The following is a 54,997-nucleotide window of genomic DNA, read 5'->3' as shown; positions in this document are numbered from 1 at the left end:
GCGCGTCGACCTGCTCGCGCTCCCATGCCGTGGTGGCTCCCAGGTCGACCCCGAGGTAGCTCAGGTGCCCGGGCCGCAGGAGCGGACCCGCGCCGGCGAGCTCGACGAGCTCCCGAGCGGCCCCGTCCACCCCGAGCGCGTGGGCCATGCCCATCCAGCTGAGCGAGCCCTCGGTCGTGGAGGCCGGGGTGTTGAGGTCGAGGTGACGGTCGACGTAGACGAGGTGCGCCTCGGCGTCGTCGCGTCCGGCGGCGGCACACAGCCCCAGGGCCACCGTGCAGCTGCCGCCGATGACGAGCAGGCGCTCACCCGGCACCACCAGGTCGCGGGCGGCGGCGGCGAGCTCGCGGAGGGCGGTGACCTCCTCGTCGAGGTTCTGGGCCAACGGGTGCTCGTGGTCCGGACGCCAGCGACGCACGGGGAGGTCACCGGCGTCCCGCACCCGGTGGCCGGCCGCCTCGAGCGCACGCACCAGGCCGGCCCCTCGGATCGCCGCCGGTGCCAGCTCGACGCCGACGCAGTAGGCGCCAGCGCTGCTGGGGTAGCCGAGGACGTTGATCGTCGCCATCTGCACTCCCGTTCTCCGGTGGTCGGGCTGCGTCGGTCGGGCGCCGGGCCACGGCCGACCAGTCGACGGCCGCCGGGGCACGTCGGCGTGTCGACGCCCGGGACGGAACCGCGTCGTCAGCCCTGGGACAGGCCGGTCGGCTCGCCGCGGTCCGACTCGTTGGCCAGCCCCTCGCCCTCGGACTCGGCGTCCAGCTGCTCCTGCACGTCGGCGATCTCCTGCTGCTGCTCGGTGCGACCGTTGCCGGCCGCCTGGTCCTCGTCGTTGCTCGTCTCGCTCATCGCGGTCTCCTCGGGCGGGGTCGGTGGGGTACCCGCCGACCGTACCCATGACCGGTTGGCCGGCTCCTCCGCGGTGGAGAGTCACCCGCGGCGGGGGAGCGGACCGGACCCCCGCCCTGCGACGCTCGTCGGCGTGACTTCCCGCCACCTGTCCTCCACGCTCCTCGGCCGGGTCCTCGCGGTCGTCGTCGCCGCCGTGGCGCGGCTGAGGTCCACCGACAAGCCGATGCACCCGCGGGGGGCCGTGACGACCGCCAGCCTGCGCCGCTACGGCGGCGCGGTCAGCGGCGCCGCGTTCCTCGACGCGCCGGGGCAGGACGACGTCCTGGTGCGCACGTCGCGCTCGCTCGGCCTCCCCGTGCCGTGGCCGGACGTCGTCGGGCTGGCCGTCCGGGTGCCGACCGACGACGGCGGCCACGCCGACGTCCTGCTGTCGGGGACCGGCCGCGGCCGGGTGACCCGCTACCTGCTCGCGCCGAGCCGCCGTCCGCAGCCGCGGTTCCTGTCGTGCCTGGTGCCCTTCCGGGCGCCGTCCGGACCGGTCCACGTCGGCGCCACCCCCACCGCCGGTGGCGGGTGGGACCTCGCGTGGGCGCGTCCCTCGGGCCCCTGGACCCGGTTCGCCACCCTCGAGCCGCACGACGACCAGCACGACGACCAGCACGACGACCAGCACGACGACCAGCACGACGACCAGCACGACGACCAGCACGGGCGTCGCCCGGGCGACGCGCCGGTGTCGTTCGACCCGGTGGCGGCCGCCCCCGACGGGCTCGAGGTGTACCCGTGGCACCGACGGATCCGGGGGCCGGGCTACGCCGCGGCCCGCAGGTCCCGCTCGCGCGAGCACCGACCGACCCCGGACCTCGTGCGGGGGGTGGGCGCATGACGGGCGGGGCGGCCTCGCTGCAGGACCCGGTCGACCGGCTGGTGTCCGACTTCCTCGAGTCGAGCGCCGCCGGCATCCACGACCGGCTCGGCGACGTCGCCGGCGTCGCCGTCAGCACCGCCGAGGGACGTCGTCCCCGGACCCTCGGAGCCAGCACGACGCTGGCCGCCGACGTCGACCGGATCCAGTTCCGCATCGGGCACGGGCCGTGCCTCGCGGCGTTGACCACGGGCGCGGCGCTGCACGTGCCCGACCTGGGCGGCGACGACCGCTGGGGCGACTACGGGCCACAGGCCGCGGCCCGGGGAGCGGCGTCCTGCTACTCGGTGCCGGTCTTCGTCGGCGACGCCTGCGTGGCCGTGTTCAAGGTCTACGCCGCCGAGACCGACGGCATCGACCCCGACCAGCGCGCCACGGCCGACCTCGTCGCCAAGGAGGTCAGCGGCGGGTTCGCGCTGGCGATGCACCTCGGCCGCCAGGCCGCCGACCTCGACGACCTCACCGCGCTGCTGACGCACCGCCGCGTGATCGACCTCGCCCTGGGCATCCTGATGGAGCGGGTCAAGGTGCCGGCCGACGCGGCGTTCGGGATGCTCACGACGCAGTCCCAGAGCAGCAACGTGAAGGTGCACGAGCTGGCGGCCGACGTCGTGCGCAGCATCCCCGGCACCAGCAGCGACGACCTCGTCCCGCCGTACAGCCCCAGGGATGAGGCGGGCGCCGCCGGCGCCGTGGTTGTCTGAGGTCAGTGGTTCAGCAGCGCAAGCCACTCCAACAGATGGAGTGCGCCATGTACCTGCACGTTGAAGAGCTCATCAACGAGATCCAGATCGACGAGCCCGACCCGGCCGCGGCGAACGCGCTGCAGGAGGGTCTCGGTGGCCAGTTCGGCGAGATGCGCACGATGATGCAGTACCTCTTCCAGTCGATGAACTTCCGCGGCGACGCCAACTCGAAGCCCTACAAGGACCTGCTCCAGGGCATCGGCACCGAGGAGATCAGCCACGTCGAGCTGATCGGGACGACGATCGCGCGGCTCCTCGACGGGTCGCCGGACTACCACGGCAAGAAGACGGACCCGGTCGACGAGCCCGGCGCCAAGGGCGCGACGCCGTTGAAGATCGCGCTGGACACCAGCAACATCCACCACTACCTCGTCGCGGCCCAGGGCGCCCTGCCCGTCGACGCGGCCGGCAACCCGTGGTCGGGGTCCTACGTCTACAACAGCGGCAACCTCGTGCTCGACCTGCTGTACAACCTCATGCTGGAGTCGACCGGGCGCCTGCAGAAGTGCCGGATCTACGAGATGACCGCCAACAAGGCGGCCCGCTCCACGATCGCCTACCTGATCGTGCGCGACCAGGCCCACGAGAACGCCTACGCCAAGGCGCTCGAGTCGCTCGGCGTGAACTGGGGTCCGCTGCTGCCGATCCCGAAGACGAACGCCGAGCAGTTCCCCGAGGTCAAGAAGCTGCTCGACCTCGGCCTGCAGAGCGTCCAGTACACGTTCAACCCGGACCAGACCAGCCAGGCCGCGAAGCTCTACCGGGGCGCGTCGCCGTCCAAGGACGGCACCGAGCTGAGCACCGCGATCATGCCGGAGGGCGTGCCGATCACGATCGCGCCCGAGCGTCGCGAGGAGTTCAGCCCGGGCCTCGACCCCGAGCTGCTCGCCCTCATCCAGGCGACCGCAGAGGTCGAGCTGATCGCGGCCGACGAGGCCGGTTCGGGCTCCTCGTCCTGACCCCACCGGGAACAGGTGACGAGGTGACGGGGAGCGTGCGGTGACCGAGGTCCTGCTGCGTCCGCTGGCGGACGCGTTCATGCAGGTCGGGGTCTTCGTCGCGCTCCTCGTCGCCCCGTTCGGGTGGGCGCAGTACCGGTGGGGTGACCAGGTCACCGCAGGCCTGACCCGGTACGCCCGCCTCGCGCCGGCGGCCGCCGCGCTGCTCACGATGCCGCCCGGGTGCGGCGGCGCGATCATCGTGATGAGCCTGTACGCCCGGGGCGCGGTGAGCTTCGGGGCGGCCGTCGCCGCGCTCGTCGCGACCATGGGCGACGCCTCGTGGGTGCTGCTCGCCGCCGACCCGGTGCTGACCCTGAAGCTCAAGGCGCTGCTGCTCGTCACCGGCGCCACCACCGGGTACGCCGTCGACGCGCTGGGCATCGCGCCACGACGCCGGGTCGACGCCGAGACCTCCGCCGTGCGGACGGCGGCGACGGGGTTGGTGACGGTCGGCGGCGGGAGCGCCGTGCCCGCCCCACCGCCCGGGCTCGCGCCCGCCGTCGAGCAGTACGTCGGCAGCGTGGGGCCACCGGGACGGGTCGGTCTCGCGCCGGCGGTCCTCTGGGTGGCCCTCGGCGCCGGCGCCCTGGTGGCCGTGCCGGTCGCCTTCCAGCTCGCCCCGGCCGGCACCGCCTACCTCGCCCTCGGGGTCGCCGGCACGCTCGTCGCCCTGGTCGTCATGGTGCAGGGCCGCGGCCGACCGGCGGTCGCCGCGCCGCCGACGTCCCTGCGGGCCGTCGTGCGCGACGGCGGGCACGAGGTCGCGCTCATCACGACCTGGGTCGCGGTCGCCTACGTCTCCTGGTCGCTGCTGACCCGGCTCACCGGTTTCGACGGCTCGCAGCTGCCGCTGCTCGGCTTCGCCGGGGTGGCGGTCGGTGCCCTCGTGGGCCTCGTGCCCGGGTGCGCCGTCCAGATCGTGTTCACCGGCATCTTCCTGGCCGGCGGCATGCCCCTGCCGACGCTGGTGGCCAACACGATCAGCCAGGACGGCGACGCGCTGCTGCCCCTGCTGGTCCTGGAGCACCGCTCCGCGCTGCTCGCCACCGTCATCACCACGGTGCCGGCGCTGCTCGTGGGTGGCGCCATGCTGCTGCTCGGCTGAGGCTCTACGTCCCGGCCGGACGAGCGTCGACCAGCGCGCGGGCGGCGTCCGGGTCGATGCGCGCGCCCCGGGCGCCGGCGCCGGTGACGGCGATCGCCGCGGCCGCCGTGCCGAGGAGCGCGGCGTCGTCGAGGCTCGCCCCCGAGGCGAGTCCCACGGCCAGGCCGGCGGTGAAGGCGTCGCCGGCACCGACCGTGTCGACCACGTCGACCCCGAACGCGGGGAGCGTCCGCGTGGCACCGCCGGCGTGGACGTCGACGCCGTCGGCGCCGCGGGTCACCACGACCGCGCCGACGCCGGCGGCCAGCAGGTCCGGGACCGAGTCGGCGCCGAGCAGCAGCGCCTCCTCGGCGTTCGGGGTCAGCACCGACACGAGCGCCAGGAGGTCGGGCGGCAGGGGCCGGGCCGGGCCGGGGTTGAGCACGAACCGCCATCCCCGGTCGGACGCGGCCGTGGCGGCCGCGAGCACGGCGGCGTCCGGGATCTCGAGGCTGGCCACGACGACGGCGTCCTCGACGTCGAGGCGGTCGAGGACGCCGCGCACGTGGTCGGCGTCCAGGGCGTGGTTGGCCCCGGGGACGACGACGATCAGGTTCTCGCCGGCGGCGTCGCGCAGCACGTGGGCGGTCCCGGTCGGCCGCGCCACCCGGACCACCCCGGACGTGTCCACGCCCGCCCGAGCCAGGTCCGCCAGGGCGCCGGTGCCGCGGTCGCCCCGGCCGACGGCGCCGACCATGACCGTCCGCGCGCCGAGCCCGGCCGCGGCGACGGCCTGGTTGGCGCCCTTGCCGCCCCACGTCTCCGACGTGCCCCGGGCTGTCACCGTCTCCCCGGCGCCCGGGAGCCGCTCGACGTCGATCAGCAGGTCGGCGTTGAGCGAGCCGACGACGACGACCATCGGGTGCGACGCGGGCGGGATCGACATGGGCCGACGCTCTCACACGGGCAGGCCCGCCGAGGGACGAGCCGGGACCCGCCGCGGGTCGGCGCCGGGGGGTGCCGCACGAGAGGGTCCCCGGTCTCGTCGGCGCTCGCCGGGGCTCGCTCGCTCAACCTCCGGTGGGGGCGCGTCCCTCGACCAGGGCGACGAGCGCTGCCGGGGCGGCGGCGTCGTCCAGCCGGTCGACGGGGATCGGGAGCGGGATCGACCAGTTGGCGCGGGCGGGCGCGGTGGTGCCGGGGACGTTGGGACGGCGCTCCTCGCCCAGGGCGTCCTCGAGCGACAGCGCGACCAGTAGGGACGGCGCCCGGCCGAGCTGGGTGTAGGCCTCGACGACCGCCTCGGTGGCGGTGGCGTCCTCGCTCAGCCCGTCGCGGAGGAGCTGCTGCAGGAGCTCGTGCCGGCCGGCGCGGACGTCGTCCTCGGCCATCGTCGAGGACGCCAGCTGGTCGTCGACGTCGCTGCCGGTCCAGAGCCCCGGCACGGTGGGGAGGTCGTGCGTGGTGACCGTCGCCATCGAGCCGACCGGCCAGGTCGCGGGGTCGTCGGGCTCGAACCAGAGCACGCGGTAGGTGAGGACGTCGCGCTCGGCGAGCGCCTCGGCGACCCCCGGCTCGACGGTGCCGAGGTCCTCGCCGACCACCACCGCCCGCGCCCGGTGCGACTCGAGACAGACGATGTCGAGGAGGTCGTCGGCGGGGTACCGGACGTAGCAGCCCTCGGTGGGGGAGGCGCCGTCCGGGATGCACCAGAGCCGGAACAGGCCCATCACGTGGTCGATGCGCAGGCCGCCGGCGCCGGCGATGGTGGCCCGCACCGACTGCACGAACGGCTCGTAGTCGGCGTCGCGCAGCCGCCACGGCACGAGCGGGGGCGAGCCCCAGTCCTGACCGACCGAGTTGAGGGCGTCGGGAGGCGCACCCACGGTGAGGCCGCGGGCGAGCACGTCCTGCCACGCCCACGCGTCGGCGCCGCCGCCGGAGACGCCGATCGGCAGGTCCTGGATCACCATCAGGTCGCCGCTCGCCTCGCGCAGCTGCACCGACAGCAGCCACTGCAGCCAGGCGTGGAACGTCACGTCGTCGCGGCGGCCGGTCGCGAAGCGGCGCACCTCGTCGCCGTGGGGGTCGTGCAGGCCCGCGGGCCAGTCGCGCCAGTCGCCGCCGTGCTCGGTCGCCAGCACCATCCAGGTCGCGAACTCCTCGAGCGCCGCGCCCTGCTCGGCCCGCCAGGCGTCGAACGCCGGCTCCTCGCCGCGGCCCGCGAACGCCGTCCGCAGCACCCGCATCTTGTGCTCCCACGCGGCGTCCCGGTCGACGACCTCGGACGGCGGCCGGTCACCACCGCCTTGGGGGGACCCGTCGCCGGACCCCTCGGCGGACCCGTCGACCCGGAGGTAGACCGGGTTGCGGAAGCGCCGGGTCGCGGGCAGGTAGGGGCTCGCCTCCAGCGGCAGCACCGGCGCCACGGCGTGCAGCGGGTTGACGACGACGAACCCGCCACCGCGTCGCTCGGTCCACTCCCGCAGCGTGCGGAGGTCGCCGAGGTCGCCGATCCCGGCACTGGTGGTCGACAGGGCGGCGTAGAGCTGGACCGCCCAGCCCCAGGTGCGCTCGGGCGGCAGCCAGCAGCGGCCGGGCGAGACGACCAGCCGGCGCTCGGCGCCGCCGTCGACCCGGAGCCGGTGGTAGCCGAGCGGGAAGTCGTCGGGCACCAGGTCTTCGAGGCGGGTCGTGCCGCCGTCCTCGAGCAGGACGTCGCCGACCAGCCCGGTGCGCCGCCCCGGGCGGGTGACCACGGGCGCCCGGTCGGCGAGGTCGGCCGGCGGCTCACCGACGACGTCCAGCACGGCGGCGACGGTGGCGTCGGACACGCGGTGCGGTCGGTCGTCGGCGTCGACCCAGTCGCGCTGCACCCCGGCGCGGGCGAGGGTCTCGGGGCTCCAGCGGGGCGCGGGCACGGGCGGGGGCACGGGCGGGGGCACGGGCGAGGGCATGGGAAGAGCGTGCCCGACCGGTCGACCGCCCCCACCTTGGGGGGAGTCCGTCGACGGCGCCGGCCGGGAGGATGCGAGGGTGCTGCGCTCCCCGACCCGACCTCCCCAGGTGGACCTCGTCGTGCCGCACCACCTGCTGCTCGGCCCGGAGACGCACGGCGTCACGCGGTACGCCGGCGAGGTCGCCGCCGCCGCGGGCGCGCCCGTCGTCCGCGACGTCGACCGGCTCGGGCCGGGCGCGGCTGCCCACCTCCACGTGACCGACCGGCTGCTGGCGCGCGACCCCGCCGCCGCGGCCGCCGCCGTCGAGTCGCTGGCCCGGCGGGTCCGGCTCACGGTGACCCTGCACGACGTCCCGCAGCCGACCGACGGCCCGGTGTTCGAGGCGCGGGCCGCGGCGTACGGCCGGATCGTGCGGGCCAGCCACGCCTGGGTCACCAACTCCTGGCACGAGCACGCGCTTGTGGCCCGCTGGTGCGTCGTCGATCCGCGCGGGGCGGTGATCCCGCTCCCGGTGATCGAGTCGCCGCCGCGCGAGGAGGAGCTCGAGGACCCGGGGGCTCCGAGCGCTCCGGCCCTCGGCGTGTTCGGGTTCGTCTACCCCGGCAAGGGCCACCGCCAGGTCGTCCGTGCCGCAGCGGCCCTGCGCCGGGACGGGACGTCGGTGCGGGTGCGCGTGCTCGGCGCCGCTGCGCCGGGCCACGCCGACGAGGTCGAGGACCTGCAGCGGATGGGCTGGGCGCGCGACGTCGCGGTGGAGGTCACCGGCCGCGTCCCCGACCACGACCTGGGCCGCGCGCTGCGCGGGGTCGCCGTGCCGGTCGTCGCCCACCGCAACGTCTCGGCGTCCGGGAGCCTCAACTCGTGGATCGCCGCGGGCCGCCGTCCGCTGGTGCGTGACGGCGCCTACGCCCGTGAGATGGCGGCGCTGCGCCCCGGCACGATCACGCTCTTCGACGACGCGTCGTTGAGCCGGTGCGTCGCCGCCGCGCTGCGCCGCCCGGAGACCACGTGGACGGCACCGGGCACCGATCTCGGGCCGCGCCTTCCCCACACGGCCGCCGCCTACCGCGCGTGGTGGGCCTCGGTGGGCGGGTGACCGCGCCGCCGTACGGCACCAGCGTGCCGGGCAACCGGTGGGACCTCGCCCCGGCCGCCGCCCCCCGGCGGAGGGTGTCGGTCGTCGTCGCGCACTACGAGCAGCCGGCCCAGCTCGACCGCACCCTGGCCGCGCTGCGCCGCCAGACCCGGCCGCCCGACGAGGTCGTCGTCGCCGACGACGGGTCGCGGGAGGCGCCCGTGGTCCCGCCCGGTGTGCGGCTGGTGCGCCAGGACGACGACGGGTTCCGGCTCGCCGCCGTCCGCAACCTCGGCGTGGCCGCGAGCACGGGTGAGGTGCTCGTGCTCCTGGACGCCGACACGACACCGGAGCCGGACTTCGTCGACCGCATGGTCGCCCTGCCCGAGGCCCTGCCCGAGACCGTCGTCGTCGGACGCCGCCGGCACGCCGACCTCGCGGCGCTGGGACCCGACGACGCGGTCGAGCGCGTCGCGCCCGCGCTGGCGCTGCCCGAGCCGGCCTGGCTGCGCACGGCGTACGACGCGACGCACGACCTGCTCGACGCTGACGCGACGAGCCACCGGTTCGTCATCGGCGCGGTGCTGGCCTGCAGCCGGTGGTGGTACGACGAGCTCGGCGGCTTCGACGAGACGTTCAGCGCCTACGGCGGCGAGGACTGGGAGCTGGCCCACCGGTCGTGGACCGCGGGTGGGTTGGTCGCCCACCGCGCCGACGCCGTCGCCTGGCACGACGGCCCCGACGCCGGCGCGCGCGGCCGAGGCCCCGACGCCCACCGGTCCGAGACCGTCGCCGTCGCCGACCGGACCTCGGCGCCGGGCACGACGTGGCGTGGGCTGGCGCGCGGCCCGGCCGACGTCGTCGTCACCTGCGGCGCCGACCTCGGGGCGACCGAGGTCCTGGTGACGGTCGACTCGCTGCTCGCGGCGCTCCCGCGCGCCGTCGTCCGGCTCGGCGCCGGGCACCGGGCGCTGGTCGGCGCCGACCCTCGCGTCGTCCCCGCCGAGCAGCCGGTCGCCGCCTCGGCGCGCCTGCACCTCGACGTGCGCCGCGGCCTGACCGGGGACGCCGCGGCGTGGACCGCGCTGCTCGGCGACCACGCCGGTCCCGGCGCCACCCGCGCGGTGGCCGGTGGTGCCGCCGAGCTGCAGGACCTGCGGCTGCTCCGCCGGGCGGCCCGCTGGGGGCGACCCGACCTGGCTCCGGCGGGTCCTCCCGTCGAGTCCCGGCTGCGGCCGTGGACCGACGACGTCACGCTCGAGTCCTGGCTGGGCGGGTGGGCAGGTGGCTGAGGACCGACCGCTGCTCGTGGTGGTGGGCAACTGCCAGGCGGAGTCGTTCCGCCTGCTGCTCGACGCCGGCGACGTGCGCACCCTGCGGACGCCGGCCCTGCACGAGCTCACCGCCGCGGACGCCCTGGAGCTGCGCGAGCTGCTGGCCCGGACCGACCTCCTCGTCGCCCAGCCGACCTCCGACGACTACCGCGGGCTCCCGGTCGGGACCCGCCAGCTGCGCGCCGTCCTCCCGCCGGGCGCCCGGGTCGCCCTGGTGCCGAGCCTGCGCTACGCCGGCCTGCACCCGTTCCACCTGCTCGTCCACCCGCCCGGCCTGGAGCGCCCGGACCCGCCGGTCGTGCCCTACCACGACCTCCGCACCGCGCTCCTCGCCGACGACCTGCGCGCCGGGCGCCCGGCCCGAGCCCCGCTCGAGCTCACCGAGGACGTCGTCCGCGCGGTCGCGGCCGCCTCGGTCGCCGAGCTCGCGCGGCGCGAGCGCGAGCACGGCACCGTGGTCGTGAGCGACCTGTTCGACGTGCCGGACGCCGGCGCGATGCGCACGATCAACCACCCGGGCAACGCCGTGCTCGTCCCCGTGGCGGCCCGGCTGCGGAGCGCGCTCGGGCTCGAGCCGCGCGGACCCGGCGTGGAGCGGCCGCTGCTGGCCTCGATCCACGCGCCGGTGCTGCCGGCGGTGGTGTCCGCGCACGGGCTCGACGTCGTCCCCACCACCGACTGGACCATCGACGGGCGTGCGGTCACCACCGAGGCCGTGACCGCCGCCCACCTGGCGTGGTACCGCGAGCGGCCCGAGATGCTCGACGCCGCCCTGGAGCGGGCCGCCCCCCTGATCGAGCTGTTCCCGACCGGACGGAGGAGGTCCTGAAGGCCCACTGAGTCCTACCTCACGCCGGTGCGACCCCAGCGGGTGAGGTGCCCACGCGCCGTCCAGGAGACGGTGCGGAGGTACGGGCACGCCCCGGCAGCACTCGGTCGCGCAACGGAAGCGGGCGAGGCGCCGGTTGAGAGACAGGTACACCACATGTTCGCCATCATCGGATTCATCGTCTTCGGACTCGTCGTCGGCGTCCTCGCGCGCCTGATCAAGCCCGGCAAGCAGAACCTCTCGCTCGTCGCGACGCTGCTGCTCGGCCTCGCCGGCTCGGTCATCGGCGGCATCGTGGCCAGCGCGCTCGGCACGGGCGACATCTTCGAGCTCAACATCCTCGGCGCGATCGTGGCGGTCGTGGCCGCCATCCTGCTGATCGGCGTGGCCGAGGGCCTGTCGGGACGCAACAAGAAGGCCCACGTCTGACCGACGTCGCCGGTCACCCCTGTGGGTGACCGGCTCCGGACACCCCGCAGAGGGGTCCGGAGCCACGGCCTCGCGAGAAGGCACGATCGGCACCACCGCCGCGAACCCGCGCCGCGTGGCATCCTCGAACCATGACTGACATCGCCGCCAAGGCCAGTGAGCTGCTCCGTCTGCACCACACCGGGTCGCCCCTGGTGCTGCCCACCGTCTGGGACGCCTGGTCGGCCCGCACCGTCGCCGGTGCCGGGTTCGAGGCACTGAGCATCGGCAGCCACCCCCTGGCCGACTCCCGTGGCCAGCAGGACAACGAGGGGATGACGCTCGACGACGCCCTCGACGGCATCGCCCGGATCACCGCCGCCGTCGACGTCCCGGTGACCGCCGACGTCGAGTCGGGCTACGACACCCCGGCCGCCGAGCTCGTCGAGCGGGTGCTCGCCGCGGGCGCGGTCGGGATCAACGTCGAGGACACCGTGCACAGCGAGGGCCGGCTCCGCGAGGTCGCCGAGCACGCCGACTACATCGGCGCGCTGCGCGCCGCCGCCGACGAGGCCGGCGTCGATCTCGTCATCAACGCCCGCACCGACGCGTTCCTCGGCGCGACGGTCACCTTCGACGACCCGCTCGCCGAGGCGGTCCGCCGGCTGCAGGCCTGCGAGGCGGCGGGCGCGCGGAGCGTGTACCCCGTGCGGGTGCCCGACGCGGCGACCCTGCGCACCCTGCTCGCCGAGCTCTCCGGGCCGGTCAACGTCACCGCGCACCCGGTCGACGGCGCGCCGTCCGGCTCGTTCGCCGAGCTGCGGGCCGCCGGCGTCCAGCGCATCACGTTCGGCCCGCTGCTCATGAAGGCCCTCACGCCGGCCCTGACCGACCTGGTGACCCCCTGGCGCTGACGCCGTCGGCGTCAGGCCCGCGGCCCGACCGCGCGGACGGGTCAGTGGCGCCCGGGGAGGCGGCCGAGGAGCTGCTGGCTCGGACGCTGCTGCTCGCCCTGCTGGGCGCCGAGCACGACCAGGACGCCGGTGACCGCCGGGATGGCCCACTGCACGATCTTCAGCTGGCGCTGGGCGGAGGCGAGCTTGTCGGAGGCGGCGGGGGAGGGCTCGGTGGCGCCCTCGGCGCCGTGCTCGCTCTCGGCCTCGACCGTGCGGCCGAGCAGCCCGGCGTACGCCGTCAGGCCGGCCGCGGCGACGGTGAGGCCGCCCTTGGTCCAGGTGTTGGCGGCGGTGCCGCCGTGCTGGTCGATCCGGCGGCGGTTCGCGAGGATGAGGCCGGCGCCGCCGACCGCGTGGGCGCCGATGGCACCCGCCGCGACGGGCGACCAGAGCTTCCAGCCCAGGGACGACAGCCGGGTGCGCTCGGTCGGGTCCGCGGCGCGGCCCGTCGCGCCGTTGAGGCCGACGGCGCCCATCAGGGAGCCGCCGAACCAGGTGGACAGGCCGAGGTCGTGCAGGCTGCGGACGAGGGTGTTGCGCTGCGACATGGGGTTCCTGACGAGAGGTGCGAGCGGGATCGACCGGGGTCACCGGGATCCGACCCGAGGGAGGGACGCCGGAGACCCGGCGTGCCAGTACCTCGACGGTAGGACGCCGCCGCCGGTCGCGGCTCACCCGCTCAGGGAACGTCGTGGTCGTCGAGCGGCTCGACCGGCAGCAGCACGAAGAACGTGCTGCCCCGTCCCAGGGCGCTGTCCACGGCGATCGTGCCGCCGCTGACGGCGACCAGCTGCTTGACGATGCTGAGCCCCAGCCCGGCCCGTGGGGTGCCGGTCGACCCGGGGGTGGGGAGCCGGCTGAAGGGCTCGAAGATCTGCTCGTGACGGGAGGGATCGATGCCGATGCCGGTGTCCGCGACGCGGTAGAGGATCGCCGGTCCGGACCTCGCGGTCACCGTCGTGCTGACCGCGAGCTCGACGCCGCCGGTCTCGGTGTGCTCGACGGCGTTGCTCAGCAGGTTCACCAGGATCTGCGACGTCCAGGTCGGGTGGTCCCGGACCCGCCGCGGGACGTCGGCGCCGAGGTCGAGGTCGAGCCGCAGTCCCTTGCGCCGCGCCGACTTCTCCACGAGCGCGACGGCGTCGCCGATGAGGGCGTGCACGTCGAACTCCTCGGTGGTGGGCGCGCTCGCGCTGTCGGCCGCGGAGAAGTCGAGGACGCCGTCGACGAGCGCGAGCAGCCGGGTGCCGGAGCGCTGCAGGGTGGTGATGAGCTCGGTCTGCTCGGGGCTCGGACCGGTGTCGGCCAACAGCTCGACCGCCGCCAGGATGCTGGTCAGCGGAGTCCGGACCTCGTGGCTCATCCGGGCGACGAAGTCGGTCTTGGCCCGCGCCGCCTCGGTGGCGAAGCGCCGGGTGGCGTCGAGCTCGCGGGCGGCGTGGTTGCGACCGGTGACGTCGTCGGCGACGACGTAGACCCCCCGGGTCGCGCCGTCGACCTTCCACGGGATCCCGGTGACGAAGAGGTCCACGACCTGTCCGTCGGCGCGCCGGATGGCCAGGTCGACCTGCTGGGAGCCGTGCTCGATCACCCGCGCGAACGCCTCGGAGGCCCGGTCGTGGTCCTCGTGGACGACGAGCTCGTGGAAGTGCCGGCCGACCAGCTCGCCGGCGCGGTAGCCGCTGACCTCGCCGGCCGACGGGTTGAGCTCGGTGAACCGGCCGTCGACGCCGAGCCGGAAGACGGCCTGGGGGTTCTGGTCGAAGAGGGAGCGGTAGCGCTCCTCGACGTCCTCGACGTCCTCGTCGGGCGAGGTGGGGGGACGCGCTCGTCGTGGCTCACCGACGTCGCTCTCGGGCTCGGCCATGCGTCACCGTAGACCCGACCCCGGTCGTTCATGTGCGATGACTACGGTGCCACCCATGTTGAGGGACGTGCGCGAGTACATCGACCGGCTGCACATCGGCGGTCACACGATCGGGGAGGACCACGACGACGACCCGGTGCTCATCGATCCCGACGGCCGCGCGGTCGACACGTGGCGCGAGAACTACCCCTACGACGAGCGGATGCCGCGCGAGGAGTACGACGAGGCTAAGTACCGCCTGCAGGTGGAGCTGCTGAAGTTCCAGCGCTGGGCCGCCGACACCGGCAGCAAGCACGTGCTCCTGTTCGAGGGCCGCGACGCCGCCGGCAAGGGCGGCACGATCAAGCGGTTCATGGAGCACCTCAACCCCCGCTACGCCCGCACCGTGGCGCTCGGCAAGCCCAGTGACCGCGAGCAGAACCAGTGGTACTTCCAGCGCTACGTCCAGCACCTGCCGACCGCCGGCGAGATGGTCCTGTTCGACCGGTCCTGGTACAACCGCGCCGGGGTGGAGCGGGTGATGGGGTTCGCCTCGCCGCCCGAGTACGAGCAGTACATGGCCCAGGCGCCGCTGTTCGAGCGGATGCTGGTCGACAGCGGGATTTCGCTCACGAAGTTCTGGTTCTCGGTGACGCAGTCGGAGCAGCGCACGCGGTTCATCATCCGCCAGGTCGACCCCGTGCGGCAGTGGAAGCTCTCGCCGATCGACCTCGAGTCGCTCGACAAGTGGGAGGACTACACCGCCGCCAAGGAGGCGATGGTGCGGCGCACCGACACCGAGTGGGCGCCGTGGACGACGGTCAAGAGCAACGACAAGAAGAGGGCGCGGGTCAACGCGATGCGGCACTTCCTGTCGCGCTTCGACTACGAGGGCCGCGACGACGACGTCGTCGGGGTCCCCGACCCGCTCATCGTGCAGCGGGGCACCGACGCCGTCGGCGACTGAGCCGAGGTCAGCCGCCCAGGACGCTCGCGGCGTCGACGCCGCCGTGCTGCTCCTCGATCGCGTCGGCGAGGCGGGTGACCTCGTCGTCCTCGAGCCGGACGCCGGCGCTGTCGAGCCCGGCCAGGAGCTCGTGGCGGACCGTGCCCTCCGGTGCGCCGTCCTGGTAGGAGCTCACGCGGTCGACCACGCCCTGGACCGCCTCGAGCTTGCTGGAGTCGTGCGTGGTGTGCGCGTCGTCGTTCATGTCTCGATGCTGCCGTCCCCGGCCGCCGCGGTCGCCCCCCGGACGGGTGGCGGGTCGGAATCCTTCGGGTGACCTGCCGAGCCCGGCTGCTGGCTAGCGTCGTGGCTCCAGCCCCGCTCCCCATCCGCGGGCCCCAGCTGTCGCGGGGGAGCACCCTCTCCCGTGCCGGCCCCAGCCACGACCATCGTCAGGACGGACCGTGTCCTCAACCACGCCAACGAGCGCGCCCCGAACGGCCGCGCTGCCTCCCACCGGTGGTCCAGCCGCCTCTGAGTCCCTCGGCCGACGGCACCGGCTCCAGCACGTTGCCCCCGTGGTCCTCGGAGCGCGGGCCTCGCAGCACGACCCGGTCGACCAGGGGCCCGGCCAGGCGGTCGTACAGCGCGGGCAGGAGGCGGAACGCCGCGACGGCGGGCAGGTTGGCCGGCCCCACGTGGTCGAGCCGGCGCGGCCGGTCGAGCCGCCGCAGGCACGCCTGCGCCACCCGCTCGGGCGTGACGACCGGCGGCGGCGCCGAGCCCAGCCGGCCGGCGTACGTGGCGGCCTGACGGTAGATCGGGGTGTCGACGGCGCCCGGCAGCACGACGCTGACGTGGACGCCGCGCTCGCGGCGCACCTCCACCTGCAGCGCGCGGACCAGGCCGAGCTGGCCCCACTTGGCGGCGCAGTAGCCGCCCATCGAGGGGACGGCGATCTCGGCGAGCAGCGAGCTGACGACGACCAGGTGGCCGCCGCCCTGCTTACGGAAGCGGGGGAGCAGCGAGCGGGCCAGGTTGCCGGTGCCGCCGACGGCGACGTCGACGAGGTGGCGCAGCACGTCGGGCGGCAGGCTCGCGACGGTGCCGTAGGCCATCGCCTGGGCCGTGCTGACCGCCGCGTCGCACCGTCCGTACGCCGCCACGCACGCGGTGACGGCGCGCTCCACGACGTCCTCGTCGGCGACGTCGCCCGCGACGACCTCGACCGGACCGGGCAGACCGTCGGCGACCTGCCGGAGGCGGGCCTCGTCGCGCGCCAGCAGCACCAGGCGGTCGCCGCGGGCGCTCAGCTGCTGGGCGACCGCGAGGCCGATGCCGGACGTGGCGCCGACGACGAGGACCGCTCGCGGCGCTGCCGGCTGCGGGGTGCCCACGCCTCAGGCCTGCTCGAGCGAGGATTCCTTGTGGGCGGCGCTCGCCCCCGTCTTCTCGGACTCGACGATCCAGTACGGGTCGTCCTCGCTCGCGTCGAACTTCTGCCCGTCGTGCTGGAAGGGCTTCGTCCGCTTCTCGACGGCCTTGCCGGTGGTCTTCCCCTGAGAGGTGTTCCAGTGGACCTTGGTTCCCTTGCGGATGCTCATGCCTCGGACGCTAACGGCGTCGCCGCCCCGAGCGACCCCACCCGAGGGGGTTGCTCGTGCTGACGCGAGGGATGGTGCCGGGACTCTCGGGTCTCCTCGGCGTCTCGGGTCCCCGGCCGCCGGGTCGGGTCGTCGTCGTCACCGGCGCCTCGAGCGGGATCGGTCGCGCCACCGCGCTGCTCTCCGCCGACGCCGGCGACCACGTCGTCCTGGTGGCCCGCCGCGCCGACGTGCTGGAGGAGGTCGCCGAGGACTGCCGGGCCCGGGGCGCCGCCTCGGCCACGCCGCTCACGGCCGACGTCTCCGACGACGCCGCCGTCGAGCAGGTGGTCGCCGACACGCTCGGCCGGCACGGCCGGATCGACGCGGTGCTGCACTGCGCCGGCGTCGTCACCTACGGCCGCACCGAGGACACCTCGGCGGAGGACTTCGCCCAGGTGGTCGGCACCAACCTGCTCGGCTCGGCGTCGGTGGCCCGCCACGTCGTCCCGGTGCTGCGCCGACAGGAGCACGGCGACCTCGTGCTCGTGGGCTCGCTGCTCGGGCTCGTCGCGGTGCCCGAGATGACGCCGTACGTCGTCAGCAAGTGGGGCGTGCGCGCCCTGGCCCGCCAGCTGAAGATCGAGAACGGCGACCTGCCGGGCGTGCGGATCGCCCACGTCACGCCGGGCAGCGTCGACACCCCGATCTACGACTCGGCGCTCGACGCGGCCGGCGGCGTCAACACCGCCCCGCCGCCGACGATCAGTCCCGAGCGGGCGGCGAGGGTGGTGCTGCGGCAGATCGGTTCGCGGCGCTTCGAGGTGCAGACGGCCTACCTGAACTACGGCCTGGTGGCCGCCTTCCGGCTCGCGCCGGGGCTCTACGACCGGGTGGTCGGGCCGGTGTTCGACGCGGTGTCGCGCAAGCGGTCCTGACGCAGCGGCGCCCGGCGTCTACGGTGGCCCGATGACCGCGCCGGGCGTCCTCGTCACCGCAGACCAGCTGGTCGGGCTCGTCGACGCCGCCCGGGCGGGTCGTCGCGACCTCGTGCTCCTCGACGTCCGGTGGACGCTGGGTGGCCCGCCGGAGCACGGCGACTACCTGCTCGGTCACCTGCCCGGTGCCGTCTTCGTCCCGCTCGACACCGACCTCGCCGCCCACGGCCGACCCACCGACGGACGTCACCCGCTACCGGGGCTCGACCAGGTGCAGGCGGCCGCGCGACGGTGGGGGGTGCGCGCCGGGAGCACCGTCGTCGCCTATGACGCCACGGGGAACCTCGCTTCCGCGCGGGCGTGGTGGCTGCTGCGGTGGGCCGGGTTCACCGACGTCCGGCTCCTCGACGGCGGTCTGGCCGCCTGGGTCGCCGCCGGCCAGCCGCTCGACGACGACGACGTCGTCCCGGCCGCCGGCGACGTGGTCCTGCCCGGCGGCGGGATGGTGACCGTCGACGCCGAGGAGGTGTCCGGGTTCGGCGCCGGCGGGGTCCTGCTCGACGCCCGCGCCGGTGAGCGGTACCGCGGCGAGGTCGAGCCGGTCGACCCGAGGGCCGGCCACGTGCCCGGGGCGGTGAGCGCGCCGACCGTCGACAACCTGGCGCCCGACGGGACCTTCCGACCACCCGCGGAGCTGCGGGCCCGGTTCGAGGCGCTCGGCGTCCGTGCCGGCGTCGCGACGGCGGTGTACTGCGGCTCGGGGGTGACCGCCGCCCATGAGATCGCGGCGCTCGCGATCGCGGGCCACGACGACGTCGCGCTCTACCCGGGCTCGTGGTCGCAGTGGAGCAACCTCGACCGGCCGGTGGCGACCGGCGAGCGCTGACCGCCGCGTCGGGCCCACGTCGGGCTCACGACGACCCCGGGATGCGTCCCCCCGGGACGCGGCCGCCCGGGAGCGGGATCAGGCGTCGAACGCCGCCCGCCCGGCCATCGCCGAGGAGCCCAGGTCGCTCCCCGTCTCGAGGGCCGTGCCGGCGGCGACGGCCTGCTCCCACTGCTCGGTCGTCGCGACCGAGGCGAAGTTCGAGTTGAGCAGCGTCATCAACGTCTCGTGCAGGTCGCGGGCGTGCACCTTGCCGGCGGAGTTGGCCAGGTGGATCGCGCCGCTGGCGTCCGAGAGCACCTCGACGGCGACGCCGAGCCCCTCGGCCTCGACGGCGGTGGCCAGGTCGCAGTTGTTGGTCATGAACCCGACGACGGTGATGGTGTCGGCGCCGACCTCGCGCAGCCAGTCGGCGACGTCGGTGCCCGCGAACACGCTCCCGTACCCCTTGGTGACCCGCTTCCAGGCCGGGTCGACCGCGGCCTCGACGTCCGGGTGGTTGTCGAAGCCCGGGGTCCCGGGCGCGAAGACCGGAGCACCCTCGCCCGCCGTGTGCTGGACGACGACGGCCGGCAGGCCGTGCTCCCGGGCGACGCCGATCGCGCGGACCACCCGGGCCAGGGCGTCGGTCCGCGGCGGGTGCTGGATGGTGAGCGGGCCGTCGAAGTACTCCTGCTGGACGTCGACGACCACGAGGGCGCGGCGGGGGTTGCTCATGAGGTTCTCCTCGGTCGGGGGGACGGCGGCACCGTCGGTGTCCTCAGCCTGGCGCGGGCCCGCCGACGTCCGTGAGTGGCCCGGATGCATACTTTCGATGGATCTGAGCCAACGGCCCCGAGGAGTCACACGCATGCGCATCGCGGTCCTCGCCTTCGACGGCGTGACGACGTTCCACCTGGCCGCGCCCGAGCTGGTCTTCGGCGAGGTCGGGCGGCAGGACGCCGCCGCCGACTGGGTCACCACGCTGTGGGCGCTCGACGGCGACTCCGTGCGCACCGCCGAGGGCTACCGGCTCGGCCCGGTCGCCGGACCCGAGGCGGTCGCGGACGCCGACGTCGTCGTCGTCCCGTCGTGGCACCCGCCGCCCGCCCCGGTCGACCCGCGGCTGTGCGACCTGCTCGTCGCCGCCCACGCGCGCGGCGCGGTCGTGGTCGGGCTCTGCCTCGGCGCGTTCCCGCTGGCCGCGGCCGGGCTGCTCGACGGACGCCGCGCGGCCACCCACTGGCTGGCGACCGACCAGCTCGCCGCGCAGCACCCCACCACGGTCGTCGACGCCACCGCCCTGTACGTCGACCACGGCGACGTCCTCACCTCGGCCGGCACCGCCGCCTCGATCGACGCCTGCCTGCACCTCGTACGCACCCGCCTCGGGGCCGCCGCCGCGGCGAAGGTGGCGCGCGCCCTGGTGGTCGCGCCGCACCGCGAGGGCGGGCAGGCGCAGTACATCGAGCGTCCGGTCGCCGGCCCCGCCGAGGACGACCCGGTGGGCCGGGTGATGGCCTGGGCCCTCACCCGCCTCGACGAGCCGCTGCCGGTCGAGCGGCTCGCCGAGCACGCCCACATGAGCCGCCGCGGCTTCGTCCGGCACTTCCGCCGCGTCACCGGCACCACGCCGGCCCGCTGGGTGCTCTCCCGCCGCCTCGACGAGGCCCGCGCGCTCCTCGAGACGACCGACTGGAGCATCGGCCGCGTCGCCGGCGCGTGCGGCTTCACCAGCGCCGTCACCTTCCGCCAGGCCTTCGTCGCGCAGTTCGCGGTGCCGCCGTCGAGCTACCGGCGCCAGTTCGCCGAGCCGGCGGTTCCCGGGCGCCGGCCCGGCTAGCGCCGCAGCCGCAGCCGGTGGTGCCAGATCGCGGCCCGGGCGGCGTTCGCGCCGGGGGCGCCGTGGACGCCGCCGCCGGGATGGGCGGAGGCCGAGCCTAGGTAGAGCCCGCGGACTCCCGTCTCGGGGCGCCCGCGCATCGCGGGCACCGGGCGGAAGAAGAGCTCTTGGTGGATCTGGGAGGTGCCGCCGTTGATGCCGCCGCCGACGAGGTTGGCGTCGCGGGCCTCGAGCTCGCGCGGCCCCAGCACCCGGCGCGCGACGATCCGCGACGCCAGGTCGGGTGCGTGCCGCTCGAGGCGGGCCTGGATGCGGTCGGCGAACCGCTCGCAGTCGTCGCGGTCCCAGGTGCCGCGGACGGCGTCCGGACCGTCGCCGGCGGCGTCCCGGACGCCGGGGTGCGGCTGCGGGACGTGGGTGTAGGCCCACAGCGACTCGGTGCCGGCAGGGGAGCGGGTCGGGTCGGACGTCGTCATCTGCCCGCACAGCAGGAACGGCGCCGCGGGGATCCGGCGCGACGCGACCTGCGCGAGTGCCTCGGCCATCTCGTCGACCGACTCGGCGACGTGCACCGTGCCCGGCGCGACCGGCGGCGGCGTGGTCCACGGCACCGGGCCGTCGAGCGCCCAGTCGACCTTGACCGTGCCGGGGTCGAGGTCGAAGGAGCGCATGCCCCGCGCGACCCCGGCCGGCACGTCCGCGGGGTCGAGCAGCCGGTTGAAGAGGGCGACCGCCGAGACGTCGGCGACCACGGCGCGGCGCGCCTCGTGCCGCTCGCCGTCCGCGGTCTCGACGGCGACCGCGCGCCGGTCACGCACGCGGACGCCGTCCACCCGGGTGCCGCAGCGCAGCTCGCCGCCGGCCGCCTCGAACCTGCGCACCAGCGCCGCGGTCAGCTCGCCGGCGCCACCGCGCGGCACCGGGAAGCCGACCGTTTGGCCGAGCATCGTCATGAGCAGGCCGAAGAGCCCCGAGCCGGGGGAGTGCAGCGGCAGGTCGGCGTGGCCGGCGTTGCCGGCGAGCAGGAGGCCGGCGTCCGGCCCGGTGAAGCGGCGGGCGAGGTCGGCCACCGGCGTCGCGAAGGTGCGCAGCAGGTCGAGGCCACCGGCGCGCGGCACGCGGGCCAGCAGCGAGGCGCCGGCCCGCACCGGCGGGAAGGGCGAGATCAGCCCGTCGACGAGCGGACCCCCGACGGCGTCCCAGGTGCGGCAGAGCTCCAGCCACCGCTCGCCGTCGTCGGGGTGCCGGGCGGCCAGGGCCGCCGCGGTGTCCTCGCGCCGACGGTGCAGCACCGCCCAGCCGTCGTCGGTCGGGTGCCCGAGGACAGCGGGGGCGTGCACCCACTCGAGCCCGTGCTCCTCGAGACCGAGCCCCCGGATGGTCCGCGACACCGCGGCCAGCGGGTAGAAGGCGCTGAAGGTGTCCTGGACGAAGTCCGGGTGCAGCTCGCGGTCGCTGCTCACCGCGCCGCCCGGCGTCGGCTGCGCCTCGAGCACGAGCACCGACCAGCCGGCGTCGACGAGCAGGTTCGCCGCGACGAGTCCGTTGGGCCCGGCTCCGACGACGACGGCGTCGTGCCCCACCTAGCGGCGCTCGGCGAGCAGGGCCAGGCGGCGCAGCGTCTCGACGTTGCGCCAGCCGATCAGCGGGGAGCGCACCGGGCGCGGCACCAGCAGGCCGGGACCGCGCACGGCGTCCTCCTCGACGACAACCAGGGTGCCCTCCGGGTGCGGCTCCAGCGTGATGAGCACCTCGGCCTCGCCGCCGGGCCACCCCCGCGCCCGCACCCGCAGCAGCGTGTCGGGCACGACCTCGAGCGACTCCGACGTGTCGTCGATGAGCAGCGGCCACGAGCCGACGCTGTGGTGCAGCTGGGAGCCCACAGCGGGCCAGTCGTCGTCGACGTCCCGCATCCGGGACGCCCCGACCACCCAGAGCGGGTAGAGCCAGCCGTCGTCGAGCACGGCCCAGACCTTCTCGGGCGGGGCCTTCACGATGCGGGTGTTCGTCGCCATGACCCTCGGTGCCCCGTCGCGGCCCCACCCATGCAGGTGCGTAGGCAGCGCGCCGGGGGGTACCGGACGCCATGACCCACCGAACCCACCGTCCAGTCACCACCACCTCCGCGGGGTGCGCGGCATGAGGGCCGTCACCTGGCAGGGCCGGCAGGACATGCAGGTCGTCGACGTGCCGGACGCCCGCATCGAGGAGCCGACCGACGTGGTCGTCAAGATCACCTCGACCGGCCTCTGCGGCTCCGACCTGCACCTCTACGACCCGCTGACGCCGTTCATGACGGCCGGCGACGTCGTCGGCCACGAGCCAATGGGCGTCGTCGAGGAGGTCGGCGCCGACGTGACCGCGCTGAAGGTCGGCGACCGCGTCGTCGTCCCCTTCAACGTCTCGTGCGGCACCTGCTGGATGTGCACCCGCGGGCTGCACAGCCAGTGCGAGACCACCCAGAACCGCGACCAGGGCACCGGCGCGAGCCTCTTCGGCTACAGCAAGCTCTACGGACAGGTGCCCGGCGGCCAGGCCGAGGCGCTGCGCGTGCCGTTCGGCAACACGCTGCCGATCAAGGTCGCCGACGGCCCGCCCGACGACCGGTTCCTCTACCTCTCCGACGTGCTGCCGACGGCCTGGCAGGCCGTCGAGTACGCCGACACCCCCGAGGGCGGCACGCTCCTCGTCGTCGGCGCCGGCCCGATCGGCGACATGGCCTCCCGCATCGCCAAGCACCGCGGCCTGCGCGTCATCGTCGTCGACTCGGTCCCGGAGCGGCTGGCCCGGATCACCGAGCGCGGCGGCGAGACCGTCGACCTGCGCGAGGTCGACTCCGACGACGTGCCCGAGCGGGTGCGCGACCTCACCGACGGCCGCGGCGCGGACGCCGTCATCGACGCCGTCGGCATGGAGGCCCACGGGTCGCCGGTCGCCGAGGCCGCGCAGAAGGCGCTCGGCCTGCTGCCCAAGAAGGTGGCCGGCGCGCTCATGCAGAAGACCGGGTCCGACCGGCTCGACGCGCTCTACACGGCGTTCGAGTCGGTGCGCCGCGGCGGCACCGTCTCGATCTCCGGCGTGTACGGCGGCGCGGCCTCGCCGATGCCGATGCTGCAGCTCTTCGACAAGCAGCTGCAGCTGCGGATGGGGCAGGCCAACGTCCACCGCTGGAGCGACGACATCCTCGACCTGCTGAACCGCGACGAGGACGTGCTCGGTGTCGAGACCTTCGCCACCCACCACCTCCCGCTCGAGGACGCCCCTGCGGCGTACAAGACGTTCCGCGACAAGGGCGACGGCATGGTCAAGACCGTCTTCCGCCCCTGAGTCGAGCCAGGCGGGTCCGCGCGGCCGACGGCCGCGCGGACCCGCCGGTGCGGTCCCGCCGCGGGAGCGTCCTCAGCCGGCGAGCTGGGTGCGCAGGTCGCGGCAGATGCGGCCGAGCCAGCGCGAGACCTGCATCTGCGGGACGCCGAGCTCCTCGCCGATCTCCTGCTGGGTCTGGTCCTCGAAGAACCGCAGGTACAGGACCCGCCGGTCCCGCTCGGAGAGGCGGCTGACGACGGGCCCGAGCAGGGTGCGGGCCTCGGCGGCGTCGCGGTGGTCGGTGTCGTCGGCCAGGCTCTCGCCGAGGGTCAGCTGGTCGGTCCCGCCGATCTGCTGGTCGAGCGAGGTGGGCTGGAAGCAGCCGAAGGCGGCGACCGCCTCGTCGTGCTCGGCCAGGGTGATCTCGAGGGCGTCGCAGACCTCGGCGACGGTGGGCTCGCGCCCAAGCCTGGCGCCGAGGTCGTCGTCGGTGCGGCTGATGCGCCACTGCAGCTCCTGGACGCGACGCGGGGGCCGCAGGGTCCAGGAGTGGTTGCGGAAGTAGTGCAGCACCTCGCCCCGGATGGTCGGGACGGCGTAGCTGAGGAGGTCGTGACGCTGGGTGGGGTCGAAGCGGTGGACGGCCTTCACGAGGCCCTCGCTCGCCGCCTGCTCGAGGTCCTCGATCGGGACGCCGCGGCCCCGGTAGCGGGCGGCGACGGCGTGCGCGACCCGCAGGTTCGCGACCACGACGTCGTCGAGGAGCCGCTCGCGCTCGGCCGGGTCACCGGTGGCGTGGGCGCGGGTGAGCAGGTCGTCGGTCAGCTCGGACCGGCCGGCTCGGGAGAGTCCGTGGTCGGGCGTGACGAGGACGTGGACCGGCGCGTCGACAGGCGCGTTCACAGACATGGCGGCTCCGCCTTCAAGAGGGTGGGTGAAGAGCTTTGCGGCGGCTTCAGCGGCATCAGGGGTTGTCCGTCAACGTAGTGAGACGGCACTCCGGCTGCTCCCACCTCGAAGGGTGTCTGATCCACGATCACCCGTGCGGGGGACCCGGGTCCGGGTGTGGATGTCCGGCACGGGGCGTCCTCTCCGGCGACCGGCCCGGCCGGGCTCTCGGCTACACCCGTCCGGTGACGATCACGCAGTCACCCGCACAGGTGTCTGCGGCGCGGTCGCGCGTGGGGTGCGGCCTGCAGGGGTACCTCCGCACGTGACCACTCGAACCTCCGAGGACGCCGGCCCCGCCGCCGGCGACCCGACTCCCTCCGCGGAGGCCGCCCCGCGGCCCGCGCCCGTGATCGCGTCGGTGCCGTCGGGTCACGTCTACGTCCGTCACCTCGCCCCCGAGGGCGGCGGCGGACCGGTGCGGCTGCCCGACCCGGACCCCGACGGCGGCCCGGACGGCCGCGCGGCGGCGCCGACGCAGCGGTGGTGGCCGCCGGTGATGCTCGACCCCGCCTGGGCGACCGCGGCGGACGACGTCGACCTGTTCCACGTGCACTTCGGGTTCGACGCGCGGGAGCCCGCCGACCTGCAGGCGTTCGTCGACGTCCTGCGCCGCCGCGGCACGCCCCTGGTCTACACCGCGCACGACCTGCGCAACCCGCACCACGAGTCGCGCGGGCTCCACGACGCGCAGCTCGACGTGCTGGTGCCGGCGGCCGACCGCGTCGTCACCCTGACCGAGGGTGCCGCCGCCGAGATCCGTCGACGGTGGGGGCGGGAGGCCGTGGTGCTGCCGCACCCGCACGTCGTCCCGTTCGAGACCATGCGCGCGGCCCGCTCGATGCGGGAGGTCGGACGCCGGGCCGCGGCGCGGCGTCCGTTCCGGGTCGGCGTCCACGTCAAGAGCCTGCGGGCGAGCATGGCCCCGCTGCCGGTGATCGCCACGCTCGCCGACACGCTCGCCGACCTGCCGGACGCCGTCCTGCAGGTCAACGCGCACCGCGACGTCCTCGAGGCCACCGGCGCCCGGCACGACCCGGAGCTGGCGTCGACGCTGCGCCGGCTCGAGGAGGTGGGGCGGATCGAGCTGCACGTGCACGACTACCTCTCCGACGACGAGCTCTGGCGCTACCTCGCCGGCCTCGACGTCTCCGTGCTGCCTTACCGCTTCGGCACCCACTCGGGCTGGCTCGAGGCCTGCCGCGACCTCGGCACGACGGTGGTCGCGCCGTCGTGCGGCTACTTCGCCGACCAGGGCCCCGTGCTCACCTACGCCCACGACGAGGACCACTTCGACGCGACGTCGTTGTCGGCCGCCGTCCGGGGCGCCCACGAGCTCCGGCCAAACCTCTCCGCCACGGTGGACGAGCGTCGCGCCCAGCGACGCTCGCTCGCCGCCGCCCACGCCGCGCTGTACGCCGACGCCGTCGCGGGGAGGTGACCGTGCGGATCTGCCTCATCGCCTCCAACCGGTTCCCGATCCGCGAGCCCTTCGCCGGCGGGCTCGAGGCCATGACGCACGTCCTGGCCGGCGAGCTGGCCGCCCGCGGCCACGACGTGACGTTGTTCGCCGGCCCGGGCTCCGACGTCGACCTGCCGGTCCGGCTGCTGGTGCCGGCTGCGTTCGAGGCCAGCACCGCCGCCCTCGCCGACCGCAACGCCCCGAGCGCCTGCTGGCTCGCCGAGCACCACGCCTACCTCGGTCTGATGCTCGACCTGGCCCGCACCGGCTCCGAGGAGTACGACGTCGTGCACAACAACAGCCTCCACCACCTCCCGGTGGCGATGGCCTCGGCCGTCGACGTGCCGATGCTCACGACGCTGCACACGCCCCCGCTGCCCCTGGTGGAGTCGGCCATCTCGCTCGACCCGCTCGGCTCGACGTTCGCCGCCGTCAGCGCGTTCACCGCCGCCGCGTGGGCGCACGCCGTGCCGGCGACCGTCGTCCACAACGGCATCGACCTCGCCCGCTGGTACGCCGGCGACGGCGGGGGACCGGCGGTCTGGTCGGGCCGGGTCGTGCCCGAGAAGGCGCCGCACGCCGCGATGGACGCCTGCCGGCGCGCCGGCGTCCCCCTGGTGCTGGTCGGACCGGCCCACGACCAGCAGTACTACCGCACCGAGATCGAGCCGCGGCTCGGCGACGGCATCGAGTACGCCGGGCACCTGACCCACGCCGCGCTCGGGCGGCTTCTGCGGGAGGCGTCGGTCGCCGTCGTCACCCCCGCCTGGGACGAGCCCTACGGCCTGGTGGCCTCCGAGGCGATGGCGTGCGGCACCCCGGTCGCCGGGTACGCCCGCGGCGCCCTCCCGGAGGTCGTCGGCGCCGGGGGCGGTGTCCTGGCGCCGGCCGACGACGTCGACGCGCTCGCCGCCGCCGTCCTCGCCGCCGGTCGGCTGGACCGCCGAGCGGTCCGCGCCCACGCCGAGGCGACGTGCTCGCTGACCCGGATGGTCGACGACTACGAGCGGTGCTACGAGGACCTGCTCGACCGCGACGACGAAGCGGCATGACGCAGCCCTCCCGGACGATCGGGTACTACGTCCACCACGTCGGCCGCGGCCACCTGCAGCGCGCCCGCTCGTTGGCCGCGCACCTGGCGGCGACCGGGGGCGGGACGGTGACCGCCCTGTCCTCGCTCGAACGTCCCTCCGACTGGCCCGGCGAGTGGGTCGGCCTGGCCCGCGACGACGACGGTGCGCCCGTCGAGCCGACCGCCGGCGGCCGGCTCCACTGGGCGCCGCTGCGGCACACCGGCCTGCGGTCGCGCGCCGCGGTGGTCTCGGCCTGGATCGAGCGCGCCCGGCCGGACGTCGTCGTGGTCGACGTCTCGGTCGAGGTGCTGCTGCTGGCCCGGCTGCACGGCGTCCCGACCGTCGGGGTCGTGCTGCCCGGCCGCCGTGACGACGCCGCCCACCTGCTCGGCCTCGAGGTCGCCGACGCGCTGGTCGCGTTCTGGCCGACGCGGGCCGCGGGCATGCTGCGCGGCGTCCCCGAGGCGGTGACCGCGAGGATCCACTGCCTCGGCGCCCTGTCGCGGCTGCCGGTCGACGACGACCCGCCCCCGGCGGACGGCGGTCGGCACGCCCTCCTGCTGCTCGGCACCGGCGGCGACGCGGCGACCGCGACCGCCGCGACCCGCGCCGCCGAGCAGGTCGACGGCTGGACCTGGACCGTGCTCGACGGGACCCCGGGACGCTGGGTCGAGGACCCGTCCGCCGCGATGCGCGCGGCCGACGTCGTGGTGACGCACGCCGGGCAGAACGCCGTCGCCGAGGTGGCCGCCGCCCGTCGTCCGGCCGTGGTCGTGCCGCAGCCGCGGCCGCACGCCGAGCAGGCCACCACGGGGTCCGTCCTGGCCGAGGGCTGGCCGGCCGTCGTTCGCCAGGACTGGCCCTCCGACGCCGCCGACCTCGACCGCGCGGCGGCCCTGGACGGCCGCAGGTGGGCCGACTGGTGCGACGGTCACGCGGTCGAGCGGTTCGCCGCGGTCGTGACCGGGCTCGCCGAGCCGGCCCCGCCGGAGGCACCCCGATGACCCGCGTCGGCGTCGTCACCATCGCCCACGGGCGGCACGCCCACCTCGAGGCCCAGCACCGCTCGCTCGCCCGCGGGTCGCGGCGCCCCGACCACTACGCCGTGGTCGCCATCGACGACCCCGGGATCGGCCCGACGACCCTCGCCGGGCTCGAGCGGACCGTCACCCGCATCGACGCCACGGCGCTCGGCCTGCCGCTCGCGGCCGCCCGCAACCAGGGCGTCGCCGACCTCGTCGAGCGCGGTGCGGACGTCGTCGTCCTGCTCGACGTCGACTGCCTGGCCGGCCCCGGCCTGGTCGCCGGGTACGCCGACGTGGTCGCCGCCCACCCGGACCGCCTGTGGTCGGGTCCGGTCACCTACCTCGGGCCCCCGCCCGCGACCGGCTACGACCTCGCCACGCTCGACGACCTCGACGCGCCGCACCCGGCCCGGCCCGCTCCGGCCGCCGGCGAGGTCGCCGCCTCGAGCGACCCGGGTCTCTTCTGGTCGCTGTCGTTCGCCACGACCCCCGCGACGTGGGACGCCGTCGGCGGGTTCTGCGAGGGCTACGTCGGCTACGGCGGCGAGGACACCGACCTCGGGCGCTGCGCCGAGGCGGCCGGCGTCGGTCTGTGGTGGGTCGGTGCCGCCCGCGCCTACCACCAGCACCACCCGGTCAGCTCGCCCCCGGTCGAGCACCTCGACGCGATCCTGCGCAACGGCCGGCTCTTCCACGCACGGTGGGGCGAGTGGCCGATGGGCGGTTGGCTGACGGCGTTCGAGGAGCTCGGCCTGGTGCGCCGCGACGGCGACGGCTGGGTGCGCGCCTGACGCAGGGGCGGCCGGGCGGCGTGCGCTCCGGGCCCGGACGTCGGGGTCGGCGGCCCTCTCAGCCCGCCGTCGGTGGGGAGGCGGCGAAGGCCCGCTCGACGACGTCGAAGGCCTCGTCGAGGAGCGCGTCGCTGATCGCGAGCGGCGGCAGGAACCGCAGCACGTTGCCGTAGGTGCCGCAGGTCAGCACGATCACGCCCTCGGCGTGCGCCGCGGCCGCCACCCTCCGGGCGAGGTCGGGATCGGGGTCGGTGCCGCCGGCGCGGACCAGCTCGACGGCGATCATCGCGCCGCGGCCCCGGACGTCGCCGATCCGCGGGTCGCTCTCCTGGAGGGCGCGCAGCCGGGTCAGCAGCAGGTGCTCGACGTCGCGCGCCCGCTGCACCAGGCCGTCGGCCTCGATCGTCTCGATCGCGGCCAGGGCCGCCGCGCAGGCGAGCGGGTTGCCGCCGTAGGTGCCGCCGAGGCCGCCGGCGTGCGCGGCGTCCATCAGCTCGGCGCGACCGGTGACGGCCGAGAGCGGCAGCCCGCCGGCGATGCCCTTGGCCGAGACGACCAGGTCGGGGACCACGCCCTCCCGGTCGCACGCGAAGAGGTCGCCGGTGCGGGCGAACCCGGTCTGCACCTCGTCGGCGACGAAGACGACGCCGTTCGTGCGGCACCAGGCGGCGAGCGCGGGCAGGAAGCCGGGCGCGGGCTCGATGAACCCGCCCTCGCCCTGGATGGGCTCGATGACCAGGGCGGCCAGGTTGTCGGCGCCGACCTGCTTCTCGAGGAGGTCGAGGGCGCGCGCGGCTGCCGTGGCGCCGTCGAGGCCGTCGCGGAACGGGTACGACAGCGGCGCGCGGTAGACCTCGGAGGCGAACGGGCCGAAGCGGTGCTTGTAGGGCATCACCTTCGCGGTCATCGCCATCGTGAGGTTGGTCCGGCCGTGGTAGGCGTGGTCGAAGACCGCCACCGCGGGACGGCCGGTCGCCGTGCGAGCGATCTTGACGGCGTTCTCGACCGCCTCGGCGCCGGAGTTGAACAGCGCGGTGCGCTTCTCGTGGTCGCCGGGCGTCAGCCGGTTGAGGGCCTCGGCCACCGCGACGTACGACTCGTAGGGCGTGATCATGAAGCAGGTGTGGGTGAAGTCGGCGACCTGCTGCTGCACCGCCGCGACCACGCGCGGCGCGCTGTTGCCGACCGTGGTGACCGCGATGCCCGAGCCGAGGTCGATCAGGTGGTTGCCGTCGACGTCGACGACGATCCCGCCCGCCGCGCGGGCCGCGAAGACCGGCATCGTCGTCCCGACGCCGGCGGCGACGGCGGCCTGCTTGCGGGCCATCAGCTCGACCGAGCGCGGGCCGGGGAGGGCGGTGACGAGGCGACGCTCCTGGACGACGGTGCTCTGGTCGATGGCGGGTGCGCTCACGGGTCCTCCTGGAGATGTCGTGCGATCGAGGTGAATCTATCCGTCGTGTCGAGACTCACAGGCACTTCCTGTGGGTTCACAGGAAGGTGGCGGGTAGGCATGACCTTGCCCCCACGACAGGCTGGAGCCGCAGCCCCTCGACACCACCAGGAGTACCTCCCCATGCGCAACATCCGCGTCGCCGTCGTCGGTGCCGGCCCGGCGGGCATCTACGCCGCCGACATCCTGACCAAGGAGGCCGACGAGGCCGGTGTTTGGGTCAGCGTCGACATCCTCGACCGCCTGCCGGCGCCGTACGGCCTCGTGCGCTACGGCGTCGCGCCGGACCACCCGCGCATCAAGGAGATCGTCAAGGCGCTGCGGCGGGTGCTGAGCCGCGAGGAGATCCGCTTCCTCGGCAACGTCGAGTACGGCACCGACCTCAAGCTCGACGACCTGCAGCGCTTCTACGACGCCGTCGTCTTCGCGACCGGCGCGATGGCCGACCGACCGCTCGACATCCCGGGCGTCGACCTGCCGGGCAGCCACGGTGCGGCCGACTTCGTGTCCTGGTACGCCGGTCACCCCGACGTCCCCGCCCACTGGCCGCTCGAGGCCGAGTCGGTCGCCGTCCTCGGCGCCGGCAACGTCGCCCTCGACGTCGCCCGGATGCTCGCGAAGCCGGCCGAGGAGCAGCTGAGCACCGAGATCGCCGACAACGTCTTCCAGGGCCTCGCGCTCAACCGGGCGCGCGACATCCACGTCTTCGCCCGCCGCGGTCCGGCGCAGATCAAGTTCACGCCGATGGAGCTGCGCGAGCTGTCGCACTCGCCCGAGGTCGACGTCATCGTGCACCCCGAGGGCTTCGAGATCGACGAGGCCAGCCAGCAGGCGATCAGCTCCAGCAAGGGCGTCCGCCTCGTCGTCGACACGCTCCTCAAGCACGTCGACGCCGAGCCGACGGGTGCCTCGCGCCGGATCCACATCCACCTGTGCCAGGCCCCGGTCGAGGTGCTCGGCACCGACCGCGTCGAGGGCCTGCGCACCGAGATCACCGAGCTGCGGGGCGACGGCACCGCCCGCGGCACCGGCGAGTACGTCGACACGCCCGTCCAGGCGGTCTACCGCGCGGTCGGCTACCTCTCCACCCAGCTCGTCGACCTGCCCTTCGACCAGGCCGCCGGCGTCATCCCGAACGACGGCGGGCGGGTGCTCGACCTCGACGGCGTGCCGGTGCCCGGTGCCTACGTCACCGGCTGGATCAAGCGCGGCCCGGTCGGCCTGATCGGCCACACCAAGTCCGACGCCGCCCAGACGGTCGCGCACCTCCTCGAGGACGTCGACGCGCTCGCCGTCCCCGAGGACACCGACCCCGACGGCCTGGTCGCCCACCTCGCTGACCGCGGCGTCGACGTCGTCACCTGGGACGGCTGGGAGCGTCTCGACGCCCACGAGCTCGCCCTCGGCGAGGCGGCCGGGCGCGAGCGGATCAAGGTCGTCGCGCGCGAGGAGATGCTCCGCGTCGCCCGCGGCTGACCCGCCCCGGCTGCTCCTGCCCGCGCCGGTCAGCCCCGGCCCCACCACGTCCCTGGCGTTCGGGTGCCGCTCCGCGAGAGCCCGGCACCCGGACGGCAGGGACCTCGTCGTCCGGGCCCGTCCGGCGTTCGACGATCCCCGGGCGTCCGAGACCGGGGCTCAGACGACCTGGACACCCGAGGTCGCCGTGCGCGCGGCGTACGCCGTGACCAGCCGCTCAGTCACCGGGCCGCGGGCTCCGGTACCGATCACGCGGCCGTCGATCGCGACGACCGGTGCCAGGCCGCCCATGGTGCCGGTCACGAAGACCTCGTCGGCGGTGTAGAGCTGGGTCTGGGAGTGGTCGCCGACCTCGGTGGCGATGCCGAGCTCGGCGCCCAGCTCGAGCACGGTCGCGCGGGTGATGCCCTCGGGGCAGGCCCGCGTCGTGGGGGTGTGCAGGACCCCGTCGGCGACGTGGAAGACGTGGGTGGCGTTGGTCTCGGCGACGAAGCCGGCGTCGTCGAGCATCAGCGCGTCGTCGGCACCGGCGACGTTGGCCTCGATCTTGGCCAGGATCGAGGTGAGCAGGTTGTTGTGGTGGATCTTCGGGTCGAGCGAGTCGGCCCGGTGCCGGCGGACCGAGGCGGTGACCAGGGTGATCCCTGCGTCGTCGTAGACCGGCGACTTGAACTCCGCGAGCACGATCAGGGTCGGGCCGGCGGTGTTGAGCCGGGGGTCCATGCCACTGGTGACCTTGACCCCGCGGGTCAGGGTCAGCCGGACGTGCACGTCGTCGCGCATGCCGTTGGCCTGCAGGGTGCGGGTGATCTCGGCGGTGATCTCCTCGTCGGTCGGGACCTCGGTGAAGGCCAGTGCCCGCGCCGACCGCCGCAGCCGGGCCAGGTGCTCGGTGAGGGCGAAGATCCGGCCGTCGTGGAGCCGCAGGCCCTCCCAGACGGCGTCGCCGCCCTGCACCACGGAGTCGAACGGGCTGATCCTGGCCTCGTGCGGTGCGGACAGGACCCCGCCGACGTTGACCAGCAGCTGGTCGTTGCGGGGGTCGTAGCTCTGCTTCACGTGGGGTCGGGTCCGATCCGGTAGGGGGCGAGGGCCTCGTAGTGGGTCAGGCAGCGCTCGAGCAGCGGCTCGAGGTGGGCCGGCACGGGATCGGCCTCGCCGGGGGAGTGACGCTCGAACCCCGTCGACGCCTCGACGCCGGCGTACCAGTACGGCGCCCAGACGCCGTCGCTCGCGCGCGGCCCGGCCGGCCACGACAGCATCGCCTCGTCGAAGTCGATGCCGAGCGCGGCACACAGGGCCGTGAGGGTGTCGTGCGGGTCGGCCAGCAGGTCGGCGGCGTCGACGACCGGTCCGCCGTAGCGCTCGAAGAGCTCGACCTGCTGCGGCAGGCCGAGGTCCTCGAGGGTCGGCTCGTCGCGCACCTTGGCGTACGACGTCAGGACCCGCCGCGGGTCGCGCACCAGGAAGGCGTGGTGCAGGTCGGCGAGCGAGTCGCGGTCGACCTCGGGGAGCAGGTGGTGGGTCATGTGCTTCTGGTACTGCACCGGCGTGGACACCGCACCGGTGGTGAGCTCGGCGGCCAGCGTCGTCCACTCGGTGGCCTGCGAGGCCACGACCGCGTCGCGGGCCGGGTGGTCGAGGCCCGTCGCGTGCAGGTAGGCGGCGTAGAGCGGCTCGTCGACCACGCTGCAGTCCGAGCGGTTCTCGAAGCTGCGCATCAGTGCCGTGGACAGGTTGCGCGGGCCCGACCACATGGCGATCCGGTAGGTCATCGACGCCGAACCTACCGCTGCCCGCGGCCCTGGGTGGCCCGGAACGGGTCGTGTGTCCCCGGACGGCGCACGGACCGTTCCCAGGCACGCGACCTCCGCGGACCGTCGCGCGGCAGCCAGGTGCGGGCCGGCTCGACCAGCGGAGGGCCGACCCTCAGGCTGCGCCACCCGCGGGCAGCGCCTCGAGCAGGATGTCGGGGTTGTCGCGGGCGGTGACGTCGGCGCGCCACTTGTCGACGAAGAGCGCGAGGTGGGTGCCGTCGGAGCGTTGGAGCACCTCGACGCCGCGCTTGCCGGAGAGCGCGGCCGCCCCGTCGGCGTCGGTGCGGCGGGCGACCTGGTAGTCCAGCCGGGAGAGCCGGATCGGGGAGTTGAACTCGTTCTCCATCCGCTCCTCGACGACCTCGAACTGCATCGGTCCGACCGCCGCGAGCACCGGGCTCTGGTCGCCGCGGAGGTCGGAGCGCAGGACCTGGACGACGCCCTCCTGGTCGAGCTGGTCGATCCCCTTGCGGAACTGCTTGTAGCGACCGACGTCGGCCGCCGTCACGGTCATGAAGTGCTCGGGGGCGAACGTCGGCACCGGCGGGTACTCGATCGCGTCGCCGACGTACACGGTGTCGCCGACCCGCAGGGCCTGGGCGTTGACGAGGCCGATGATGTCGCCGGGGGAGGCCTCCTCGATCGAGGAGAGCTCGCGGCCGAAGACGGCCTGGGCGTACTTGGTGGCGAAGGGGCGCCCGGTCGAGGCGTGCGTGACGACCATGCCGCGCTCGAAGGTGCCCGACACGACCCGCGCGTAGGCGAGCCGGTCGCGGTGGGCGGCGTTCATGCCCGACTGCACCTTGAAGACGAAGGCGCTGAAGTCGTCGGCGGGCTCGCGGACCGACCCGTCGACGCCCTCGGTGGCGTGCGGGGCGGGCGCCAGGTCGAGCAGCAGGTCGAGCAGCTGGGCGACGCCGAAGTTCTGCAGCGCCGAGGCGAACATGACCGGCGTCGTCCGGCCGGCCAGGAACTGCTCCTGGTCGTGGTCGGCGCCGTCGGCCTCGAGCAGCTCGTGCTCCTCGACGGCGTCCTGCCAGACCGGCAGGTCCGCGGCGTCGACGTCGGACGCCGGCATCCGCCGCTCCGGCGCGCGGGTCGCGCCGCCGGCGGTGCGGGTGTACTTCACGAACTCGCCGGTACGCCGGTCGAGCACGCCCCGGAAGTCGCCCGCCTCGCCGACGGGCCAGGTGAGCGGGGTCGGGCGCAGCTTGATCTGCTGCTCGATGAGGTCCATCAGCTCGAGTGCGGACAACCCGGGGCGGTCCCACTTGTTGATGACGGTGATGACCGGGATGCCGCGCAGCGCGCAGACGCGGAACAGCTTGAGCGTCTGCGGCTCCAGCCCCTTGCCGGCGTCCACGAGCATCACGGCGGAGTCGACGGCCGACAGCACGCGGTAGGTGTCCTCGGAGAAGTCGCTGTGGCCGGGGGTGTCAACGAGGTTCACGACGTGGTCGCGGTAGGTGAACTGCAGCGCGGCCGAGGTGATCGAGATCCCGCGCGCCTTCTCCATGTCCATCCAGTCGGAGACGGTCGCGCGACGCCCGCCCTTGCCGTGCACGGCACCGGCCTCGGTGATCACCCGCGCGTGCAGCGCGAGCGCCTCGGTCAGGGTGGACTTGCCGGCGTCGGGGTGGCTGATGACCGCGAAGGTACGGCGGGGGCGGCTGTCGGACACTCGCCGAAAACTACCCGGCACCGGGCCAGGAATCGTGATCGGCGTCCTCGCGTTGTGCCGGTGTGAACATCGAGGAGCTGCCTGAGATCGCCGTCCCGGCCATCGTCTTCCCCGGCCAGCGTGGCCTGGAGTCCGCGCACCGGGTCGCGCACGACCTGCTGGAGCGCCGCGCCCCGCGCGAGGCGCTCGAGGTGCTGGCCCCGGCCCTGGAACGGGACCCCGGCAACCGTGGGCTGCGCACGTTGCGCGCCTGGGCCTACTTCATGCGTGCCTCGCTCGGTCCGGCCGAGACCGAGCTCGTCGCCCTCGTCGACGACGACCCGAGCGACGTGTGGGCCCGGCACGCGCTCGGCCGCACGCTCGAGCGGCAGTCCCGGCTGCGCGAGGCGCTGCCGCACCTGCGGCTGGCGCACGCCATGACCGGTGACATCGAGCACGAGCTCGACGTCCTGCGCGTCGAGCGGCTGCTCGCCACGGGCTGACGTCGCGCCGGAGGCCGAGCCGGCGAGCGCCCGAGCGGCGACCGGGCCACGGGCCCGCGTCGCCGCTGGCCGTGGCTCGGCCCCGGTGGGCCGGGACCTCGACCTCGACACCGGCCGGTTCCCGGCGGTCGCGGAGCATCAGACCAGGTCGTCGTCGCCGATGCCGCGCGCGACGAGCGCGTCGCCGGTCAGGTGCGCCTGCGCGACGACGCGGATGACGAACGGCGTCAGGTACGCCCGCGGGTTGCGCCCGAGCCCGCGGGCGCGGGCCGCGTCGCGGGTCTCGCGGCCCAGGTCGACGGTCGCGGGCAGGGCGCGGATCGCGAGGGCGACCGCCAGCGCGACCCGCTCGGTGTCGAGGCCGACGCGACGCAGCGGGCCCAGCAGCCGCACGATCGTGTCGAGCATCGTCGTCACCGGGGTGGTGACCGTGACGACGACCGCGAGCAGGGCCAGGGAGACCAGGTCCACGAGGGTCTCGGCGGCCTTGGGGAAGTCGTACCACCACCACTGCAGGGCGGCGGCCACCACGGCGACCGCCAGCACCAGGCGCAGCGAGCGGACCAGCGACACCAGCGGGACCCGCCCGACCCACGCCAGCAGCACGGCGAGGACGAACACCGCGACCGTCACCGCCGGCGCGTGCGACACGACGGTGCCGACGCTGACCAGCGAGAGCCCGGCCAGCTTGGCGCCGGCCGGCAGCCGGTGCAGCACCGTGTCGCCCGGGTGGTAGAGCCCGACGGTCACCGACCGGGGCGCCGTCCCCCTCACCGGCTCACCGCCCGGTGACCGAGGCGACGTAGTGGTCGACGGCGGCGCCCGCCGGCCCGTCGAAGACGACGCGGGCGTCGTCGACCACGAGCACCCGGTCGCAGCGGCGCACCAGGTCGAGGTCGTGGGTGACCAGCACCAGCTGCTGCTCCAGCGCGAACAGCAGGTCGCCGACCCGCCGCGTGTGGACGAGGTCGAGCAGGGTCGTCGGCTCGTCGGCGACCAGCACCTGCGGCCGGACGGCGAGCACGCCGGCGAGGGCGAGCAGCTGCTTCTGGCCGCCCGAGAGCGCGTGCACGCTCAGGTCGGCGTGGGCGAGGAGCCCGTGCTCGTCGAGCACCTCGAGCGCGCGCCGACGCCGGGTGGCGGCGTCCTTCTCGTGCCGGCGCAGCGACAGCTCGACGTCCTCGACGCACGTCGGCATCACGAGCTGGGCCGCGGGGTCGGTGAAGCAGAAGCCGACGAGCCGGCGGGCCGCCGCCGGCTGGGCGACGACGTCCACGCCCCCGACGACGACCGCGCCGGCCGTCGGGGTCACGAGGCCGTTGAGCAACCGCACGAGCGTCGACTTGCCCGAGCCGTTCGGCCCGATCACGCCGATCCGCTGCTCGCCGAGCGACAGCGACGTCGGGTGCAGCAGCGCCCGGTCACCGGACGGCGTCGAGACGGTGACCGCGACGTCGCGCAGCTCGATCAGCGGCATCCGGGGCCGGTCAGCGACGACGGTCGAGCAGCTGGGGGAAGGCGCGGTGCACCTCGGAGACCACGAGCGCGACGATCGTCGTCTTCAGCAGGTCGCCGACCCAGTAGAGGACGTCGATGCGCCAGGCCTCGACGACGTCGAGGTCGAGGCGGACCATCAGCCCGCCGATCCCCATCGGGTGGATCACCAGGATGCTGGCCGCGATCGAGCACAGGAAGACCGGGAGCGCCCGGGTGCGCGCCGACGCGGGGATGCGGGTGACGAGGAAGCCACCGAGCGCCGCGGCGATCGGGAACGACAGCAGGTAGCCCACGCTCGGCTCGCTGAGCACCCCCGGACCCGAGGTGTGCCCGGCGAAGACGGGCAGCCCGATGAAGCCGAGCAGCAGGTAGAGCAGGACGGCGGCGGTGCCGCGGACCGGGCCGAGCAGGCAGCCGGCCAGCATCACGCCGAGGGTCTGCAGCGTGATCGGGACGCCGGCGCCGCCGACCGGGACGGCGCCCAGGTAGGTCATCGCGGAGATGAGGGCCGCGAACGAGGCGACCAGGGCCAGGTCGGTGGGGGAGAAGCGTCGCGGCCGGTCGGCGGTGCTGGTCTCGGTCGGCTGGTGCAGCGTCATGTCGGTGCTCCGGATCTGGTGGTTCGGGTCCTGGCGCGGGTGGGACGGCGGCCGGTGACGGCTCGCCCGGCCCTGCCGTGCGGGGCCGCGCCGACCCTGAACATAGCGCCGCCCGGAGTCCCGGCGGCACCCGCGCCGGTGGGTGGGCGGGTGGTGCCGGTCCCCGACACGGAGGACCCGCCGCACCGGGATGGTCCGGATCGCGCGGGCGGGGGGTACTCTGACGGCACGTCGGTATGGGACCGGCGACCGCCGTCCCTGACGGCACCCGAAACGCCTTGGCGATCGACCGGTCGGCCACGCGCGACGTCCAGCCCCGCGGCACACTCCCGCAGGGCTCCGTCGGTGGGCCCGCCAGGAGTCGCCGCGCGTCGTACCGCCACGACCGCACCGGTCTGGCAGCTCCGAAGGGGGAGTCCCTTGGCTCGAGGAGGCCAGCGCCAGAACGGCGCCACCCGCGCGCGCCGCCGCGGGCGCGAGCTCGACAACGAGGGGATCATCCCGATCCTCGCGCGGGCCGTGCGCGAGGTGGAGGGCGCCGCGCAACGCGGCAAGGTCAAGCCGACCAGCCGCACCAAGTTCCAGGTCGTCGCCCAGCTCGCCCGCGAGGAGCGCGGCCGGGTCAAGGTCGACACCGAGATCAACGAGGCCCAGCGCGCCGAGCAGCTCAAGCGGCTCGACGGCATCGGGACCATCCTGGCGAAGACCACCGCCCGCGACACCTCGTTGCTCGCGCTGCTCGCCGAGGACGCCGTCCTCTCCGACGCCGGGCGCGACCTCAAGCGCGACATGCTCGTCGCCGCCGGGGTCGAGGTGCCCGAGGAGGAGGAGAGCGCCCCGGAGCCCGTCGCGACGGTCGCCTTCGACCCCGAGCGTCAGGTCACCCCGCGCTCGGTCGTCTCGCGCCAGCTGGCCAACCCCTTCCTCGTGCCCGACTTCTCCGGCGTGGTGCGTCCCTCCCACGCCCGGCGGCTCTCCGGGTGGGAGCTCATCGAGCCGCTGCTGGAGTCGTTCGAGCGGGCGGCCGGCGGGGCGACGTCCTGCATGGCGCTGCCCGACGGCCAGGAGTTCTCGTTCAAGGCGCCCACCGGCCTCGAGCTGATGCACCACCAGGCGCAGGTCGTCGAGTCGGCCGCGACGGGGCACCGCACGTTCCTGCTCGCCGACGAGCCCGGTCTCGGCAAGACCGCGCAGGCGCTGCTCGCCGCGCAGGCCGCCGACGCCTACCCGCTGCTGGTCGTCGTCCCGAGCGTGGTCAAGACCAACTGGGCCCGCGAGGCCTCGCTCTGGACGCCGCACCGCAAGGCCACCGTCGTCAACGGCAACGGCCACGACGTCGACGGCTTCGCCGACATCGTGATCGTCAACTACGAGATCCTCGACCGCCACGTCGGCTGGATGAGCACCCACGGCTTCCGCGGGATGGTCGTCGACGAGGCGCACTTCATCAAGAACAAGTCCTCGCAGCGCTCGCAGCACGTGCTGAAGATCGCCGACCGGATCCGGGCCCGTGCCGGCCGCCCGCTGATGACCGCGCTCACCGGCACCCCGCTGATCAACGACATCGACGACTTCCGCGCGATCTGGCAGTTCCTCGGCTGGATCGACGAGAAGAAGCCCCTCGGCCAGCTGATGGACCGGCTCGAGGACACCGCCCTCACCCCGATCGACCCCGGCTTCTACCCGGCGGCGCGCTCCGCGGTCATCGACATGGGCATCGTGCGGCGCCGCAAGGTCGACGTCGCCTCCGACATCCCGGCCCGCCGGATCGCCGACCTCCCGGTCGAGCTCGAGGGCGAGGTCGGCCGCTCCATCCGGGCCGCCGAGCGCGAGCTCGCCCGCCGCCTGGTCGAGCGCTACGACATGGCGCTGGCGACCCGTCGCTCCGGCGTCGTCGTCGAGGGCATCGACCGCGACCTCGTGCGCCGCGTCGCCACGTGGGAGCGCGAGGACACCACCTCCAGCGGCAGCAAGGACGGCGAGAACGTCTTCACGATGATGCGCCGCATCGGGCAGGCGAAGGCCGGCCTCGCCGCCGACTACGCCGCCCAGCTGGCCCGCAACGTCGGCAAGGTCGTCTTCTTCGCCAAGCACGTCGACGTCATGGACACCGCCGAGGAGCTGTTCGCCAAGCGCGGCATCCGCTCGGCGTCCGTGCGCGGCGACCAGTCGCCGAAGGTGCGCCAGCAGAACATCGACGCCTTCGTCAACGACCCCGACGTCGCGGTCGCGGTCTGCTCGCTCACCGCGGCCGGCGTCGGCCTCAACCTGCAGGTCGCCTCGAACGTCGTCCTCGCCGAGCTGTCGTGGACCGACGCCGAGCAGACCCAGGCCATCGACCGCGTGCACCGGATCGGGCAGGACCAGCCGGTCACCGCGTGGCGCGTCATCGCCGCGCAGACCGTCGACACCAAGGTCGCCGAGCTCATCGACAGCAAGGCCGGCCTCGCCGCCCGCGCGCTCGACGGCTCCGACGAGGAGGTCGGCTCCTCGGCCGACATCCAGACCGAGGCGCTGGTCGCGCTGCTCACCGAGGCACTGGTCAGTCGGGGCGACTGAGCCTCCCCGCCACCCCGCGGGGCCGGGTCAGACGAGGCCGCGCGAGGCCACGATGCGCTCGACGCTGATCCGGAGCGCGACCCGGTCGGGGTTGACCCGCGGGGTGCGGTAGCGCGCGGCGTACCGCTCGCAGGCCCGCGCCACCGACGCCGGGTCGTGCACGACGACCGCCGTGCCCTCCAGCGTCGCCCACCGCGCACCGTCGACCTGGCAGGCCGCGACCGGCCCGCCCTCGCTGCCCGCGGCGAGCAGGTTGCGCACCTTGCGCGACCCGTTCCCGGTGATCACCCACGCGCACTCCCGCTCGGGGTCGAGCGCGACCCCGACCGGCACCACGTGCGGCTGGCCGTCGGGCCGCAGCGTGGTCAGCGTGCACAGGTGGCGCTCGGTCCAGAAGTCCAGCAGCGGCTCCGGGACCGCGTCCCAGCCGGGTGTCCACGACGTCATGGCGCGACGGTATCCGCCGCCGGCGCACCCGACCTCCCCCGGAGGTCGAGCACGTGCACGCGACCACCTCGGAGGTCGAGCGAGCGAGCACTCGGAGGTTGAGCAAGCGAGCGCCAGCGAGCGCCGACGAAACCGCCGGCCCTCCGCCGCCGACTCGCCACGCCGGCCTGGCCCCGATGGGCCAGTGATCTCGACGCGCCGACCACGGCCTCGTTCCTCGACCGTGCGGCTTGCTCGATCCACCTCTCTGGATCTGACCCCTCGTTCCTCGAGGTCAGATCCACCGGTGGAACCACATGCGGTCCATCCAGTCGCCCCGCGGGATCACCTCGTAGGAGAGCAGCGGGTAGAAGTAGGCGAAGTTGAGCACGACGAGCACGAGGAACGAGCCGGCCACGATCACGCCCGTCGTCCGCCGTCCGGACGGTTCTCGGGAGTGCCCGACCAGCTTGCCGAGCACGAGGGTGACGGCGAGCACCAGGAACGGCAGGCAGGCGATCGCGTAGAAGAAGAAGATCGGCCGGTCGTCGTAGAGCAGCCAGGGCAGCCAGGTCGACAGGGTGCCGGTGAGGGCGACCCCGAAGCGCCAGTCGCGGGTGCCGACCCACAGGGCGGCCGCGGCGAGGAGCGCCAGGCACCCGCCCCACCAGAGGATCGGCGTCCCGATGAGCAGCACCTGCCGGTAGCAGGTGTCGCCGGCCGGGGCGTCGCAGCCGTCGGTGCCGGGCTGCACGTCGAGGTCCGTCGCGACGCCGACCGGCCGGTTGAGGAAGAGCCAGCCCGACGGCTGCGACTGGTAGACGTGGGAGCTGCAGTTCAGGTAATGGGTGTGGAAGGTGTAGACGTCCTGGTGGTAGTACCAGAGCGACCGCAGCGACTGCACGACCTCGCCGAGCCCGCTCGCGTCCTTCTCGGTGGCGGTGGGCCAGGTCGCGGAGTCGTCGCTGACGTTGTTGGTCTGCAGCTCGCCGTCCTCGCCCTCGACGCACTCGCCCTCGGAGACGAAACCGGTGTACTGCGTCGACGACAGCGCCTTCTCGTAGTCGCCCGCGTGCACCAGCCAGCCGGTCCAGGAGGCGACGTAGACCACGAAGGCGACGAGCACGAGCTGGGCGAACGCCGGGACGCCGTCGACCAGCATCGCCCGGACCCGCGCCTGGCGCAGGCCGAAGGACCGCCGGGCACCACCGCTCCACACCCACACCAGGACGCCGAACGCGGCGAGCGGGTAGGCCGCCGTCCACTTGGTGCCGAGGGCCAGGCCGAAGCAGACGCCGCCGGTGAGCAGCCAGGGGCGGAACAGCAGGCCGCGCACCGGCCCCCACGCGGAGTCGACCAGCGGGGTGTCGCCGACGAGCCGCGCGAGCTTGGCGCGGTGCCAGTCGCGGTCGTTGACGATGCACGCGACCCCGCAGAGCAGGAAGAAGGCGAGGAAGATGTCGAGCAGCGCCAGCCGGGACAGCACGAAGTGCAGGCCGTCGAAGGCGAGCAGCAGCCCGGCCAGGCACCCGAGCATCGTGGAGCCGGTGAGCCGCCGCGCGAGGCGGCACATCACCAGCACCATCAGCGCGCCGACGACGGCGGCGGAGATCCGCCAGCCGAACGGGTCCATCCCGAAGGCCTTCTCCCCGAGCGCGATCACCCACTTGCCGGCCTCGGGGTGCACCTCCATCGAGGGCCCGTCGCCCCAGATGCCCTGGGTGCGGCCGCTCAGGATGGCCTGGTCGATGAGCTTGCCGTCGACCTCGTCCTGGTAGTTGCGGACGTAGCCCTGGTTCAGCAGCCCCCAGGCGTCCTTGGCGTAGTAGGTCTCGTCGAAGGCGAAGCGGTGCGGCTCACCGAGCCGCCAGAGCCGCATCCCGAACGCGAGGCCCGCCACCAGGATCGCGGCGCCCCACGCGAGCAGCCGGTCCTCCAGCCTGGCCTCGACGCCGGCGAGGCGGCCGCGGGCTCGCCGCCACGCCGACGGCTTCGTGCCCGACGGCGTCGCCCCGTCGTCGGTCGAGGGCGGGTGGAGCAGGGTCACGAGGCGGAACTCTACGATCGATGGTGTGAGCACTGGCGATCCCGGAGTCCTGGTCCTGGCCGCGACCCCGATCGGCCGGGTGGCCGACGCGCCGCCCCGGCTCGCCGAGGAGCTCGCGGACGCCGACGTGGTCGCCGCCGAGGACACCCGCCGTCTCAAGCGGCTCACCACCGACCTCGGCGTCACGCTCTCGGGCCGGGTGGTCTCCTACTTCGAGGGCAACGAGCAGCAGCGCACGCCCGCGCTGGTCGCGGCGCTGCTCGCGGGCGAGCGGGTGCTGCTGGTCACCGACGCCGGGATGCCCAGCGTGTCCGACCCCGGCTACCGGCTGGTGGTCGCGGCGGTCGAGGCCGGCGTCCACGTGACCGCGGTGCCCGGCCCGAGCGCCGTCCTGACGGCGTTGGCGGTCAGCGGACTGCCGGTGGACCGGTTCTGCTTCGAGGGCTTCCTGCCGCGCAAGGCCGGCGAGCGGGCACGGCGGCTGGCCGAGCTGGGCGGCGAGCAGCGCACGATGGTGTTCTTCGAGGCCCCGCACCGGACGGCGGCGGCGCTGGCCGCGATGGCCGAGGCCTGGGGCGCCGACCGCGCCGGTGCGGTCTGCCGCGAGCTGACCAAGACCCACGAGGAGGTACGCCGGGGGCCGGTGGGCGAGCTCGCCGCCTGGGCCGCCGACGGGGTCCGGGGTGAGGTGACCATCGTCGTCGGGGGCGCCGCACCGGCGCCCGCGATCGGGCACGACGAGCCCACGCTGCTGGCCGCCGTCGCCGAGCGGGAGGATCGGGGCATGAAGCGCAAGGACGCGATCCTCGAGGTCGCCCGGCTGGCCGGCCTGCCCAAGCGGGACGTCTACAACCTGGTCCACGCGACCCCCGGCCCGCGATGACGGCGCGCCTCACGTCCTACGAGCACGACGGGCTCACCTTCGACGTCCTCGACGAGGGACCGGTCGACGGCGACGTCGTCGTCCTGCTCCACGGGTTCCCCGAGCGGGCGTCGTGCTGGCGGCTGGTCGCGCCGCTGCTGCACGCCGCGGGCTACCGCACGGTCGCGCCCGACCAGCGCGGCTACTCGCCGGGCGCCCGGCCGCCGCGGCGGCGCGACCACACGATCACCCACCTCGCGGGCGACGTCGCCGCGCTGGTCGAGCGGGCCGGCGGCCGCGCCCACGTCGTCGGGCACGACTGGGGCGCCATCGCGGCGTGGGCGGTCGCGACGACCCGGCCCGACCTGGTGCGCACCCTGACGTCGGTCTCGGTGCCGCACCCGCAGGCCTACCTCGGCTCGCTGGTGCGCTCCTCGCAGCTCCTGAGGTCCTGGTACCTGGCCGGCTTCCAGCTGCCGTGGGTGCCCGAGCGGCTCGCGGCCCGCCGCGGTGGGGTCTTCGACCGCGCGCTGCGGGGCAGCGGCCTGTCGGCCGAGGAGGTGGCGCGGTTCCGCGCCGAGATCGTCGAGCACGGCGCGCTGCCGGGCGCACTGGCCTGGTACCGCGCGATGCCGTTCGCCGACCGCGGCCTGCTCCGCTCGCCGGTCACCGTGCCGACCACGATGGTGTGGAGCGACGGCGACCACTTCGTCAGCCGGGCCAGCATCGACCGGACGCCGCAGCACGTCGACGCGCCGTACGAGCTGGTGGTGCTCGCCGGGGTCGACCACTGGATCCCCGTGCACGCGCCCGAGGCGCTGGCCGAGGCCGTGCTCGAACGGGCGGCGTCGGCATGACGGCGCAGGGCCCCACCCGCTCGCGCGCCGCGACCGAGGAGACCAGCGGCGCCCGTCGCGACCGCGAGCGGCCGCCGTCCCCGGAGCCGCTGCCGCACCCCGTCGTCGACAACCACTGCCACCTCGACATCGCCGACGGCGACTGGGTCGACACCGCGGGCGCGATCGCGGCGGCCGCCGCGGTGGGCGTGACCCGCATCGTGCAGATCGGCTGCGACCTGCCCGGCGCGCGCTGGGCGGTCGAGGCGGCGGCGACGTACGGCGCGTTGGTGGCCGGCGTCGCGCTGCACCCCAACGAGGCGCCGCGACTGGCCGCCGCGGGCCGGCTCGACGAGGCGCTCGCCGAGATCGAGGCGCTCGCCGGCGCGCACACGAAGGTGCGCGCGGTGGGCGAGACCGGCCTCGACCACTTCCGGACCGGCGAGGACGGGCGGGCGGCGCAGGTCGCGTCGTTCCGGCGCCACGTCGACCTGGCGAAGCGGCTCGACAAGACGCTGGTCATCCACGACCGCGACGCCCACGACGAGGTGCTCCGCGTCCTCGACGAGGAGGGCGTCCCCGACCGCTGGGTGATGCACTGCTTCTCCGGCGACGAGGCGTTCGCCCGGGCCTGCCTCGACCGGGGCGCCCACCTGTCCTTCGCGGGCACGGTGACCTTCAAGAACGCCCAGCCGCTCCGTGACGCCCTCGCCCTCACCCCGCTCGACCGGCTCCTGGTCGAGACCGACGCGCCGTTCCTGACCCCGACGCCGTACCGGGGCCGTCCGAACGCCTCCTACCTGGTGCCGCTGACGGTCCGCGCCATGGCCGACGTCCGCGGCGACGACCTCGAGACCCTGTGCCGCGCGATCGACGCCAACACCTCCACCGCCTTCGGTGGCCCCTGGTGACCCGTCACCCATCGGCGACGGGTCGCTCGCCAGTCTGCGCTGACCCGTCACCTATCGGCGACGGGTCAGCGTCGGGTGAGGCTGGTGTGACGGGTGGGGCGCGCTGGCCGTGATCCCGGCCACCCGGCGAGGCGCGGGACGGTCCGCCGGCTTGATTCTCGACCACATCACTGCTCTTCTGGAACGCGTTGGCCGGGATCGGGAAGACCCGTCCGGCGCGGTCGGACCCCGAGCACGACGACGAACACCGGGTCCGACACCCGCTGCGAGAGGGGTCCCGGACGGGGCCGCTCGAGCGTGCCGGGGCGCCGACGTCCCGAGGCCCGGGGATCACGACGTTCGGAGCACGATGCCCGCCCACGAGCATCCAGACCAGACCCCCCTCGACCGCACAGCCAGCACCACAGCCAGCACCACCGACGGCACCGCCGGCTCGACGCCCCCCTCCCCGGGGCTCGCCGGCCGACTCCTCCGGAGCCGGGCCGTCGTGGTCTCGCTCGCCGCGGTGGTCCTGCTCGCCGTGGCCGGCACCACCCTCGGGTACGCCGCGCTCAGCAAGTCGGTCACCGTCTCGGTCGACGGCGAGCAGCGCGAGGTCACCGCCATGGGCGGCACCGTCGAGGAGGTCCTGGAGTCCGAGGGCATCGAGGTCGGGGAGCACGACCTGGTGGCGCCCGCCCTCGGCACCGAGGTCGAGGACGGCAGCCTCATCAACGTCCGCTACGGCCGCGAGGTCGAGCTCACCGTCGACGGCGACACGACCAGCCACTGGGTGACCTCCACCGACGTCGCCTCGGCGCTCGGCGAGATCGGCGCGCCCTTCCAGGACGCGCGCCTCTCCACCAGCCGCGGCCTGACCATCGACCGCGGCGGCGTGGCCGTCGAGGTCGTCACCGCCAAGGACGTCACCTTCCGGCTGGCCGGGAAGAAGCCGGTCACCAGGACCGTCACCGCCCTCACCGTCGCGGAGGCGCTGCGCGGCGTCGGGGTCACCCTCGACAAGCACGACGAGACCAGGCCCGCGCGCGCCGCCGAGATCGAGGACGGCGACCGGGTCGTCTTCACCGACGTCCGGGTGGCCCGCAAGGCGGTCGAGGGCGAGGAGATCGACTTCTCGACCGTCGAGCGCGAGGACGACACCCTGCCCGAGGGAGAGACCGAGACCGTCACCGAGGGCCGCGCCGGCGCTCGCGACGTCGTCTACTGGATCGTCGTCCGCAACGGCGAGGTCGTGCAGCGGCGCGAGCTGAGCTCGCGGGTGACCCGTCGTCCCGTCGACGCCGTCGTCACGGTCGGCACCCTGGAGGAGGAGGCCGCACCCGACTACTCCGGCGGCGGCACCGTGTGGGACGCCCTCGCCCAGTGCGAGTCCGGCGGCAACTGGGCCATCAACACCGGCAACGGCTACTACGGCGGCCTCCAGTTCAGCCTCCCGACCTGGCAGGCCTACGGCGGCTCCGGCCTGCCGAGCAGCAACTCCCGCGAGGCCCAGATCGCCGTCGCCGAGCGGCTGCGTGCCGCCACCGGCGGCTACGGGTCCTGGCCCGGCTGCGCGGCCAAGCTGGGGCTGCCCCGCTGACCGGGAGAGCCGCCGATAGCCTGCTCGACATGACGTCCGCCGCCCCACGCCTCCTCGGGGCGGCGGACGTACGTCGGCTCGCGGACCGTCTCGACCTGCGCCCGACCAAGCAGCGCGGGCAGAACTTCGTCATCGACGGCAACACCGTGCGACGCATCGTGCGCGAGTCCGGCGTCACCGGCGACGACGTCGTGCTGGAGGTCGGTCCCGGCCTCGGCTCGCTGACCCTGGCGCTGCTCGAGGTGGCGCAGCGCGTCGTCGCGATCGAGGTCGACGACAAGCTGGCCTCGCTGCTGGTGGAGACCATCGGCGAGCGCGCACCCGACCAGGCCGGCCGGCCCGGGGCGTTCGAGCTGGTGCACGCCGACGCGCTCCGCGTCACCGACGTCCCCGGCCCGCCGCCGACCGCGCTCGTCGCGAACCTGCCCTACAACATCTCGGTGCCGGTCCTGCTGCACCTGCTCGCGCTGCTGCCGAGCCTGGAGCGCGGACTGGTGATGGTGCAGGCCGAGGTCGCCGACCGCCTCGCGGCCCGTCCGGGTTCCAAGACCTACGGCGTCCCGTCGGTCAAGGCGGCCTGGTACGCCGACGTGCGCCGCGCCGGCGCGATCGGCCGCAGCGTGTTCTGGCCGGCCCCGAACGTCGACTCCGGCCTGGTGGCGTGGACCCACCGACCGCCCCCGGCCACGACGGCGTCGCGCACCGAGGTCTTCGCGGTCGTGGACGCCGCGTTCGCCCACCGCCGCAAGGCGCTGCGCGGCGCGCTCCGGTCCATCGCCGAGCCGGAGGCGATCGACCGCGCCCTCACCGGCGCCGGCGTGGACCCGCTCGCGCGCGGTGAGTCGTTGGACGTCGGGCAGTTCGCCGCCATCGCCGAGGGCCTGCGGTGATCGGCATCGGCACGACCCCGGTGACCGTGCGTGCCGCCGCCAAGGTCAACCTGCACCTGGGTGTCGGCGCCCCGCGCGAGGACGGCTTCCACCCGCTGACCACCGTCTACCAGGCCGTCGGGCTGTGCGACGACGTGACGGCGTACCCCGCCGACGACCTGACCCTGACGCTCACGACGACCGACTGGATCGACGCCGGCGCCGTCCCCGTCGACAGCGACAACCTGGTGCACCGCGCCGCCGTCCTGCTCGGGCGGCACCACGGCCGCGAGCTCACCGGCCGGATCGAGGTCGAGAAGGCGATCCCGGTCGCCGGGGGGCTGGCCGGTGGGTCGGCCGACGGCGCCGCCGCGCTCGTCGCGCTCGACCGGCTGCACGACCTGCGCACCCCCGACGACGCGCTGCTGGCGATCGCCGCCGAGCTGGGCAGCGACGTGCCGTTCGCGCTGGTCGGCGGAACCGCGCTCGGCACCGGTCGCGGCGAGATCGTCGAGCCGGTCGCCGACGTCGGCACCTGGTGGTGGGTGATCGTGCCGAGCCGCCAGGGCCTGTCGACCCCCGAGGTCTACCGGCACTTCGACCGACTGCGTCCCGACGCCTCGGAGAACCCGCCCGAGGCCGACGTCCTGCTCGGTGCGCTCCGCACGGGCCAGCCGGTCAGCCTGGCCCGCGCGCTCCACAACGACCTGCAGGACCCGGCGGTCGACCTGCGCCCCGAGCTCGGCGCGCTGATCGAGCGCGGCGAGTCCGAGGGGGCGCTGCGGGGCATCGTCTCCGGGTCCGGCCCGACCGTCGTCTTCCTCTGCGAGTCCGCCGACCACGCCCGCGACCTGGCCGGAGCGCTGATGCGCACCGGCCAGGAGGTCGTGCTCGTCGCGAACGGTGCCGTCGCCGGCGCGCACCTCGTCCCCAGCCATGTGTAGTCGTCAGGTCTAGGTGTCATCCGTGGTCAACCTCCTCAACCTCGAGGGCGTCTCGAAGTCGTACGGCGTCCGCCCGCTGCTCAGCGACGTGTCGCTCGGGATCGCCGCCGGCGACCGGATCGGCATCGTCGGCCGCAACGGCGACGGCAAGACCACCCTGCTCGAGGTGATGACCGGCCTCGAGGAGGCCGACACCGGCCGGGTCTCGCGCAGCCGCGGGCTGCTGGTCGGCTACCTCCACCAGGGCGACGAGCTCGACGACACCCACACCGTGCGCGAGGCGGTGCTCGGTGGCCGTTCCGACCACGAGTGGGCCGCCGACGCCACCCTGCGCGGCGTCGTCACCGAGCTGCTGGTCGGCGTCGAGCTCGACCGGGCGGTCCTGGGGCTGTCCGGCGGCGAGCGCCGGCGGTGCGCGCTGGCCGCGCTGCTCATCGGCGACCACGAGCTGATCGTCCTCGACGAGCCGACCAACCACCTCGACGTCGAGGCGGTCGCCTGGCTCGCCGGGCACCTGCGCCGTCGTTCCTCCGCGCTGGTGGTCGTCACCCACGACCGGTGGTTCCTCGACGAGGTCTGCCAGTACACGTGGGAGGTCCACGACGGCGCCGTCGACGTCTACGAGGGCGGGTACGCCGCGTTCGTGCTCGCCAAGGCCGAGCGCTCCCGCCAGGCCGACGCCAGCGAGACCCGCCGGCAGAACCTGGCGCGCAAGGAGCTGGCCTGGCTGCGCCGCGGCGCACCGGCGCGGACGGCGAAGCCGAAGTTCCGCATCGACGCCGCCAACCAGCTGATCGAGGACGTCCCGCCGCCGCGCGACCGGCTCGAGCTGCAGAAGTTCGCGACGCAGCGGCTCGGCAAGGACGTCATCGACGTCGAGGACGTCGACCTCGTCCGCGGCGAGCGCCGGCTGCTCTCGGGCGCGACCTGGCGGCTCGGTCCCGGCGACCGGGTCGGCATCGTCGGCGTCAACGGCGCCGGCAAGACCTCGGTGCTGTCGCTGCTGGCGGGCGCGCTCGCGCCGAGCGCGGGCCGGGCGAAGCTCGGCAAGACGGTCGCGCTGCAGCACCTCACCCAGGCGCTCGACGACGTCGACCCGATGGGCCGCGTGCTGCCGACGGTCGAGGCGATCCGCCGGGTCACCGTCACCAAGGACGGCGAGATCACCGCGACCTCGATGCTGGAGCGCTTCGGCTTCACCGGCGACAAGCTGACCGCCCGCCTGGGCGACCTGTCCGGTGGCGAGCGGCGCCGGTTCCAGCTGCTCAAGCTGCTGCTGACCGAGCCCAACGTGCTGCTGCTCGACGAGCCCACCAACGACCTCGACATCGAGACCCTCACCGTCCTCGAGGACTTCCTCGACGGCTGGCCCGGCACCCTGGTCGTCGTCTCGCACGACCGCTACTTCCTCGAGCGGGTCACCGACTCGGTGTGGGCGCTGCTCGGCGACGGCCAGATCTCGATGCTGCCGCGCGGCGTGGACGAGTACCTGGAGCGCCGCAGCCTCGCGACGAGGGAGCGGGACACCGCGCGGCGCGAGGGTCGAGCGAGCGAGGCGGCCGCGGAACGAGGTCGCACGAGCGCGTCGGGCGCAGGCGGGGGAGGCGACCCGGCCGAGCCCGGACAGGCCAGGGCGCGCACCGGCTCGGCCGACGAGCGCGCCGCCCGCAAGGCCGTCGCCCGGCTCGACAAGCAGCTCGCGCGCCTGGCCGCCCGCGAGGCCGAGCTGAACGCCGCCATCGTGGCGGCCGGCACCGACTACAGCGCCATCGCCGGCCTCTCCGCCCAGCTCCAGCAGGTCCTGGCCGAGAAGGACGACGTCGAGGTCGAGTGGCTGGAGGCGGCCGAGCTCCTCGGCTGACCGGGACTACCCCGCCGGGGGGCTGCCGAACGGGGCGAGCAGCGTGCGCAGCAGGGTGGCCAGGCGTGCCTGGTCGCGCTGGGGGAGGTCGGCGAGCAGGGCGCGCTCGGCCTGCAGGAGCGCCTCGAAGGCGCCGTCGACGGCGGCCTTGCCCTCCGGGGTGAGCCGCACGATGACGCCGCGGCGGTCCTCCGGGTCGGGGTAGCGCTCGACGAGGCCGCGCGCGGCGAGCCGGTCGACGCGGTTGGTCATCGTGCCGCTGGTCACCAGGGTCTCGCGCAGCAGGCGGCCGGGGGAGAGCTCGTAGGGGTCGCCCGCGCGGCGCAGCGCCGCCAGGACGTCGAACTCCCACGACTCGATGTCGTGGGCGCTGAACGCCTCGCGGCGGGCGAGGTCGAGGTGCCGCGCGAGGCGGGAGATGCGGGAGAAGACGGCGACCGGCTCGAGGTCGAGGTCGGTGCGTTCCCGGGCCCACGCCTCGACCAGCTCGTCCACCTCGTCGCGCATGGCCCCAGTGTAGTCACGTGTCAAGAATCTTGACATCGAGACATCGGTCACGCAGAGTAGAAGTGTCTTGACGTCAAGAGAAGTGGAGGTGCGGCGATGGCCCACACCTGGGACCCCGAGCGCTACCTGACCTACGCCGACGAACGCGGCCGCCCGTTCGTCGAGCTGGTCGCCCGGATCGGCGCGGTCGACGGCGGCACGCCCGCCTCGCCGGCCCGGGTCGTCGACCTCGGCTGCGGACCCGGCAACCTCACCGCGCTGCTCGCCGAGCGCTGGCCGGACGCCGCCGTCACGGGCGTCGACAGCAGCCCGGAGATGGTCGCCGCGGCCGACGGCCTCGGCGGCCGGGTGACCCACGAGGTCGGTGACCTGCGGGACTGGGTCGCCGGCGCCGAGCCGGTCGACGTCCTGGTCTCCAACGCGACGCTCCAGTGGCTGCCCGACCACCTCGAGCTCCTGCCCGCCCTGGTCGGGGCGGTCGCGCCCGGGGGCTGGCTGGCCTTCCAGGTGCCCGGGAACTTCGAGGAGCCGAGCCACACGACCCGCCGCGACCTCGCCGCCGAGGCGCCGTACGCCGACCACCTGGCCGCGGCGGGCGGCGTGGCCGTGCCGTCCAGCCACGACCCGGTCGTCTACCTCGACGCCCTCGCCGCGCTCGGCTGCGACGTCGACGCGTGGGAGACGACGTACCTGCACGTGCTGGAGGCGACGCCCGAGGACCCCGACCCGGTCTTCACGTGGGTCAGCGCCACGGGCGCGCGACCGACCCTCCAGGCGCTCCCGGACGACGTCCGCCCGGTCTTCGAGGCCGAGTTCCGCCGCCGGCTGGCCGCGGCGTACCCGGTGCGCGCCGACGGCACCGTGGTGCTGCCGTTTCGCCGGGTCTTCGTCGTGGCGCACGTGCCGGCCGGGGCGCGCGGATGAGGCTGCACCACGTGCAGGTCGCCTGCCCGCCCGGCGGCGAGGACGCCGTCCGCCGCTTCTACGGTGCCGCCCTCGGCCTCACGGAGGTGGAGAAGCCCGAGCCGCTGCGGGCGCGCGGCGGCGCGTGGTTCCGCGCGCACGACGACAGGGGAGCGGTCGCGGCCGAGATCCACGTCGGCGTCGAGGAGCCGTTCGCGCCGGCCCGCAAGGCGCACCCGGCGCTCCTCGTCGCGACCCTCGCCGACCTGGAGGCCGTTGCCGTCCGCGTCGAGGCCGACGGCGGCGAGGTCGACCGGAGCCAGCGCGACACGTTCCCGGGTCACGTCCGGTTCCACACCTTCGACCCGCACGGCAACCGCGTCGAGCTGCTGGCGCCCGCGTAACCCCGGGGGGTGTCGGGCCGTTGAGGTGGGCATGACGGACTACCAGGGTCACCAGGGCGACGTCGACCGGGCCGCGGTCCTCAACCGGGTCAAGCGGGCCCAGGGCCAGCTCGGCGGCGTGCTCCGCATGATCGAGGAGGGGCGCGACCTCGAGGCCGTGCTCGGCCAGATCAAGGCGGTCTCCCGCGCGCTCGACCGCGCCGGTCTCGCCATGGTCGCCGCCGAGTGGCGGGCCGGGGCGGACGTCGGCGACGTGACCCCCGAACGGATCGACCGGCTCGAACGGCTGATCCTCTCCGTCACTTAAGTTACCCTCCGGTAGGGTCGGCGGCATGAGCCAGGTCCTCGCCCTGTGGCGCACCGCCACCGGCCTCCCCGTCGTGGGCAGCAGCATCGGCAGGCGCGTCTTCTCCGTCGCGTTCAGCCAGAAGGCGCCGTACTTCGCCTCGATCCGCCCGCGCTTCACCGAGATCGGCCCGCACCGCGCCGAGCTGCGGATCGCGAGACGTCGCCGCGTCACCAACCACCTCGGCACCGTCCACGCGATCGCGCTCTGCAACGGTCTCGAGGCGGCCATGGGCGCCCTCGCCGAGGCGACCGTCGCGGACGGCGAGCGCTGGATCCCGCGGGGCATGGAGGTCCGCTACACCGCCAAGGCCGCCGGCGACGTCACCTGTGTGGCCGAGACCACCGCGGCCGACTGGGCCGGCGAGGGTCCCCGCGAGGTCGCCGTGACGTGCAGCGGTGCCCTCGACGACGGGACGACCGTCATCGAGGGCACCATCCGGCTGTGGGTGACGCCGCGGCGCTAGGTCCCGTGGGCCGGGCCGGGTGCTCGGCTCAGGTGGCCGGGACCACGTCGTCGACCGTGGTGAGGGCGTCGGACCCGGTGTAGGACCGGCTCATCCGCCGCTCGACCCAGGTCGCCAGCTTCGACAGGGCGTAGTTGATGAGGATGAACATGATGCCGACGATGAACAGCGACTGGATGGGGTTGTCGAGGTTCTGGGAGATCTGGTTGCCGCGGCTGAGGAGCTCGATGTAGAAGCTGCCGACCAGCGCGGCGAGCGAGGTGTCCTTCAGGATCACCACGAGCTGGCTGATGAGCGCCGGGAGCATGACCCGGAACGCCTGCGGGAGCAGCACCGTGCGCATGACCTGGCTCTCGGTCATCCCGATCGCGCGCGCCGCCTCGCCCTGCCCGCTGGGGAGCGAGGCCACCCCGGCTCGCAGGATCTCGGCGATGATCACCGAGTTGTAGAGGGTCAGGCCGATCACGAGGTACCACAGGCCGACGCCGCCGGGCAGGGGACCCAGGTCGACGTCCAGCTCCTCGAAGGCCCGCCACACGAAGACGATCGTGATGACGACCGGCAGTCCGCGGAAGAGCTCGATGAAGCCGACGAGGGGGATCCGGGCGGCTCGGCCCAGCCTCATCCGGGCCACGCCCAGCAGGACCCCGAAGAACAGGGAGAGCCCGATCGACAAGACAGCGGCGACGAGCGTCGCCACGGCACCCTCGCGCACCAGGTTCCAGACGAGCGGGAACTCCTCGAACGACGGGTCCAGCCAAGGCCCCCACAGCTCCCACTCGAACTGGCCGCGGTCGGCCAGACGCTGGACGACCACGTAGACGGCACCCGCCATGACGAGCAGCGCCAGGACGGAGCCGATCCGCGCCCGTCGTCGGGCCCGGGGGCCGGGGGCGTCGTAGAGGACCGAGCTGTTCATCGCGCGATCGCCACCTTTCGCTCGATGAGCCCGAGGAGGGCTCCGGCGCTCAGGGTGATGACGAGGTAGCCGATGGCGACCCCCGTCAGCACCGGGACGTAGGCGAGCCCCTGCGAGCTGGTCAGCCGCCCGCTCAGGCTGTACAGGTCGCCACCGATCCCGAAGGCGCCGACCACGGCGGAGTTCTTGAACATCGCGATGAGCACGCTCCCGACGGGCGGCACGGAGCTGCGGAAGGCCTGGGGCAGGACGATGGTGCTCAACGACTGCGTGAAGGTGAGGCCGATGGCGCGCGCCGCCTCGGCCTGTCCGACCGCGACGGAGTTGATGCCGGCGCGGAGTGCCTCGCAGACGAACGCCGAGGTGTAGATCACCAGGCCGGCGACGCCGAAGACGTAGTAGGAGAAGTTGATGCCGAGCTCAGGCAGGCCGAAGGCCATGAAGAAGAGCACGATGGTCAGGGGACAGTTGCGCACGACCGTCACCCAGCCGGTGCCGAACGCCTGCAGCGCGGGGCTCGGCGAGACCCGGCAGGCCGCGATGACGGTCCCGAGGGTCAACGACCCGACCATGCCCCACAGGCAGATGCCCAGGGAACGAAGGAAACCCGACCAGTACAGGTCCAGGTTGTCGGTTACGGCCTCCACCGGCCACCTCTCAGCAGTGAGGCGGTCGCGGGGGGGGGGGGGGGGGCCCCCCCCCCCCCCGGGGGGGGGGGCGGCAGGGGGGGGTGGGCGGGGAGGCGGCGGGGTGGGGG

At 74.7% G+C, this 54,997-nt stretch carries 57 protein-coding genes (1 of these 57 cut by a window edge); 32 read left to right on the top strand and 25 right to left on the bottom strand.

Annotation, left to right across the window (positions count from 1 at the left end):
* Together E4623_RS21930 and E4623_RS22855 are read right to left on the bottom strand one after the other, a co-directional pair.
* Positions 1-568, bottom strand: the 5' portion of a protein-coding gene (locus E4623_RS21930; protein ID WP_134768710.1) for an arginase family protein. 341 nt of this gene lie to the left of the window's left edge; 568 of the gene's 909 nt are visible here — the first part of the coding sequence; its start codon is at positions 566-568; its stop codon lies beyond the left edge, outside the window.
* Between the two features lie 116 nt (positions 569-684).
* Positions 685-849: a hypothetical protein gene (locus E4623_RS22855; RefSeq protein ID WP_167736803.1), complete on the bottom strand. Its 165-nt coding sequence runs from the start codon at positions 847-849 to the stop codon at positions 685-687.
* 133 nt (positions 850-982) lie between these two features.
* Here E4623_RS22855 and E4623_RS21925 point away from each other — a divergent pair, with 133 nt between their 5' ends.
* Genes E4623_RS21925 through E4623_RS21910 form a run of 4 tightly spaced genes read left to right on the top strand, consistent with a single transcriptional unit; the run spans position 983 to position 4,629 of the window.
* Positions 983-1,738, top strand: coding sequence for a hypothetical protein (locus E4623_RS21925; RefSeq protein ID WP_134768709.1), 756 nt, complete (start codon positions 983-985; stop codon positions 1,736-1,738).
* Positions 1,735-2,481: a GAF and ANTAR domain-containing protein gene (locus E4623_RS21920; protein WP_134768708.1), complete on the top strand. Its 747-nt coding sequence runs from the start codon at positions 1,735-1,737 to the stop codon at positions 2,479-2,481. Before E4623_RS21925 ends, E4623_RS21920 begins: the two co-directional genes overlap by 4 nt.
* Positions 2,482-2,528: 47 nt before the next feature.
* The gene (locus E4623_RS21915) at positions 2,529-3,482 is read left to right on the top strand and encodes a manganese catalase family protein (RefSeq protein ID WP_134768707.1); all 954 of its coding nucleotides are present in this window, start codon (positions 2,529-2,531) and stop codon (positions 3,480-3,482) included.
* 40 nt (positions 3,483-3,522) lie between these two features.
* On the top strand, positions 3,523-4,629 hold the full coding sequence (locus E4623_RS21910) for a putative manganese transporter (protein WP_134768706.1): 1,107 nt from the start codon (positions 3,523-3,525) through the stop codon (positions 4,627-4,629).
* A 4-nt stretch (positions 4,630-4,633) separates the two neighbouring features.
* On the opposite strand, the gene E4623_RS21905 is transcribed toward E4623_RS21910, so the two are convergent.
* Complete coding sequence (locus E4623_RS21905) at positions 4,634-5,554, bottom strand: ribokinase (protein WP_134768705.1); 921 nt, start codon at positions 5,552-5,554, stop codon at positions 4,634-4,636.
* A gap of 124 nt (positions 5,555-5,678) precedes the next feature.
* Entirely contained in the window at positions 5,679-7,565 is a 1,887-nt protein-coding gene (gene malQ, locus E4623_RS21900) for a 4-alpha-glucanotransferase (protein WP_134768704.1), read from the bottom strand.
* A 79-nt stretch (positions 7,566-7,644) separates the two neighbouring features.
* On the opposite strand from malQ, the gene E4623_RS21895 reads away from it, so the two are divergent.
* The 5 genes from E4623_RS21895 (at position 7,645) to E4623_RS21875 (ending at position 12,128) form a co-directional block, all read left to right on the top strand.
* The gene (locus tag E4623_RS21895) at positions 7,645-8,664 is read left to right on the top strand and encodes a hypothetical protein (RefSeq protein ID WP_134768703.1); all 1,020 of its coding nucleotides are present in this window, start codon (positions 7,645-7,647) and stop codon (positions 8,662-8,664) included.
* The gene (locus E4623_RS21890) at positions 8,661-9,935 is read left to right on the top strand and encodes a glycosyltransferase (protein ID WP_209020825.1); all 1,275 of its coding nucleotides are present in this window, start codon (positions 8,661-8,663) and stop codon (positions 9,933-9,935) included. Before E4623_RS21895 ends, E4623_RS21890 begins: the two co-directional genes overlap by 4 nt.
* Positions 9,928-10,806 (top strand): WcbI family polysaccharide biosynthesis putative acetyltransferase, encoded by an 879-nt coding sequence (locus E4623_RS22850; RefSeq protein ID WP_167736802.1) that lies wholly within the window; start codon positions 9,928-9,930, stop codon positions 10,804-10,806. The genes E4623_RS21890 and E4623_RS22850 overlap by 8 nt, the downstream gene beginning before the upstream one ends.
* A gap of 156 nt (positions 10,807-10,962) precedes the next feature.
* Positions 10,963-11,235: a hypothetical protein gene (locus tag E4623_RS21880; RefSeq protein WP_245155216.1), complete on the top strand. Its 273-nt coding sequence runs from the start codon at positions 10,963-10,965 to the stop codon at positions 11,233-11,235.
* 131 nt (positions 11,236-11,366) lie between these two features.
* Complete coding sequence (locus E4623_RS21875; RefSeq protein WP_134768702.1) at positions 11,367-12,128, top strand: isocitrate lyase/phosphoenolpyruvate mutase family protein; 762 nt, start codon at positions 11,367-11,369, stop codon at positions 12,126-12,128.
* Between the two features lie 41 nt (positions 12,129-12,169).
* Here the strand turns inward: E4623_RS21875 and E4623_RS21870 are convergent, their stop codons facing one another.
* A complete protein-coding gene (locus tag E4623_RS21870; protein WP_134768701.1) occupies positions 12,170-12,718 on the bottom strand; it encodes a hypothetical protein in 549 nt (182 codons plus the stop codon).
* Positions 12,719-12,849: 131 nt separating this feature from the next.
* Positions 12,850-14,037, bottom strand: a complete 1,188-nt coding sequence (locus E4623_RS21865; protein WP_134768700.1) for an ATP-binding protein — start codon at positions 14,035-14,037, stop codon at positions 12,850-12,852.
* 55 nt (positions 14,038-14,092) lie between these two features.
* On the opposite strand from E4623_RS21865, the gene ppk2 reads away from it, so the two are divergent.
* On the top strand, positions 14,093-14,983 hold the full coding sequence (ppk2, locus tag E4623_RS21860; protein ID WP_134768699.1) for a polyphosphate kinase 2: 891 nt from the start codon (positions 14,093-14,095) through the stop codon (positions 14,981-14,983).
* Positions 14,984-14,990: 7 nt separating this feature from the next.
* Here the strand turns inward: ppk2 and E4623_RS21855 are convergent, their stop codons facing one another.
* The 3 genes from E4623_RS21855 to E4623_RS21845 all read right to left on the bottom strand — a co-directional run bounded on the left by E4623_RS21855 (position 14,991) and on the right by E4623_RS21845 (position 16,566).
* Positions 14,991-15,227, bottom strand: coding sequence for a hypothetical protein (locus E4623_RS21855; protein ID WP_134768698.1), 237 nt, complete (start codon positions 15,225-15,227; stop codon positions 14,991-14,993).
* Between the two features lie 205 nt (positions 15,228-15,432).
* Positions 15,433-16,359, bottom strand: coding sequence for an SDR family NAD(P)-dependent oxidoreductase (locus E4623_RS21850; protein WP_134768697.1), 927 nt, complete (start codon positions 16,357-16,359; stop codon positions 15,433-15,435).
* Positions 16,360-16,362: 3 nt separating this feature from the next.
* Positions 16,363-16,566, bottom strand: a complete 204-nt coding sequence (locus E4623_RS21845) for a DUF2945 domain-containing protein (RefSeq protein ID WP_134768696.1) — start codon at positions 16,564-16,566, stop codon at positions 16,363-16,365.
* A gap of 56 nt (positions 16,567-16,622) precedes the next feature.
* On the opposite strand from E4623_RS21845, the gene E4623_RS21840 reads away from it, so the two are divergent.
* Entirely contained in the window at positions 16,623-17,483 is an 861-nt protein-coding gene (locus tag E4623_RS21840) for an SDR family oxidoreductase (protein WP_134768695.1), read from the top strand.
* A 31-nt stretch (positions 17,484-17,514) separates the two neighbouring features.
* Positions 17,515-18,369, top strand: a complete 855-nt coding sequence (locus tag E4623_RS21835) for a sulfurtransferase (protein ID WP_134768694.1) — start codon at positions 17,515-17,517, stop codon at positions 18,367-18,369.
* A gap of 78 nt (positions 18,370-18,447) precedes the next feature.
* On the opposite strand, the gene E4623_RS21830 is transcribed toward E4623_RS21835, so the two are convergent.
* On the bottom strand, positions 18,448-19,086 hold the full coding sequence (locus tag E4623_RS21830) for an isochorismatase family protein (RefSeq protein ID WP_134768693.1): 639 nt from the start codon (positions 19,084-19,086) through the stop codon (positions 18,448-18,450).
* A 133-nt stretch (positions 19,087-19,219) separates the two neighbouring features.
* On the opposite strand from E4623_RS21830, the gene E4623_RS21825 reads away from it, so the two are divergent.
* Positions 19,220-20,191 (top strand): helix-turn-helix domain-containing protein, encoded by a 972-nt coding sequence (locus E4623_RS21825; protein WP_134768692.1) that lies wholly within the window; start codon positions 19,220-19,222, stop codon positions 20,189-20,191.
* Here the strand turns inward: E4623_RS21825 and E4623_RS21820 are convergent.
* Together E4623_RS21820 and E4623_RS21815 are read right to left on the bottom strand one after the other, a co-directional pair.
* A complete protein-coding gene (locus tag E4623_RS21820; RefSeq protein ID WP_134768691.1) occupies positions 20,188-21,774 on the bottom strand; it encodes an NAD(P)/FAD-dependent oxidoreductase in 1,587 nt (528 codons plus the stop codon). The genes E4623_RS21825 and E4623_RS21820 overlap by 4 nt on opposite strands.
* Entirely contained in the window at positions 21,775-22,206 is a 432-nt protein-coding gene (locus E4623_RS21815; RefSeq protein ID WP_134768690.1) for an SRPBCC family protein, read from the bottom strand.
* 124 nt (positions 22,207-22,330) lie between these two features.
* Between E4623_RS21815 and E4623_RS21810 the strand changes: the two genes are divergently transcribed.
* Positions 22,331-23,518, top strand: coding sequence for a zinc-dependent alcohol dehydrogenase (locus E4623_RS21810; RefSeq protein WP_134768689.1), 1,188 nt, complete (start codon positions 22,331-22,333; stop codon positions 23,516-23,518).
* 72 nt (positions 23,519-23,590) lie between these two features.
* Here the strand turns inward: E4623_RS21810 and E4623_RS21805 are convergent, their stop codons facing one another.
* Positions 23,591-24,406, bottom strand: coding sequence for a sigma-70 family RNA polymerase sigma factor (locus E4623_RS21805; protein ID WP_134768688.1), 816 nt, complete (start codon positions 24,404-24,406; stop codon positions 23,591-23,593).
* 304 nt (positions 24,407-24,710) lie between these two features.
* Between E4623_RS21805 and E4623_RS21800 the strand changes: the two genes are divergently transcribed.
* The 4 genes from E4623_RS21800 to E4623_RS21785 are packed head-to-tail and all read left to right on the top strand — an operon-like array spanning position 24,711 to position 28,796.
* Complete coding sequence (locus E4623_RS21800) at positions 24,711-25,886, top strand: glycosyltransferase (protein ID WP_245155215.1); 1,176 nt, start codon at positions 24,711-24,713, stop codon at positions 25,884-25,886.
* A 2-nt stretch (positions 25,887-25,888) separates the two neighbouring features.
* The gene (locus E4623_RS21795; RefSeq protein ID WP_245155214.1) at positions 25,889-26,959 is read left to right on the top strand and encodes a glycosyltransferase; all 1,071 of its coding nucleotides are present in this window, start codon (positions 25,889-25,891) and stop codon (positions 26,957-26,959) included.
* Positions 26,956-27,984 (top strand): glycosyltransferase, encoded by a 1,029-nt coding sequence (locus E4623_RS21790; protein WP_134768687.1) that lies wholly within the window; start codon positions 26,956-26,958, stop codon positions 27,982-27,984. The genes E4623_RS21795 and E4623_RS21790 overlap by 4 nt, the downstream gene beginning before the upstream one ends.
* Entirely contained in the window at positions 27,981-28,796 is an 816-nt protein-coding gene (locus tag E4623_RS21785; RefSeq protein WP_134768686.1) for a galactosyltransferase-related protein, read from the top strand. Before E4623_RS21790 ends, E4623_RS21785 begins: the two co-directional genes overlap by 4 nt.
* A 58-nt stretch (positions 28,797-28,854) precedes the next feature.
* Here E4623_RS21785 and gabT read toward each other — a convergent pair whose 3' ends face one another.
* Positions 28,855-30,210 (bottom strand): 4-aminobutyrate--2-oxoglutarate transaminase, encoded by a 1,356-nt coding sequence (gene gabT, locus E4623_RS21780; RefSeq protein WP_134768685.1) that lies wholly within the window; start codon positions 30,208-30,210, stop codon positions 28,855-28,857.
* Between the two features lie 162 nt (positions 30,211-30,372).
* Between gabT and E4623_RS21775 the strand changes: the two genes are divergently transcribed.
* The gene (locus tag E4623_RS21775) at positions 30,373-31,725 is read left to right on the top strand and encodes an FAD-dependent oxidoreductase (RefSeq protein ID WP_134768684.1); all 1,353 of its coding nucleotides are present in this window, start codon (positions 30,373-30,375) and stop codon (positions 31,723-31,725) included.
* 159 nt (positions 31,726-31,884) lie between these two features.
* On the opposite strand, the gene E4623_RS21770 is transcribed toward E4623_RS21775, so the two are convergent.
* The 3 genes from E4623_RS21770 to E4623_RS21760 form a co-directional block, all read right to left on the bottom strand.
* Complete coding sequence (locus tag E4623_RS21770) at positions 31,885-32,784, bottom strand: aminotransferase class IV (RefSeq protein WP_134768683.1); 900 nt, start codon at positions 32,782-32,784, stop codon at positions 31,885-31,887.
* Positions 32,781-33,500, bottom strand: coding sequence for an HAD family hydrolase (locus E4623_RS21765; RefSeq protein ID WP_134768682.1), 720 nt, complete (start codon positions 33,498-33,500; stop codon positions 32,781-32,783). The genes E4623_RS21770 and E4623_RS21765 overlap by 4 nt, the downstream gene beginning before the upstream one ends.
* Before the next feature lie 154 nt (positions 33,501-33,654).
* Entirely contained in the window at positions 33,655-35,223 is a 1,569-nt protein-coding gene (locus E4623_RS21760) for a peptide chain release factor 3 (RefSeq protein WP_134768681.1), read from the bottom strand.
* A 62-nt stretch (positions 35,224-35,285) separates the two neighbouring features.
* Here E4623_RS21760 and E4623_RS21755 point away from each other — a divergent pair, with 62 nt between their 5' ends.
* Complete coding sequence (locus tag E4623_RS21755) at positions 35,286-35,705, top strand: tetratricopeptide repeat protein (RefSeq protein ID WP_245155213.1); 420 nt, start codon at positions 35,286-35,288, stop codon at positions 35,703-35,705.
* A 138-nt stretch (positions 35,706-35,843) separates the two neighbouring features.
* Here E4623_RS21755 and E4623_RS21750 read toward each other — a convergent pair whose 3' ends face one another.
* From E4623_RS21750 to E4623_RS21740, 3 genes are read right to left on the bottom strand one after another with little or no spacing between them, the layout of a single operon-like run.
* A complete protein-coding gene (locus E4623_RS21750) occupies positions 35,844-36,479 on the bottom strand; it encodes an energy-coupling factor transporter transmembrane protein EcfT (RefSeq protein WP_134768680.1) in 636 nt (211 codons plus the stop codon).
* Positions 36,480-36,483: 4 nt separating this feature from the next.
* Positions 36,484-37,182 carry an ABC transporter ATP-binding protein gene (locus E4623_RS21745; protein ID WP_134768679.1) on the bottom strand — a complete coding sequence of 233 codons (699 nt, stop codon included), beginning with the start codon at positions 37,180-37,182 and terminating at the stop codon, positions 36,484-36,486.
* A 10-nt stretch (positions 37,183-37,192) separates the two neighbouring features.
* Positions 37,193-37,801: a biotin transporter BioY gene (locus E4623_RS21740; RefSeq protein ID WP_134768678.1), complete on the bottom strand. Its 609-nt coding sequence runs from the start codon at positions 37,799-37,801 to the stop codon at positions 37,193-37,195.
* 420 nt (positions 37,802-38,221) lie between these two features.
* Between E4623_RS21740 and E4623_RS21735 the strand changes: the two genes are divergently transcribed.
* Positions 38,222-40,360 (top strand): DEAD/DEAH box helicase, encoded by a 2,139-nt coding sequence (locus E4623_RS21735; protein WP_134768677.1) that lies wholly within the window; start codon positions 38,222-38,224, stop codon positions 40,358-40,360.
* 27 nt (positions 40,361-40,387) lie between these two features.
* Here E4623_RS21735 and E4623_RS21730 read toward each other — a convergent pair whose 3' ends face one another.
* Together E4623_RS21730 and E4623_RS21725 are read right to left on the bottom strand one after the other, a co-directional pair.
* Positions 40,388-40,807 carry a PPOX class F420-dependent oxidoreductase gene (locus E4623_RS21730; protein ID WP_134768676.1) on the bottom strand — a complete coding sequence of 140 codons (420 nt, stop codon included), beginning with the start codon at positions 40,805-40,807 and terminating at the stop codon, positions 40,388-40,390.
* A 274-nt stretch (positions 40,808-41,081) separates the two neighbouring features.
* Positions 41,082-42,833 carry a phospholipid carrier-dependent glycosyltransferase gene (locus tag E4623_RS21725; protein WP_167736801.1) on the bottom strand — a complete coding sequence of 584 codons (1,752 nt, stop codon included), beginning with the start codon at positions 42,831-42,833 and terminating at the stop codon, positions 41,082-41,084.
* Between the two features lie 25 nt (positions 42,834-42,858).
* Here E4623_RS21725 and rsmI point away from each other — a divergent pair, with 25 nt between their 5' ends.
* From rsmI to E4623_RS21690, 7 genes are all read left to right on the top strand, one after another.
* The gene (gene rsmI, locus E4623_RS21720; RefSeq protein ID WP_134768675.1) at positions 42,859-43,716 is read left to right on the top strand and encodes a 16S rRNA (cytidine(1402)-2'-O)-methyltransferase; all 858 of its coding nucleotides are present in this window, start codon (positions 42,859-42,861) and stop codon (positions 43,714-43,716) included.
* Positions 43,713-44,552, top strand: coding sequence for an alpha/beta fold hydrolase (locus E4623_RS21715; RefSeq protein WP_134768674.1), 840 nt, complete (start codon positions 43,713-43,715; stop codon positions 44,550-44,552). Before rsmI ends, E4623_RS21715 begins: the two co-directional genes overlap by 4 nt.
* Positions 44,549-45,442, top strand: coding sequence for a TatD family hydrolase (locus E4623_RS21710; protein ID WP_134768673.1), 894 nt, complete (start codon positions 44,549-44,551; stop codon positions 45,440-45,442). The genes E4623_RS21715 and E4623_RS21710 overlap by 4 nt, the downstream gene beginning before the upstream one ends.
* Before the next feature lie 349 nt (positions 45,443-45,791).
* Complete coding sequence (locus tag E4623_RS23415; RefSeq protein ID WP_134768672.1) at positions 45,792-47,021, top strand: resuscitation-promoting factor; 1,230 nt, start codon at positions 45,792-45,794, stop codon at positions 47,019-47,021.
* 29 nt (positions 47,022-47,050) lie between these two features.
* Positions 47,051-47,911 carry a 16S rRNA (adenine(1518)-N(6)/adenine(1519)-N(6))-dimethyltransferase RsmA gene (gene rsmA, locus E4623_RS21700; protein WP_134768671.1) on the top strand — a complete coding sequence of 287 codons (861 nt, stop codon included), beginning with the start codon at positions 47,051-47,053 and terminating at the stop codon, positions 47,909-47,911.
* Positions 47,908-48,834: a 4-(cytidine 5'-diphospho)-2-C-methyl-D-erythritol kinase gene (locus E4623_RS21695; protein WP_245155212.1), complete on the top strand. Its 927-nt coding sequence runs from the start codon at positions 47,908-47,910 to the stop codon at positions 48,832-48,834. The genes rsmA and E4623_RS21695 overlap by 4 nt, the downstream gene beginning before the upstream one ends.
* Positions 48,835-48,856: 22 nt before the next feature.
* Positions 48,857-50,695, top strand: a complete 1,839-nt coding sequence (locus tag E4623_RS21690) for an ABC-F family ATP-binding cassette domain-containing protein (RefSeq protein WP_134768670.1) — start codon at positions 48,857-48,859, stop codon at positions 50,693-50,695.
* A 6-nt stretch (positions 50,696-50,701) separates the two neighbouring features.
* On the opposite strand, the gene E4623_RS21685 is transcribed toward E4623_RS21690, so the two are convergent.
* On the bottom strand, positions 50,702-51,202 hold the full coding sequence (locus E4623_RS21685) for a MarR family transcriptional regulator (RefSeq protein WP_134768669.1): 501 nt from the start codon (positions 51,200-51,202) through the stop codon (positions 50,702-50,704).
* A 96-nt stretch (positions 51,203-51,298) separates the two neighbouring features.
* On the opposite strand from E4623_RS21685, the gene E4623_RS21680 reads away from it, so the two are divergent.
* The 4 genes from E4623_RS21680 to E4623_RS21665 are packed head-to-tail and all read left to right on the top strand — an operon-like array spanning position 51,299 to position 53,321.
* Positions 51,299-52,126, top strand: coding sequence for a methyltransferase domain-containing protein (locus E4623_RS21680; RefSeq protein ID WP_134768668.1), 828 nt, complete (start codon positions 51,299-51,301; stop codon positions 52,124-52,126).
* The gene (locus tag E4623_RS21675; RefSeq protein WP_134768667.1) at positions 52,123-52,509 is read left to right on the top strand and encodes a VOC family protein; all 387 of its coding nucleotides are present in this window, start codon (positions 52,123-52,125) and stop codon (positions 52,507-52,509) included. The genes E4623_RS21680 and E4623_RS21675 overlap by 4 nt, the downstream gene beginning before the upstream one ends.
* Positions 52,510-52,540: 31 nt before the next feature.
* The gene (locus tag E4623_RS21670; RefSeq protein ID WP_134768666.1) at positions 52,541-52,816 is read left to right on the top strand and encodes a metal-sensitive transcriptional regulator; all 276 of its coding nucleotides are present in this window, start codon (positions 52,541-52,543) and stop codon (positions 52,814-52,816) included.
* 25 nt (positions 52,817-52,841) lie between these two features.
* Positions 52,842-53,321 (top strand): hotdog fold domain-containing protein, encoded by a 480-nt coding sequence (locus E4623_RS21665; RefSeq protein WP_134768665.1) that lies wholly within the window; start codon positions 52,842-52,844, stop codon positions 53,319-53,321.
* A gap of 28 nt (positions 53,322-53,349) precedes the next feature.
* On the opposite strand, the gene E4623_RS21660 is transcribed toward E4623_RS21665, so the two are convergent.
* A complete protein-coding gene (locus E4623_RS21660) occupies positions 53,350-54,240 on the bottom strand; it encodes an amino acid ABC transporter permease (RefSeq protein WP_134768664.1) in 891 nt (296 codons plus the stop codon).
* The gene (locus tag E4623_RS21655) at positions 54,237-54,887 is read right to left on the bottom strand and encodes an amino acid ABC transporter permease (RefSeq protein ID WP_134768663.1); all 651 of its coding nucleotides are present in this window, start codon (positions 54,885-54,887) and stop codon (positions 54,237-54,239) included. The genes E4623_RS21660 and E4623_RS21655 overlap by 4 nt, the downstream gene beginning before the upstream one ends.
* Positions 54,888-54,997 lie beyond the last annotated feature (110 nt).

This window comes from Nocardioides sp. 1609, from assembly GCF_004522105.1.
In the GTDB taxonomy this organism is placed as follows: domain Bacteria; phylum Actinomycetota; class Actinomycetes; order Propionibacteriales; family Nocardioidaceae; genus Nocardioides.
The sequence above is the reverse complement of the archived record's forward strand: the minus strand, read 5'-3'. Positions and strand labels throughout refer to the sequence as shown.

Bases quoted from the DNA above. Each gene is read 5' to 3' on its own strand.
- E4623_RS22855 (WP_167736803.1), bottom strand. From the start codon at position 849: ATGAGCGAGACGAGCAACGACGAGGACCAGGCGGCCGGCAACGGTCGC.
- E4623_RS21920 (WP_134768708.1), top strand. From the start codon at position 1,735: ATGACGGGCGGGGCGGCCTCGCTGCAGGACCCGGTCGACCGGCTGGTG.
- E4623_RS21915 (WP_134768707.1), top strand. From the start codon at position 2,529: ATGTACCTGCACGTTGAAGAGCTCATCAACGAGATCCAGATCGACGAG.
- E4623_RS21905 (WP_134768705.1), bottom strand. From the start codon at position 5,554: ATGTCGATCCCGCCCGCGTCGCACCCGATGGTCGTCGTCGTCGGCTCG.
- malQ (WP_134768704.1), bottom strand. From the start codon at position 7,565: ATGCCCTCGCCCGTGCCCCCGCCCGTGCCCCCGCCCGTGCCCGCGCCC.
- E4623_RS21880 (WP_245155216.1), top strand. From the start codon at position 10,963: ATGTTCGCCATCATCGGATTCATCGTCTTCGGACTCGTCGTCGGCGTC.
- E4623_RS21875 (WP_134768702.1), top strand. From the start codon at position 11,367: ATGACTGACATCGCCGCCAAGGCCAGTGAGCTGCTCCGTCTGCACCAC.
- E4623_RS21870 (WP_134768701.1), bottom strand. From the start codon at position 12,718: ATGTCGCAGCGCAACACCCTCGTCCGCAGCCTGCACGACCTCGGCCTG.
- E4623_RS21865 (WP_134768700.1), bottom strand. From the start codon at position 14,037: ATGGCCGAGCCCGAGAGCGACGTCGGTGAGCCACGACGAGCGCGTCCC.
- ppk2 (WP_134768699.1), top strand. From the start codon at position 14,093: ATGTTGAGGGACGTGCGCGAGTACATCGACCGGCTGCACATCGGCGGT.
- E4623_RS21855 (WP_134768698.1), bottom strand. From the start codon at position 15,227: ATGAACGACGACGCGCACACCACGCACGACTCCAGCAAGCTCGAGGCG.
- E4623_RS21845 (WP_134768696.1), bottom strand. From the start codon at position 16,566: ATGAGCATCCGCAAGGGAACCAAGGTCCACTGGAACACCTCTCAGGGG.
- E4623_RS21835 (WP_134768694.1), top strand. From the start codon at position 17,515: ATGACCGCGCCGGGCGTCCTCGTCACCGCAGACCAGCTGGTCGGGCTC.
- E4623_RS21830 (WP_134768693.1), bottom strand. From the start codon at position 19,086: ATGAGCAACCCCCGCCGCGCCCTCGTGGTCGTCGACGTCCAGCAGGAG.
- E4623_RS21825 (WP_134768692.1), top strand. From the start codon at position 19,220: ATGCGCATCGCGGTCCTCGCCTTCGACGGCGTGACGACGTTCCACCTG.
- E4623_RS21815 (WP_134768690.1), bottom strand. From the start codon at position 22,206: ATGGCGACGAACACCCGCATCGTGAAGGCCCCGCCCGAGAAGGTCTGG.
- E4623_RS21810 (WP_134768689.1), top strand. From the start codon at position 22,331: ATGAGGGCCGTCACCTGGCAGGGCCGGCAGGACATGCAGGTCGTCGAC.
- E4623_RS21805 (WP_134768688.1), bottom strand. From the start codon at position 24,406: ATGTCTGTGAACGCGCCTGTCGACGCGCCGGTCCACGTCCTCGTCACG.
- E4623_RS21790 (WP_134768687.1), top strand. From the start codon at position 26,956: ATGACGCAGCCCTCCCGGACGATCGGGTACTACGTCCACCACGTCGGC.
- E4623_RS21785 (WP_134768686.1), top strand. From the start codon at position 27,981: ATGACCCGCGTCGGCGTCGTCACCATCGCCCACGGGCGGCACGCCCAC.
- E4623_RS21775 (WP_134768684.1), top strand. From the start codon at position 30,373: ATGCGCAACATCCGCGTCGCCGTCGTCGGTGCCGGCCCGGCGGGCATC.
- E4623_RS21765 (WP_134768682.1), bottom strand. From the start codon at position 33,500: ATGACCTACCGGATCGCCATGTGGTCGGGCCCGCGCAACCTGTCCACG.
- E4623_RS21745 (WP_134768679.1), bottom strand. From the start codon at position 37,182: ATGCCGCTGATCGAGCTGCGCGACGTCGCGGTCACCGTCTCGACGCCG.
- E4623_RS21740 (WP_134768678.1), bottom strand. From the start codon at position 37,801: ATGACGCTGCACCAGCCGACCGAGACCAGCACCGCCGACCGGCCGCGA.
- E4623_RS21730 (WP_134768676.1), bottom strand. From the start codon at position 40,807: ATGACGTCGTGGACACCCGGCTGGGACGCGGTCCCGGAGCCGCTGCTG.
- E4623_RS21715 (WP_134768674.1), top strand. From the start codon at position 43,713: ATGACGGCGCGCCTCACGTCCTACGAGCACGACGGGCTCACCTTCGAC.
- E4623_RS21710 (WP_134768673.1), top strand. From the start codon at position 44,549: ATGACGGCGCAGGGCCCCACCCGCTCGCGCGCCGCGACCGAGGAGACC.
- E4623_RS23415 (WP_134768672.1), top strand. From the start codon at position 45,792: ATGCCCGCCCACGAGCATCCAGACCAGACCCCCCTCGACCGCACAGCC.
- rsmA (WP_134768671.1), top strand. From the start codon at position 47,051: ATGACGTCCGCCGCCCCACGCCTCCTCGGGGCGGCGGACGTACGTCGG.
- E4623_RS21685 (WP_134768669.1), bottom strand. From the start codon at position 51,202: ATGCGCGACGAGGTGGACGAGCTGGTCGAGGCGTGGGCCCGGGAACGC.
- E4623_RS21680 (WP_134768668.1), top strand. From the start codon at position 51,299: ATGGCCCACACCTGGGACCCCGAGCGCTACCTGACCTACGCCGACGAA.
- E4623_RS21675 (WP_134768667.1), top strand. From the start codon at position 52,123: ATGAGGCTGCACCACGTGCAGGTCGCCTGCCCGCCCGGCGGCGAGGAC.
- E4623_RS21670 (WP_134768666.1), top strand. From the start codon at position 52,541: ATGACGGACTACCAGGGTCACCAGGGCGACGTCGACCGGGCCGCGGTC.
- E4623_RS21665 (WP_134768665.1), top strand. From the start codon at position 52,842: ATGAGCCAGGTCCTCGCCCTGTGGCGCACCGCCACCGGCCTCCCCGTC.
- E4623_RS21660 (WP_134768664.1), bottom strand. From the start codon at position 54,240: ATGAACAGCTCGGTCCTCTACGACGCCCCCGGCCCCCGGGCCCGACGA.